Here is a 57,220-nt window from a genome sequence, read left to right on the forward strand (position 1 = left end):
AATGTCTTCCAGCAGCACTTTCAGCCGCGCAACATCCTCGGGGTTTTCCGGGCGGAACGGGTCCAGCATGCTCTTGGACTTGCCCGCCGTATGCACCCGCCGTTCCACACCGTAGTTGCCAATCAACTCATGCAGCCCGAAGGAGGCCGAAATCACGCCGATCGACCCCACAACCGAAGACGGATCGCCATAAATCTCATCCGCCGCCGCCGCCAGCCAATACCCGCCGGATGCGGCAACATCCTCCACGAAAGCGATGACCGGCACGTCTTTCTCTTCGGCCAGCCGCCGGATGCGCGCACCGATCAGCGAGGATTGCACCGGGCTGCCACCGGGAGAGTTCACCTCCAGCGCCACCGCCACAGGCTTGCCCTTGGCAAACGCCTTCTCAATCGCCGGGGCCAGCACCGCGTCATTCAACGCACCCCGCCCCTGCGCGCCAATCACACCTGCAAGGCGGATCACAGCGACGGTCGGGCCAGATTTCAGGAAGGGCAGCCAATTACTCATCCGTCAGATGTAGAGCGGCGGGCGGCGGCAAACAAGGCGATGCGTGTCTTTATTCCCCACAGTGCAAATCGGTCACTGCCGGATGCGCCAGCCGGTGCGGAAAATCCACCAGATCACGCCCAGACAGGCCGCTGTGAACAGGCCAATCGCCAGCAGGCTGGTCAGGATCGGCACATCCGCCGTACCAAAGAACGCCCAGCGAAAACCGGAGATCAGATAGACCACCGGATTGAACATCGAAATCGTCTGCCACACGGGTGGCAGCATGTTGATCGAATAGAACGACCCGCCCAGAAAAACCAAGGGGGTCACGATCAACAGCGGCACAATCTGCAACTGCTCGAAGTTCCCTGCCCAGATGCCCAGGATGAACCCAAACAGCGCAAAACTGATCGTGGTCAGCACCAGAAACGCCACCATGGCAATGGGATGTTCAATGGTGAAATCGACAAAGAAGAACGCCGTGCACAGGATGATCGCCCCGATGATCAACGCCTTGATCGCCGCCGCGCCCACATAGCCGATGACAATCTCGATAAAGCTGATCGGGGCCGACAGCAGCTCAAAGAATGTCCCGATGAATTTAGGAAAATAGATCCCAAACGATGCGTTGGAGATCGCCTGCGTGATCACCGTCAGCATGATCAGCCCCGGCACGATGAACGCGGCATAGCTCACGCCCTCGACCTCCTGAATGCGGCTGCCAATCGCGGCGCCAAACACCACGAAATACAAGGACGTCGAAATCACCGGCGCCAGAAAGCTCTGCGCGATGGTGCGGAAAAACCGCGCCATTTCAAACCGGAAAATGGAAAGGACCGCCATCCAGTTCATGCCGCATCCTCCTTCACCAGGGTGACGAAAATCTCTTCCAGACTGGATTGCCGCGTCACCACATCACGCAGCACCAGCCCCGCCGCCGCCACCTTCGACAGGAGCGAGGTGATCCCCGTCCGCTCGCTCTTGGTGTCATAGGTATAGATCAACGCCCCGCCATCCTCCGACAGACGCAGCGCGTCTGACCGCAGGCTTTCGGGGATCTCGGAAATCTTCTCCGTCAGCTGCACTTCCAGCTCTTTCTGCCCCATCCGCGCCATCAGGGTGTCCTTGTCCTCCACCAGCATCAACTCACCACTGGCGATCACGCCCACACGGTCGGCAATCGCTTCGGCCTCTTCGATGTAATGCGTGGTCAGAATGATCGTCACGCCATCCGCCTTCAGGCCCGCCACGACCTCCCACATGTCCTTGCGCAATTCCACATCCACACCCGCCGTGGGTTCGTCCAGAAACAGCACCCTCGGATCATGGGCCAGCGCCTTGGCGATCAGCACCCGGCGCTTCATCCCGCCTGACAATTCCCTGATCTGGCTGTCTTTCTTGTCCCACAGCGACAATTGCCGCAGCACCTTCTCAATCGCCTTGTCATCAGACGGTTTGCCAAACAGCCCGCGCGAAAACCGCACGGTGTTGATCACCCGCTCAAAGGGTTCCAGATTGATCTCCTGCGGCACCAGCCCGATCATCTGCCGCGCGGCGCGGTAATCCGTGATAATGTCATGCCCGCCCACGCTCACACTGCCCGACGTCGGCGTCGTGATCCCGCACACGGTTGAGATCAGCGTGGTCTTGCCCGCGCCATTCGGCCCCAGCAGCGCCAAGATCTCCCCTTCCCGGATGTTCAGCGACACCCCCTTGAGGGCCTGAAACCCACCCTTGTAGGATTTTTGCAGGTCGGTGATGCGGACGATATCAGACATGGAGGGACCTTTGTTGCCTTGGGCAGAAGTGTAGAACCCACCCCAAAGTGTCAACCAGACAGCCTGTGCGCTGATGCAGGTTACTTCTGCACTTCCACCACAACCTTGCCTGTCGCCTTGCGGCTGCGCAACAGGTCAAGCGCCTCATTGGCCTGCGCCAATGGCATCACATGGCTGACATGGGGCTTCAGCTTGCCTGCGGCGTACCAGTCGAACAGCACCTTGAAACTGTCCGTCAGCACTTTCGGGTTCAGCTTGGCATACCCGCCCCAGTAAAACCCGATGACCGAGATATTCTTGACCAGCACGATGTTCGCCGGGATCTGCGGCACCTCGCCGGAGGCAAACCCCAGCGGCAGCAACCGCGCCTCGGGGTTCGCGGCGCGCAGGGCGGCCTTGAACTGATCGCCGCCCACCGGGTCGTAAACCACATCCGCACCGCCCAGGCCTTTGACCACTTCGCGGATGTCATCGGTTTCGGAATCCACCAGATGGTCGGCCCCCATCTGACGGCAAATCTCCAGCTTCTCTTTGCCGCGTGCGCAGGCAATCACCTCCGCCCCCATCAGCTTGCCCAGTTCCACCGCCGTCAGACCCACGCCGCCCGACGCGCCCAGCACCAGCAACCGCTCCCCCGGTTTCAGATGCGCCTTGTAGTCAAGCCCGACGTGGCTGGTGCCATAGGCAATCAGAAACGCCGCCGCATCCACCGCTGTCATCTCATCCGGGATCGGCACACAGATCGCCGCCGGGATACACACATATTCGCCCAAGCCCCCGAACCCCGAATAGGACGCGATCCGCGTACCGGCTGTCAGGTCCGTGACACCCTCCCCCACCGCTGCCACGGTCCCGGCCAGCTCCATCCCCAGCGTCGCGGGCAAGGGCGGCTTCTCCTGATAGGTGCCCTTGATGATCAGCGTGTCACCAAAGTTCAGCCCGCAGGTTTCCACCTTCACCAACACCTCCCCCGCCGCCGGGGTCGGACGGTCGATTTCGCGCATTTCAAGCGGGGCGTCGGTAGCGATGAGTTGCATGGCGCGCATCGGATCTGTCTCCTTGAAACTGTAGGGGTCAGATGGCCCAAAACCCGCCCAAATGGCAAGGCCTGACCCCCGATTTTGCCAGATCGGCTAAGTCTCTGTTTTCAAACAACTGTGCACAAACGGTGTACAGGTTGTGCACAGTCCGTGTACCGGTTGTGCCCCCCGTTTTTCACCCTTCCCACCCCCCGTCATTCTGCGGCAAACTGTCACGATCCACCCGCATTTCCCGCGCTCCCGATCCGGGATCATGTCGGAGGCTTACTTCTTAATACCCACCTCTCCCCAAATCGTCTCACCGCTCTAATTGTACCCAATCAGAAAACAGTTTTGTGCCCAGATTGTCCGGTTTCCCTTGAGAAACCCCTCAAATTCACCCAGATATGGGCGACGTCCCATCCAGAATATCAGGAGTTCGCGTGTCCCTCTTCCTCGTTGTTGCCCTGCCCTTTCTCGGGGCCTTGCTACCGGGATTGATGAACCAGGCGGGGCGTCAAGCCTGTGCCGGCGTCACCTTCACTGTCACGCTCGCCGCCCTGATCGGCCTGCTCACCAACGCCCCGGCCGTCCTGTCCGGAGAGGTCGTCCAGACCGGCGTGAACTGGTTGCCCGCGCTGGGACTAAACGTGAATTTCATGCTCGACGGGCTTGGCTTTTTCTTCGCCTGTCTGATCCTCGGCATCGGCCTTCTGATCATCACCTACGCCCGGTTCTATCTGGCGCGTGAGGATCACATGGGTGAATTCTTCACCTACCTTCTGCTTTTTCAAGGCGCGATGGTGGGCATTGTTCTGTCTGATAACATCCTGCTTTTGCTCATTTTCTGGGAACTCACGTCGCTCTCCTCCTTCCTGCTGATCGGCTATTGGAAACATCTGCCCGAAGGGCGGCAAGGCGCGCGCATGGCACTGACCGTGACCGGCATGGGTGGCCTCGCGATGATCGGGGGCATGCTGATCCTGGGCCAGATCGCGGGCAGTTATGATCTCTCCGTGATCCTGCAAAACCGTGAGCTTATTCAGGAAAGCCCGCTCTACCTGCCTGCGCTGATCCTGATCCTGCTGGGCTGCTTCACCAAGTCCGCGCAGTTCCCCTTCCACTTCTGGCTGCCCCACGCGATGGCCGCCCCCACGCCCGTCTCTGCCTATCTGCACTCCGCCACGATGGTGAAGGCGGGCATCTTCCTGATGGCGCGCATGTGGCCTGTGCTGTCGGGCACCACCGAATGGTTCGTGATCGTCACCAGCGCGGGCCTGATCACCATGGTGCTGGGCGCGGTGATCGCGCTTTTCAAACATGATCTCAAAGCCTTGCTGGCTTTCTCCACCGTCAGCCACCTTGGCCTGATCACCATGCTTCTGGGCACCGGCACCGCCTTTGGGGCCATGGCCGCGATGTTCCACATCCTCAACCACGCCACGTTCAAAGCCGCCCTCTTCATGTCCGCAGGCATCATCGACCATGAGACACATACCCGCGATATCAGACTCTTAGGCGGGCTCAGGCACCTGATGCCCATCACCTTTGTGATCGCCAGCATCGCGGCTTTGTCGATGGCGGGCATCCCCTTCCTCAACGGCTTCCTGTCCAAGGAAATGATGCTGGAGGAGGCCAACCACACCGTCCTCTTCAACACCCCATGGCTGGTCCCGGCACTGGCCACCATCGGCTCGCTCTTCTCCGCCGCCTATTGCTTCCGCCTGATCGGCCATACCTTCCTTGGCCCCAAGCGCGACGACTACCCCGCAGCACCCCATGATCCCGGCCCCGGCCTGTGGATGCCGCCGGCAATCCTCGTGGTGCTGGTTGTCGTGATCGGCTGCGCGCCTTTCCTGGCTGAGCCATTCGTGAAGATCGTCACCGCTTCCGTTCTGGGAGAAGCTGCTGAAGTTCCAAAGGCTTACTTCAAGATCTGGCACGGTCTCGTGCCTGCACTCTACATGTCCATCGCGGCGGTTGTCGGTGGCCTGCTGTTGATGCTGATCTTCAATCCCCTGCTGAGCGCGTGGGAAAATACCCCCCGGCCCGAAGCGAAAACCATCTTCGAGGCGATCATCGCCGCCGCGGTCTCCCTCGCCCAGACGGTCACCCATGGGTTACATAACGGCGCTTTCACCCGCTACGCCGCCATCTTCAGCGTGACGGTTCTGGCCGTCGGATACCACGCCTGGGCCACCGGCACCGTGGGCCCGGCCACCCGCACCGTGCAGCCCGCAGGCCCTGTGGAACTCGCAGGCTGGGCGATGCTGGTCGCCGCCACCTGCGGCCTTGTCGCCCTGCACCGCAACCGCCTGCTTGCGCTGATCTTTATCGGGATCGTCGGGCTGATGGTCTCCGTGGGTTTCGTGTTCTTCAGCGCGCCTGATCTGGCAATGACCCAGATCACCGTCGAAGTGGTGACGATCATCCTGCTGCTGCTGGCCCTGAACTTCCTGCCCAACCAGACCCCTATTGAAAGCACCACCCTGCGCCGCGTGCGCGACGGCGCGGTTGCGCTGGCCTTGGGCGCGGGGGCGATGATGATGTCTTATCATTTCCTCCTGCGCGAGGCGGTGCAGACGCCGATCTCCGAATTCCACCTTGCCAATTCCTACAAAGGTGGCGGCGGCACCAATGTGGTCAACGTGATCCTCGTGGATTTCCGGGGATTTGACACCTTTGGAGAGATCATCGTGCTGGGCATCGCCGCCCTGCTGATCTACGCCCTGACCGAAACCCTGCTGAGCGGCCCGGTCCGCGCGCGTCTGCTGAACCGGATGCCCGATCAGCCCCGTGCGGGTGACATGCACCCGATGATGATGGTCGTCCTGACCCGCGTGATGATGCCCGTGGTGCTGATGGTCGGTTTCTACATCTTCCTGCGCGGCCACAATGAGCCGGGTGGCGGGTTCATCGCGGGCCTTGTCGTCTCCATCGCCGTGGTGATGCAGTATATGGCCAGCGGCTTTGCCTGGGCCACAGCGCGGCAACGCTACCCCTATCACGGCATCATCGGTGCAGGCGTGCTGATCGCTGGGCTGACGGGCATCGGCTCATGGTTCTTCGGCAAGCCTTTCCTGACTTCCGACTTCACCTATGTCCGCATCCCGCCGTTTGAGAAGTTCGAACTGGCCACCGCTGCCCTCTTTGACGTGGGCGTGTTCCTTGCCGTGGTCGGTGCGGTGATGCTGTCGCTGGAAAGTTTCTCCCGCCTGGCACGGCGCGCCCATGTGAAGGACAGCGACTACGCCATGGACATCGACCCCTCACGGGACGATCCGCCAGAACCCACCAAGCCACTGGAAGGAGGCGCCTGATATGGAATTTCTTGTCGCCTCCGCCATCGGCATCCTCACGGCTGCGGGCACCTATATGGTGATGCGCCTGCGCACCTTCCCAGTGATCCTGGGCATGTCGCTGCTGACCTATGCGGTCAACGTGTTCCTCTTTGCCTCCGGCCGTTTGACGGTATCGGCCCCACCGATCCTGACGGATGCAGAGGTCTATACCGATCCGCTGCCACAGGCGCTGGTGCTGACGGCCATTGTGATTTCCTTCGGCATGACGGCCGTGGTGGTGATGATCGCGCTTGGCTCGTATCTGGGCGCTGATGATGACCATGTGAATGATCCGGTAATCGACCCCGATGCCCCCGATGGGGAGGCCAAGCCATGACCCATTGGATCATCCTGCCCGTCGTCCTGCCCGCGATCCTTGCGCCCTTCATCGTGCTCGCCGCGCGCTACCATGTGGGCATCCAGCGGGTGTTTTCCATCGCAGGCGTCATCGCCCAGATCGTGCTGGCCGCAAGCCTTGCATGGCAGACCTCTGACGGCACTGTGCTGCTCTATCAACTGGGCGACTGGGCCGCGCCCTTCGGCATTGTGGTGGTCGGAGACCGCCTGAGCACCATGATGGTGCTGCTCACGGCGATCCTTGGCCTCTTCGTTCTGCTCTATTCCATCGGCTCTGGCTGGGACACACGCGGGCGGCATTTCCATGCGCTGTTCCAGTTCCAGCTGATGGGCATCATGGGGGCGTTCCTGACAGGAGACCTCTTCAACCTCTTTGTTTTCTTTGAGGTTCTGCTGATCGCCTCCTACGGGCTGATGATCCACGCAGGCGGCAATGCGCGGCTGCGGGCCGGTGTGCAATATGTGCTTTTCAATCTGATGGGCTCCACCCTGTTCCTGTTCGCACTGGGTGCGATCTATGCGGAGACGGGCACGCTCAACATGGCGGATCTGGCGCAGCGCCTGTCCAGCGTTGACCCTGCTGAAACGGTTGGCATCCGCCTTGCCGCCGTGCTGTTGCTGATGGTCTTTGCGGTCAAAGCCGCCCTGCTGCCCCTGCACTTCTGGCTGCCCTCCAGCTATGCGGAGGCCCCTGCCCCGGTGGCAGCCCTCTTTGCCATTATGACCAAGGTCGGCGCCTATGCGATCATCCGCGTCTATACGATGATCTTCGCGCCGGGCGTTGCTGTGACGGCTGGCCTGCATGATGTCTGGCTGCTGCCCGCCGCACTGGCATCGCTGGCGTTGGGCATGATCGGTGTGCTGGCGGCGCGGTCGCTGGACCGTCTGGTGGCGTTTTCGGTCATCGGGTCGATGGGCATGGTGATGGTCACCATTTCGCTGTTCACACCCGAAAGCATCGCGGCCGCGCTCTACTATATCATCCATTCCACACTTGCGGCGGCGTCGCTGTTCCTGATCACCGATCTGGTGGCCCATGGCCGGGGCGATCTGCGCCTGACCGCGCAGCCGTTCTTTGCCGGCGGCCGGCGCACGGCCGGGCTGTTCTTTGTCGCGGCAATTGCCATGGCAGGCCTGCCGCCCCTGTCGGGGTTCATCGGCAAGCTGCTGATCCTTGATGCGGCGTTTGACCAGGACAGCATGCGCTGGATCTGGGCCATTGTCCTGACTGCCAGCCTGATCAGCGTGGTGGGATTTGCCCGCGCAGGCAGCACCGTTTTCTGGAAAGCGCGCAGCGTCGATCCGGAGCCCGATGCGGAAACCTTCCCGGCGCCGGACGCCCTGTCCTATGTCGCAGTCGGCGGGCTGATCGCCTTGCTGGTGGCGCATACGGTCTTCGCAGGCCCCGCCTATCGATACGCGACTGCGACGGCAGAGCAGCTGTTCAACCCAACGGCCTACATCACCACGGTGCTGGAGACCCCCGGCAAGCTGAGCGATGCCAAAGCCAAGGATAAAGAGGAGGATCACTGAGATGGGACGCGCGTACAGATGGCTGTTGCCACATCCTTTGCTGACCTTGCTGCTGGCTGCGGTCTGGATCCTGCTCCAGAACGAATTCTCATCCGGGATGTTCGTCTTTGGCCTGATCCTTGGTGTGCTGATCCCCAAGCTGACCGCACAGTTCTGGCCAGACAGGCCGGTTCAGTTCAACCCGGCCCGCATGATCAGCTATATGCTTGTGGTGATGTGGGACATCATGGTGGCCAATGTGCAGGTCGCGTGGATCGTGCTGACGCGGCCCAATTCCAAACTGCGGCCCGCGTGGATTGTCGTGCCGCTGGACCTGCGCCAGCCCGAGGCGATCACGATCCTGGCGGGCACCATCACCCTGACACCGGGCACCGTTTCCGCAGATCTGTCGAGCGAGGGGCACAGCCTGCTTGTGCATGCTCTGGACGCCCCCGACCCCGATGCGATCCGCGATGAAATCAAACACCGCTATGAGCGCCGCCTGAAGGAGATTTTCGCATGAGCGCTGCTACCAGCTTTATGGACACCGCCCTGATCATCGCCTTTGTGGCCGTGGCACTGGGTCAGGTTCTGTCGATGGTGCGTCTGGTCATCGGTCCCAGCACCGGCGACCGCATTCTGGCGATTGATACCATGACCGTGAACGCCATTGGTCTGATCGTGCTTCTGGGCATCGCCCAGGGCTCTCGTATCTATTTCGAAGTGACGTTGATCATTGCCATGCTCGGCTTCATCTCGACCGTGGCCTATGCACGCTTTATCCTGCGGGGGGACATCATCGAATGACCTTGGAGATTTTCGGCACCTACGCCGTGGCCATCTGCCTGCTGATTGGAGGCGCATTTGCGCTGATCGGCACCATCGGGCTTTTGCGGTTCAACGATTCCATGGTCCGGCTGCACGCGCCCACCAAGGTCGGCACCATCGGCATCGGGGCTTTGCTACTTGCCTCGATCATATATTCCTATGTGTTCAGCACCGGCTCCCTGCATGAGCTGCTGATCATGGCGTTCCTGTTTGTGACCGCCCCCATCTCTGCCAACTTCATTGCCAAGGTGCACATCCATCGTCGCGCTTGTGATACCCCGCCCAAGCCGGTAGAGGACCAGACATGGTCCACGCTCGATCTGCCCGAAGCAGACAGGGTTCTGGTCGAATCAACTCAGGCGTGAGGGATTCGGCGTCTGTGACGTCGTTTCGCGCCAATCTCGGGGGGTGAAAGATGTACACCCCCTGTCTCGCACCCCCAGCAAAGGGGTGGTGAAACAGAAATCAGAGGTCTCTGATTTCCTTTGCGTCAACAATTGGGCGCCCATCTTCGTAAAACCACCGGACTGTTTCTACTAAAAAGGGTAATCAAATCACCCGGCATGGGTGAATTCATGAACCCAAAATGAACGTATTCAATCAATTGAGCGAAATCGCGAATTTTAGCAAAAGTTACGTCATAGAAAGTTCGATGTTTGAAGGCCGGTCATTTCAGTACCAGTATTCTTGTTAAAGGCCTGTGACGAAGCGTGAGGATTGCTGCCAGATGTCCATCCCGTCGGCCGCGGTTTTGTTAAGTAACGAGTGAGGGTGGGTCGCACTGAGTTTTTCAGGTGCGGCCCCCTTTTCTAAGCGGCTCTGTAGCTTAGGAGCCAGGTTGAAGGTTAAATTGATGATGTCGACCGCTGATATTAAGGTCACCACATTTGAAGGAGACGAGGCGTTTCTGCCTCCCGTTTCCCCGGAACTGCTTGCGGCCCGCGCCGCCAAGCGGGACTATATTACCTGTCTGATCGTGGCGATGCTGACCCCTGTGATCATGCTGATCGTGGCGGCAATGGTCAGCTGACTTAAGCGGAAATTCCGTTCCGTATGAAGGCGCTCCTCCGGGCGCCCTTTTGGCGTTCTGCGGTAAGATTGTGAAAGCTGGAATTGCAGCCTCCCACCCAAGATCAACTTCGGCGAGAATGTGCCGCGCCCAGAGAAAAAATCTCAATAAAGCCCCGATGACAGCGTCAATTCGACGGGATTGAACGTGCATTCTCAGCTTCGACGATGCCGAATAGATCCAGTAGGACGCACCAAGTAGATGAGTATCTCGCTAAAGCACCTGGCCACGACCTGTCTGCGCAAGATAGGTCTGCAACCTATTCAGGCGCGCGACTTGTACGACAAGTCCTTGCTTGAGCGTGAGCTGGCCGCAATGCACGACCATTCGATTGTCAGCACGGCGTCGGCCGATGGCGTCATGCTGCATTGCAACGCCCGTTTTGAAGAGGCCCTGGGCTATGCCGAAGCGGACCTCATCGGCAAGGAAATCAGCGTGATCTACGCCGAAGTCGATTATGAACGGTTCACCGAAATCCGCGATACACTGGCCGAGGGGCAAAGCTGGAGCGGTGAGCAACGGCTCAAGCACAAGAACGGTGCCAACGTCTGGGTCCGCACCACGATCTATCCGGTGATGGATGACGCAGGCAATCACATCAAAAGCATCTCCATCCGGACAGACATCACCGACAGCAAACATGTGCAGTCAGAAAAGGACATGTACCGCGCCTTGCACATGATGCAGGACGAGATCTTTCTGCTTGGCACAAAAGACCTGCGTTATGTCTATATGAACGAAGCCGCAATGCGCCGCTTTGACTGGTCCGCCCAGGACTTTGAAGGCAAGACAATGATGACCGCGCACCAGGACTTCGACCGTGAGCGGTTCGAAGCCGAAGTGGGACCGCTGCTGGAGGGCGACGTCACCGAGGTGCGTTTCAATGAAGACCTCGACGGTGAGACCTATGAAAACACCGTGCAGCTGATGCGGACCGCCGATGGCAAGGAGCGTTTCGCCTGCATTCGCCACAACGTGTCGGAGCGGGTTGCACTGGACAAAGCCAAGGACGAATTCACCGCAACGGTCAGTCACGAATTGCGCTCTCCGCTTACCTCCATCAAAGGTGGCATCGGGCTGGTGTTGTCAGGTGCAACGGGAGAATTGACGGACAAGGCCCGCAACCTGCTGGAGATTGCGCACCGCAATTCCGAACGTCTGGTGTTCATCGTGAACGACATGCTTGAGCTCGACAAGATCGCGGCAGGCAAGATGGTCTTTGAGATGCGTGAGCATGATGCAGGGAAATTGTTCTCCGAAGCCCTTATGGCCAATGAATCCTATCTGGCCCAATACGGCGTGAAAGTCGTGACCAAAGGTCTGGAAGACACCCACCAGATCTATTGTGACCCGGACCGGATGTTGCAGGTGCTCAACAACCTGCTGTCGAACGCAGCCAAGTTCTCAAACCGCGGCGGGGAGGTGCATGCCATCCTCGACACATCCGCAGAAGGTGTACACATCACCGTTCAGGACTTTGGCGTTGGCATTCCCAAAGCGGCACAAGCCACGATCTTTGACCGTTTCACCCAAGCCAAAAACGGTGAGATGGAACGACGCGGGACGGGTCTTGGGTTGAGTATCGTCAAAGCCATTGTTGAGCATCATCACGGCACCGTGGAACTGGAAAGCCAGGAAGGCGAAGGGACGACTTTCCGGATCTTCGTGCCGCACAGCACCCCGCAGGGGTCAACCGGGCTGAAACGCGCGTCCTGACTTCTGCCCGCACGGGCCGCCCTCCCCCCACTTCTGCTGACAAAACGCTGGTTCTGAGACCCGGCTTACAGTAAACAGAATTTTATTCTGTTTTGGTTCCTGCCAAAAACAGCGCTTTGGGAGGGGCATATGGATACTCTGATTTCAGTCGTGCTGCCGCTTGGGCTGGCATTTATCATGTTTTCACTTGGGGTTGGCCTGACGCTGGGGGACTTTCTGCGGGTGGGCCAGCGGCCTCTGGCCTTTGCCGTGGGTGCGTTGAATCAGGTGATCCTGCTCCCCCTTGTTGTCTATCTGATCATTCTGGCTTTCGGCCTGCAGGCGGAAATTGCTGTTGGGTTCATGATCCTTGCCGCCTGCCCCGGTGGTGTGACCAGCAACATCATCTCAAGGCTTGCAAAGGGGGACGTTGCACTTTCGGTGTCCTTGACCGCTGTCATCAGCCTGACCAGCATGATCACCGTGCCGCTGATCATGAGCTTCGCCGTTGCGACGTTCATGGGGGCCAATGCGCCTGAAGTCGACATCACCGCAACTGCCGTGACCATGTTCGCGCTCACTGTCGTGCCCATCATGCTGGGCCTGGGTTTGCGCCGCCTGTTCCCTACAGCCATGTCGCGTGCGGAGCCTGCCATCAGCCGCATCGCAGTGATCCTTTTTGCAGCCATCGTTCTGGCGGCACTGGCGGGCAACTGGGGATTGTTTGTCGAAAACCTGCCCAGCATCGGGCCTGCTGTGCTGGCCATGCTGGTGGTGCTGACCGCCGTCGGATACACCGTGCCCCGCCTCTTGGGCCGCACCCGCAACGAGGCCAAGACGATCTCGATCGAGACCGGGGTGCAGAACGGCACCCTCGGCATTGCGATTGCCAGCATCGTTGTGGGCAGCACGGATGGTTTCAGCCCCTACGGCTTGCCATCTGCGGTCTACGGCCTTGCGATGTACCTTACGATCATTCCCGCCCTCTTCATCTTCCGGCGCATGGATTAAGGAGCCTTCCTCATGGATCAGACATCAGACGTCATCATCGTCGGCGGGGGGCTGTCAGGCCTTGTGGCCGCTGCGGAACTGGCCGACCGGGGCAAGTCGGTCACGATCATCGATCAGGAACCCGAAGCCTTTCTGGGCGGGCAGGCCTTCTGGTCATTGGGCGGGTTGTTGTTGATCAACACGCCCGAACAGCGCCGCATGGGGATCAAGGACAGCCGCGCGCTGGCTTTGCAGGACTGGATGGGGTCCGCGCAGTTTGACCGGCCCGAAGACAACTGGCCGCGCAAATGGGCCGAAGCCTATATCGACTTTGCCGCAGGCCCGATGCGCAACTGGCTTTACAACATGGGCATGCGCTGGTTCCCGATTGTCGGCTGGGCAGAACGTGGGGGCGGCTTTGGGTCGGGTCATGGCAACTCCGTGCCGCGTTTCCATCTGACATGGGGCGTCGGCCCCGGCACGCAGGAACCGTTTGAGCGCCGGGTGCGCGCACATGAGAAGGCCGGGCGGATCACGCTGAAGTTCCGGCACCGGTGCTCCAACATCATCATGGAGAACGGCGCGGCCAAGGGCGTGGTGGGTGAGATCCTCGCCCCGGACAACGCCTTGCGCGGGCAATCCACCAACCGCGATGTGATCGGTGATTTTGAACTGCGCGCGCCGTCGGTCATGGTCACTTCCGGCGGGATCGGCGGCAATTTCGATCTGGTACGGCAGTCCTGGCCCACCGACCGTCTTGGCCCCGCCCCCAAAGAGATGATCGCAGGTGTCCCCGCCCATGTGGATGGCCGCATGGTCGGCATCAGCCAGAAGGCGGGCGGCAACCTGATCAACAACGACCGGATGTGGCATTATACCGAAGGGGTCAAGAACTGGGATCCCATCTGGCCCAACCACGGTATCCGCATCCTGCCGGGGCCTTCGTCGATGTGGTTCGACGCCACCGGCAACCGCTTTGCGCCCCCCGCCTTGCCCGGCTTTGACAGTCTGGGCACGCTCAAGATGATCCTCGACACCGGCTATGATTACTCATGGTTCATCACCACGCAGAAAATCCTCAAAAAGGAATTCGCCCTGTCCGGTTCCGAACAGAACCCGGATTTCGAGCAGAAAAGCTGGAAAGAGGTCCTCAAGCAGCGCATCCTGAACAAGCAAGCCACCCCGGCGGTCGAGGCGTTCAAGGAACATGGGGAAAACTTCGTTGTCGCCAAAACGCTGGAAGAGCTGGTGGGCAAGATGAACGCCATGGAAGGCAATGACCTGCTGCCGCTGGACAAGATCGAAGCGGAGATCAAGGCGCGGGACGCGCAGACCGACAACCCCTTCACCAAGGACGCACAGATCATGGCAATCCACGCCGCGCGCAACTATCGCGGGGACAAGTTCCAGCGCACGGCAAAGCTGCACAAGATCCTCGACCCGGCAAATGGTCCGCTGGTGGGGGTGAAGTTGAACATCATCACCCGCAAGACGCTGGGTGGGTTGGAAACGGACCTGAACAGCCAGATGCTGAATGCGGCGGGCGAACCAATTCCGGGCCTCTTCGCTGCCGGAGAAGTGGCAGGTTTCGGGGGTGGCGGCTATCACGGCTACAACGCGCTGGAGGGCACGTTTCTGGGCGGCTGCATCTTTTCGGGCCGTCAGGCGGGGCGGTCCGATACGGTCGCCTGACCTTCATTGCTGAGGTAGCTGGAAAGATACCCTTCCAGCAAACGGGACAGTTCTGCCGAGTAGGGCCGTGAGGCATCGCGGTCCTTCTGTGCCGCAATCAGGTCTTCCATCGCCAGCGCAATCTGGATGGTGGTATTGGCCACCACGCGGGCATCGCCGCCATGAAACCCATCCTCCCCCCGCGCCCAGCGCCTGTGCAGGAACGTGACCAACTCATCGTGCTCCTCATCCTCCACCGCCAGGGGGCCGCGACTGACCATGAACGCCATCAAGAGCGGCCGGTAGTAGGGATGTTCGGCAAGGTAGCTGCGCTGCGTCTCAAGCGCTTTGCGCAAGCGGTCCTGCCAGCGGGGGTGCGTCCGCGCATCGTCAAAGATCGCAAACAGCTTGGCGCGCAACTCCCCCGCGGTCTGGAGGTAGAGTTCCCGCAGCAGATCTTCCACGGTCGGAAAGTACCGGTAGATCGAACTGACCGGAATCCCCGCATGCGCGGCAATCGCCGTTGTGCTGATGTCTTGCGGCGCGCGGGTGCCGAGCAGGTCAGCCGTGGCGTGCAGGATCACATGCACCCGTGCCACCGCCCGCGCCTGTTGCGGGGTGGGCCGGGTGCGCAATGGTCCAAAGCTCAGGCGGGTCACATCGGCCTTTCCTGCAAAAAGTGTCCAGCAGCCAGATACCGTAAATCAGGCAAAACGGAAATACTTTCCGTTTCCTTGCGGGCGAGACTCCCCGCCTTGCGCACCCTGCCCGCTTACGTTCCATGAAGATCAAAGGGACCGTCCGGGCGATTATCATCAATTCCGCAAAAATCTTCACGATCTCCGCTGAATGTCCACGCGCACGCCACAATGCGGCCCAATTCGGCCCGTAGCGCTGGGCCTATAAAAATCCTACAGGGCTTCGTTTGCGATGGAAAACCTAAAATCATTCTTCATCATGGTCTGGGAACAGACTGGCGCACTTTTTCTCAATCCCGGACATTTCTTCGGTCCCATCTCCATGCTGATCGCACTGATCATTGCAGGGATCGTTGTCGCCACGCGCCTCTCACGCAAAACGGGGTGGCGCAATCTGGAACCGCGCCGCCTTGTGGCGTTGCTGTTTCCGAAACGGGTGTTTCTGCATGGCTCTGCAAAGCTCGACTACTGGGTGTTCATCATCAACCAGATCGTGCTGTTCTTCATCACGATTTCCGCCTTCTTCAGCCCCGCAATCGTGTCAGAATTTGTTGTCGGTACAGCATCCGCTCTTGGCCATGAAGCAACCGAGGCAAGCCCTTCCCTCACCCAGCGCATCATCTATTCGATCTACCTGATGCTGATCTGGGACTTCAGCGCCAGCTACGCGCACTACCTCAAGCACAAGGTGCCGGTGTTGTGGGAGTTGCACAAGGTCCACCACTCCGCCGAGGTGATGACGCCTGCAACCGCCATGCGCCGCCATCCGCTGGAAGCGATCTTTGGTGCGGTGATTGTGGCCCTGTTTCTGGGTCTGGGCACGGGCATCTGGACGGTGGTCTTTGGCCTCAACCTGATGCCCATTAATTTCTTCGGCACGCTCTTTGGCATCTGGCTGTGGCGGGCGGCGGGGTACAACCTGCGCCACAGCCACATCTGGATTTCCTACGGCAACTTCTGGAACAAGATCTTCATCTCCCCCGCACAGCATCAGGTGCACCACAGCGTCTCACCTGAGCACTACGACAAGAACTTCGGCCATATCTTTTCCTTCTGGGACAGCCTGTTCGGAACGCTCTACCTGCCCAAGTTCGAAGAGCGGGTGAAGTTCGGCATCGACGAAGAGGAAATGCCAGAATACCGATCCCTGTTTGGTCTCTACGTCACGCCGGTTGTGAACATCTGGCGCATCCTGACCCGGCCGTTCCGCCGCAAACAATTCCCGGCCGAGTGATGTAGGCGCACCGTGCTTTTCGCGTCCCTCCCCTTTCTCTTCGGCTTTCTGCCGGCCACGGTTCTGGGCACGTTTGTTGCGTACCGGAGCCTTGGCCGGCAGGCCGCGTTGATCTTTCTCTCTGCCGCGTCGCTGGTGTTCTACGGCTGGCATTATCCGCCCTATATCGTCCTGCTGATGGCGACGATTGGCGTGAACTTCCTGCTGGCGCGTCGCATCCATGCGCGCCCTGACAAGTGGCTCACCGGGATCGGTGTGGCGCTGAACCTTGGCTTGCTGGCATGGTTCAAATACGCGGGCTTTCTGGCAGAGATGGTAAGCACCATCCTTGGCAGCCATATCGGCGTGGGCACGATCCTTCTGCCCCTTGGCATCTCCTTCTTCACCTTCCAGCAGATCGCCTATCTGGTGGACATCCATCAGCGCAAAGCCGAACCCGGCAAGCTGGTCGAATATGTCTTCTTCGTCACCTTCTTTCCGCAACTGATCGCAGGCCCCATCGTCCATCATCGGGAGTTGATCCCGCAGCTGGGGCAATCCAACTTTGCCCGCTTTCTGACCCGCGACGTGACCATGGGCGCGTTGCTGTTCTGTATCGGTCTGGGCAAGAAAGTGCTGCTGGCAGACAACCTGCGTATGGGAGCCGATACGCTGTTTTACGCACAATCGCTGGGGATTGAACCGACGATGGCAGAGGCGTGGCTGGGCATGCTCAGCTACACCTTCCAGATCTATTTTGATTTTTCCGGCTATGCGGATATGGCGCTGGGACTGGGCCTGATCTTTGGGCTGCGCCTGCCGGAGAACTTCCGTTCTCCTTACAAATCCTACGACATCATCGATTTCTGGCGGCGCTGGAACATCACCCTGTCGATTTTCCTGCGCGACTACATCTACCTGCCTTTGGGCGGCAACCGCAAAGGCCCTGTGCGCCGTTACGCGAACCTCTGGATCGTCATGCTGCTGGGGGGATTGTGGCACGGCGCGGGCTGGCAGTTCATCGTCTGGGGCGCGCTGCATGGGTTCTATCTGACGGTGAACCACATCTGGCGGCGGTTCAGCCCCTACCGCTTGCCGCCTGCGTTCAGTCTGGTGCTGACCTTCACGTGCGTTGTCATTGCATGGGTCTTCTTCCGGGCCGAGGATTTCCCGCAGGCATTTGCAATCCTCTCCGCCATGGTGGGCGTGGGCAGCAACACGGCATTTGAGCTGGCGATTTTCGCCGATGTCGCATGGGTCGCGGTCTTTGCGCTCAGCGGTGCATGTCTGGCGTGGTTCACCCCAAACGCGGTCCAGATCGTGTCCCGTTTCAAGGACTGGCGTCCCGCTGCCATCAGCCATCAGGCCCTTTATGGCGCAGTGGGTGCGTTGGGGGCCGTGGCCGTGTTCAAAACCTATGCAAGTGGAAGCTATGCCTTCATCTATTTCCAGTTCTGAGCATACGACTGCGGCCGCGGCCCCCGGTGGGTTGACCGTGCTGGCACGGGGTTTTGTGCTGACGCTGCTATTGCTCATCGCGGCAACGGAACTTCTGGTGCGGACACAGGTACTGCCGCAAGACACCCGCGCGGGACACCTTGAGTTACTGCGAACTTCCGACCACGCGGATGCCGCCTTTGGTGACAGCCATGTGGCGCGGGGTTTTGCAGCACAAGGCAGTTTCGTGAACCTTGCCTATCCGTCAGAGAATATCGAAGACATGTTCGCAAAAGTGCGCCTTCACTTCGCACATCACGCGCCCGGTCGGGTCATCATACAAGCCGATCCGCATCTCTTCGCAGCCTACCGCGTCTTCGCCCCTGCCAGATCCAACAGCCCCGCACATGCGCCGCTTTTGCACATGACCGCTGACCGGCACCGTCCGCAGCTGAACGCCTATTGGCAGGCCTTCGTCGAAGGCGTCGGCACGCTTCACTCCAAGGTGCAGCAGACGGCAAACGGTGCGCTGTTGTCCGAAGGGGACTTTGCCGCCCTGCCCGACCGCATGCAGACATTTGAGGCACGCATGCGGCTGCAAAACCATGCACTGGCCCATCCGGATGCCGTCGCGGCGGCGCAGGATCGCTATCTCGACATGATTACCTTTCTGACAGAGCGCGGCGCGGATCTGTGCATGATCAGCTTTCCGGTGACACAAGACTACCTCACCGCCAGCAGCGCAGACACGGCAGCAGGGCACGCCACGGCGATCTCATTCTTCCGGCAAACCGCCGCCCAATCGGGCGCACGTTTCATCGACGCGCGCGCGCAGGTCGTACCGGACAGGCTCTTTCGAGATGTGGATCACCTGAACACAGCAGGTGCAAAGGCCGTCTACGACAGCCTGATCCGCCAGTGTTTCGACCGGTGACGTTCAAGACGTACCCGTGAACTCATCATAGGCTTCCAGCGCCTTGGCCCCGTAGGCAATCGACGGCCCGCCGCCCATGTAGGCGATCATCTCCAGTGCCTCGCAGAGTTCTTCGCGGGTGGTCTTCAGCCGCACCAGCGATTTGACGTGAAACCCGATGCAGCTGTCACAGCGGGTTGAGACAGCAATGCCGAGTGCGATCAGCTCTTTGGTCTTTTCATCCAGCGCACCGGACTTCTTGGCCGCCTGTCCCATCGCGTTGAACCCCTTAAACAGTTCCGGCGCTTCTTTCTGCAATGTGCCGATGCGGCCCATGGTGTCATTGAGGAATGTGGTCCAGCCCATGATTTTTCTTTCCTTTTGATAAGTGCGCGCGTTAGCAGGCGATATGAGACTTGAAACGATGACATGGATCGAAGTCGAAGCCTACCTTCGTCGCAGCGCAGGTGTCATCCTGCCCACCGGCTCCATGGAGCAGCACGGACCGCTTGGCCTGATCGGCACGGATGCGATCTGCGCGCGGGAGATGGCCTGGGCCGCGGCGGACCATTGTGAAGCGATTGTCGCTCCTGAGCTGGCCTATGCGCCAGCACCCTTCAACATGAGCTTCCCCGGCACGGTGTCGCTGGATGCAACGCTTTTCAGACAGGTCGCGCGACAGGTGATGGGCAGCCTTGCGCACCACGGGTTCAGGAAGATCTACGTCCTGAACGGCCATGGCGCCAACCTTGAACCGTTGCGCGAAGCGGCGGAAGGTGTTGAGGCCGAGGTGCGCATCCGCAGTTGGTGGGACTTTGATGGTGTAAACACCCTGCGACAGGCCTGGTACGGCGATTGGGAAGGCATGCACGCAACCCCGTCGGAGGTCGCGGTCACCCAGCACACGCACCGGATCATCGAAGATCCCGATCTGCCCCCGCCCCGCAAGCTGACGTCTGATTTCATCAAAGCCCACGCCGGGGACAAACACGGCCCCCCGGATGCGCATCGCCGGGACTTTCCTGATGGTCGCGTTGGATCGCATTCCGCCCTTGCACGGCCCGAACAGGGCCGCCAATTGATCGAAACGGCAGCACAGGAAATCGCAGCGGATTACCGCGCCTTCACCGCCTGATCAGCGGCTCTCATCCGATCCCATCTTCCGCTCCAGCCAGCGCACAAAGAAGCTGATGATCAGGACCAGAACCAGATATTCAAAGATCAGCAGCGTGTAGATTTCCAGCGGGCGGTATTCCGTCACCACCAGTTCATTGGCGCGACGTGTGAGTTCCTGCATGCCGATGACAGAGGCAAAAGCCGACATCTTCACAATATAGATGAACTGGTTCGCCAAGGGCGGCAGGATCCGTTTGATCGCCTGCGGCAGGATCACGTAACGCATGGTCTGGCGGTAGTTCAGCCCCACGGTCTTGGCCGCTTCGGTCTGGCCCTTGTTGATGGACTGAATGCCGGAGCGGTAAATCTCCGCCGTGAAGGCGCTGTCGGAGATCGCAAGCGTGATGATCGCCCCCCAAAAGGCGTCAATGCTGACATTGATCCCCATGGATTTCAGCACCACGGGCAAGCCGTAAAACACCCAAAAGAGCATCGGCAGCAGCGGAATGGCGCGGACAAACTCGATGTAGATGCGCGAGGGCAACCTGATCCAGCGGTTCGTCGACATCCCCGGCAGGGCCACCATCAGGCCGATCACCATCGACATCACAGCAGCAATGACCGACAGCAGGATCGTGGCCCCGAAACCGTTCAGCAAAAATTTGATGTTGTTCATACCGCCTGTCGTGCGCGGGTCGATGACATACCACCCCCAAGTGCCGGAGTCAGCGGAACAACCAACAAGCGATAGGAAGGTGGCAAGCAGCGCAAATACTCTCATCATCCTGCCCCTCAATGCTGCAAAATCTGGCTGAGGAACTGTTTGCACCGTTCCGTCTTGGGCGCTTCAAAGAACTGCTCCGGCGTGCCGCGTTCGATGAGCTCTCCATGGTCCATAAAGATCATCCTGTCCGCCGCCTTGCGCGCAAATCCCATCTCATGGGTGACGACAATCATCGTCATGCCGCTTTCCGCCAGATCCACGATCACATCCAGCACTTCGGAGATCATTTCCGGATCAAGCGCTGAGGTCGGCTCATCGAAGAGCATGATCTTCGGCTCCATGCACAGCGACCGTGCAATCGCCACGCGCTGCTGCTGTCCCCCCGACAATCCGGCAGGCTTTTTGTGGGCCTGATCGGGGATACGCACCCGTTCGAGGTATTTCATCGCCCGCGCCTCGGCGTCTGCCTTGGACATCCCCCGCGCTTTCATCGGGCCAAGGGTGAGGTTTTGCAGGATCGTCAGGTGCGGAAACAGGTTGAACTGCTGGAACACCATGCCAACTTCGGACCGGATCTCATTGATGGAGGCCTCATCGCGCATCTCGATCCCGTCCACGACGATCTTGCCGGAATTATGCTGCTCAAGCGAATTCACGCAGCGGATCAAAGTGGATTTGCCTGACCCCGACGGCCCGCAGATCACGATACGTTCACCGTGGGCAACTTGTAAGTCGATGTCCTTGAGCGCATGGTAGTCGTCATACCACTTGTTCAGCGCGCTGATCTCAATCGCTGGACTGGTTTCGGCCATGGACCCATCCTTCGAAGTTTGGTTAAGTCCATTGCTACTTGCTTTTAATATAGAACTATACAAAAAAATATTTGTGTAGACATAACAACAACGATCACCAATGGGGATGATACATGAAACTGATGAAGACCTTGGGCCTTGCTGCCGCTTTTGCGATGTCGCTGGGCACGTTGCCCGCCGTTGCGCAATCCGCACTGAATGAAATCCTCAGCGGTGGTGTGCTGAAAGTCGGCACGACGGGCGACTGGAACCCCATGTCCGTGCGCGACCCTGCGACGAACTCCTATGTGGGGTATGACATCGACGTCATGACCCAGCTGGCCGCCGATCTGGGGGTTGAGCTTGAGATGGTGCCGACCGACTGGAAAACGCTGGTCAACGGCGTTGTGGCGGGCAACTATCACATGACCGGTTCCGCCTCCATCAGCCCTGCCCGGCTGAAGGCGGCAGGATATTCCGACAGCTACATCTTTGTTGAGATTTACCCCTTCACCACCGCCGACAAAGCCGACCGTTTCGACGGATGGGACTCGATCAACAGCGGCGACGTGAAGGTTGCCACAACGCTGGGCACGACCTTTGAAAAGAACGTGAAAGCGTGGTTCCCGGATGCGGAGATTGTCGTCGTTGAAGCCCCTGCGCGTGGTTTCCAGGAAGTGCTGTCAGGCCGTGCGGATGTGTTCATCACCTCCAACATCGAAGGTGCGACCCTGTTGGAGAAGTTCCCCAACGTGCGCCAGATCGAAGTGGGCGAAGCCCGCGCCCCCACACCGATTGCGATGCTGCTGCCACAGACCGATCAGGTCTGGATCAACTACGTCAACAGCTGGATTGAGTTGAAGAAAGCCCAAGGGTTCTTTGAAGCGACAGCGGTCAAATGGGGCCTCTGAGGGGGTCCTTTGACACGGGCTGAGACAGAAGGCGGCGTTCGAGGGGACGCCGCCTTTTTCGTTTGAACACGGATCGGAGCCACCGATGATCGACAAGAACAGCCGCATCGACATGCACTCCCATTATTACGGAGGCGGATTGGTCGATACGTTGCGCGCACGCAAGACGCGCCCATACCTGCGTACACGTGATGACGGGGTGACAGTGATGGTTGCCATGAACGGGGAGTTTCCCTTTACCGATCATTACCACGACCACCGGGTTGGACTGGCCGAGATGCGGGCGGCAGGCCTGACCCACCGCTTGCTGACCTTCCCCGGTGCTTTGGGCGTGGACCTGTTGCCCGCTGATGAAATCGCCCCTGCGATATCGGCCTACAACGACCATCTTGCCCAGCTCACGGCAGAAACGGATGGCGCGCTGATCGGGCTTGCGGGTGTGCCCCTAGATGATCTGGATCTGGCTTGCGGCGAAGTCCGGCGGATCCGGCGCGATCTGGGCTTGCCGGGGATCATCCTACCCTCAAACTACTTCAACTCCCTTGAGGAGGCCGCACCCCTCGCGCCTCTGCTGGAGGCCGCCAACACCTACGGGTGTCACATCATGCTGCACCCCGGCCTGAAGGTCGGTCAGGAACCACCGCCCCTTCCGGCGGATCACGTGCAATACCGCCTGTCCGCCGTTGACCTGCAATCAAGCGCCTCACAGGTCGCCCTCACGGTGGTCCTCTCCGACATGCTGGAGGCCTACCCCAACATCAGCTTCCAGATCGTGAACCTTGGCGGCACCCTGCCCTTCATCTTTGAGCGGATCGAAAGCATCGCCCGCCACCGCAACCCCGACGCGCCCTTCCCGACGGATCGTTTGCGCCGACTTTGGTACGATTGCGCATCACTTGGCCCACGCGCATTGGAGGGAGCGGTGAAACTGCTGGGGGCAGACCGGATAATGCTGGGGTCAGATTATCCGATCTTCAAGGATGATCCCTACACCCACGCCGTTGTCCCCGCTGATCTGAGCGAGAATGAAAAGGCGCAGGTCACATGGAAGACCGCAGATGCGCTGTTCAAACGCTTGGAGATCTTGCGGCAGGCGGCGCGCTAGCCCGCCTGCTCCGCGTCGATCAGCTTCTGCAACTTGCGTCTGAACGTCTTGGCCCCAAGGTCCAGACCAAGATCAATGTTGGGCGTGGCCATCTTGTCCATGCCGCGCTGCACGGCTTCCAAAATCTCCTTGTCTTCGTTGAAGGCCATGACCGCGCCTGCGTTCATCTTCTCGGAAATCGCGGCATCCTTGGGGTCCGTGTTGCGGTGCTGGAACCAGATGTATTGCGTGTTTTTCTCATCCACTGGCGTCATGAAGTTGTAGGAGATGTTCACATAGGTCTCCGCCACCTCCGGCTTGTCCGGCCCGCCGGTGCCGACAGGCGTGTAGATAGATTTGTTCAAGGCAATGGCAGGCACGCACATCTCATAATGCTGCTTGCGGTCGCAGTGGCCGTCAAACCGCACAAGATCCTTGTAATAGGGCGATGCAGGCTGATCATAAATCCAGCGGGAGACGATCACCCCCCGGTCGGTCTTCTCCATATCCAGCGGCTGGTCGTCCGTGCCCGCACCCGCGAAAGACGTCACATGCACCCATGCCACATGGCTGGGGTCCAGCAGATTGTCGACCACCCACAGATAATTGCACGCAATGGGGAGCATGCCACCATCGGTATAGCCCCACTCAGGATTGTCGAAATTCTCAATCTCGAAAATATCGTCGGGGTTGGCCAGTTCCGGATCGCCCATCCAGATCCACAGCAAGCGATAGCGGTCCACCACCGGATAGGACCGCACAACCGCACGGCGCGGGGTCATGCCCCGTTGCGTGGGGCTGTCAATGCAGGTGCCGGTGCAGTCAAACGTCAAACCGTGGTAGCCACAGACCACATGATCATTCTCAATCGCCCCCATCGACAGGGGCAGTTTGCGGTGCGGGCAGGCATCCTCCAGCGCCACGGGCGTGCCATCGGATTGCCGATAGAACACGATCTCCTCCCCCAGCAGCATCTGCGGTTTGAGCTTCTGGACGTAGTCCTTGCTCCACCCGGCGACATACCAGCAATTGCGTAAGAACATGTCGTGCCCCTTCGTCCTAAAATTCACCTGCTCGGTGTAGCGCGGCCCCGATCAATTGCCCAGAATGGTTGGCAGCCGAAGCCCCTGTTCGCGCGCACATGCCACAGCGTCCTCGTATCCCGCATCCGCATGCCGCCAGACACCGGACGCGGGATCGTTCCACAACACACGCTCCAACCGCGCCGCTGCTTCATCCGTGCCATCCGCGCAGATCACCATGCCCGCATGCTGGCTGAACCCCATACCGACGCCGCCGCCATGGTGCAGCGATACCCAAGTCGCACCAGAGGCCGTGTTGATCAGCGCATTCAGCAGCGGCCAGTCGGATACGGCGTCAGAGCCATCTTTCATCGCTTCCGTCTCCCGGTTGGGCGAGGCTACCGACCCACTGTCGAGGTGATCGCGCCCGATGACGACCGGCGCAGAAAGCTCCCCATTCTTTACCATCTCGTTGAAGGCCAGCCCCAGTTTGTGGCGTACGCCAAGACCCACCCAGCAAATCCGCGCAGGCAGCCCCTGAAAACTGATCCGTTCCCGCGCCATGTCGAGCCAGTTGTGAAGATGCGGATCATCCACCAGTTCCTTCACCTTGGCGTCGGTCTTGTAGATGTCTTCGGGATCACCGGACAAAGCTGCCCAGCGGAACGGGCCGATGCCGCGACAAAAGAGCGGACGGATGTAGGCAGGCACAAAGCCGGGAAAGTCGAAGGCGTTCATCAACCCTTCCTCAAGGGCCACCTGCCGGATGTTGTTGCCGTAATCAAGCGTCGGCACGCCCGCCGCGTCGAAATCACACATCGCCCTGACGTGTATCTTCATCGACGCGCGCGCGGCAGCCTCCACGGCCTTGGGATCGCTTTCGCGCTTGGCCCGCCATTCGGCAAGCCCCCAGCCCTGTGGCAGATACCCGTTGGTCGGATCATGGGCTGAGGTCTGGTCGGTGACGATATCAGGCCGCACACCTCGTTTGACCAATTCGGGAAAGATGTCCGCCGCATTGCCCAGAAGCCCCACGGATTTCGCCTCCCCCGCTGCGGTCCAGCGGTTGATCATCTCCAGCGCTTCATCAAGCGTATCGGCGCGGGCGTCGACGTAGTTGGTGCGCATACGGAAGTCTATCGACTCCGGATTACACTCCACCGCCAGACAGCAGGCCCCGGCCATCACTGCCGCCAAAGGCTGCGCGCCGCCCATGCCACCCAAGCCGCCGGTCAGGATCCACTTGCCCGTCAGGTCGCCATCGTAATGCTGACGCCCCGCCTCCACAAAAGTCTCATAGGTGCCCTGCACGATGCCTTGCGAGCCGATGTAAATCCACGACCCGGCGGTCATCTGGCCGTACATCGCCAGACCTTTCTTATCCAGTTCGTTGAAGTGATCCCACGTCGCCCAATGCGGTACCAGATTGGAGTTGGCAATCAGGACACGTGGCGCGTCGCTGTGGGTTTTGATCACCGCAACGGGGCGGCCCGATTGCACGATCATCGTCTCATCCGCTTCCAGATCCTTCAACGTCGCGACCATCGCGTCAAAGTCAGACCAGGACCGTGCCGCACGCCCGATCCCGCCATAGACCACCAGCTCATGCGGGTTTTCAGCCACGTCCGGGTGCAGGTTATTCATCAGCATCCGCAAGGGGGCTTCTGTCTGCCAGCTCTTTGCCGTCAGCTCAGGACCGGTGGGCGGGTAGACGTCGCGGGCGTTCTTGCGCTCAAACATGTCAACTTCCTTTGGTTGTCAGTGCACCGCTCCGGGCGAGGGTGTCGAGGGATTTCAGAACATCAGACAGGATCGGTTGCAGACGCGCGGCGCGGTTTGGCAGATACTCCCAGGGCGGGAATTCTTCCATGTAGGCCATCTGGGCCAGCTCCATCTGGATGGCGTGGACATTCATGCCCGGCTGCCCGTAGTGACGTGTTGTCCAGCCGCCCTTGAAGCGACCATTCACAACCGTACGGAAATCAGAGGCCCCTTCGCAACGGGCGGAAACCGCATCTTGTATTGCAGGCGCGCAGCTTGTGCCCCCGTTGGTGCCGATGCTGAACGTGGGCAACGCCCCTTCAAACAGAAAGGGGATTTTCGATCTGATCGAATGACAGTCGTAAAGGACGGCAACGCCGTGGGTCGCCTGAACCCGATCCAATTCCTCTGCCAAAGCCGCATGATAGGGCGCATGATATGTCAGCCGCCGTGCTTCTACCTCATCCGCAGAAGGCGCCCGCCCCGGCAGCCAGATATCCTGCCCATCAAAATCGGTCAGCGGACAAAGCGACGTGGTGTTCTGACCGGGGTAGAGCGATGTCCCCATCGGATCACGGTTCGCGTCAATCACATACCGATGGATGTTCGAGCGCACGATGGTCGCCCCCTCCAGCAGCCCGTCATAAAGCCGCGCAATATGCCAATCGGTATCTGCAAGCGCCTGCCCGCGCGCGTTCAAACCGGTCAGAACATTGCTTGGCAAGAAAGTGCCACCATGCGGTTGTGCCAAAACAATCGGGCCATCGCCTTTGATCACTTCAAACACGTTCATGCCTCAAGCTCCGGCAATGCGACCTTTGCCGTCTCTCGCAAACCACTTCCTGCAATGATCGCGGAGGCTTTGGCAATGTCCGGTGCGAGGTAGCGGTCCTCTTCAAGCGCCGGAACCTCCTCACGCAAACACCCGATGCAGGCCGACAGCGCATCGCTGGTGCGCAGCGGCGCACGAAACCCGATGCCTTGCGCAGCACAAAGCAGTTCGACACCCAGAATGCTGTGCAGATTACGCACCATGCGCTGCAACCGGTAGGCACCATGCGCCGCCATCGACACATGGTCTTCCTGATTGGCCGACGTGGGCGTGCTGTCTGTGACGCATGGGCCCGCAAGATGCTTGTTCTCTGACATCAGCGCTGCCGTCGTGACTTCGGCAATCATGTACCCCGAATTCAGACCGGGATCCGGCGTCAGAAACGGCGGCAGATCAAACGACAGGGTCGGGTCGACCATCAGCGCGATGCGACGCTGCGCAATCGCGCCGATCTCTGACACGGCGAGAGCGATCATATCGGCGGCAAAACCAACAGGCTCTGCATGGAAATTGCCGCCGGAGACGATCATGTCGGCCTCTGTCAGCACCAGCGGGTTGTCTGTCGCGGCATTTGCTTCGATCCTCAGCGTCATCGCGGCTTGGCGCAGGACATCCATTGCCGCGCCCGTCACCTGTGGTTGGCACCGGATGCAATAGGGGTCCTGAACACGGGTGTCCCCTTCGCGGTGGCTTTCCCGGATCTGCGATCCGGCCAGCAAGGCCCGCATGGAGACGGCCGCTTCGATCTGGCCGCGGTGTCCGCGCAGGCTGTGGATTTCGGGTTGCAACGGCGCGGTGGACCCCATGATCGCATCCGTCGACATCGCTGATGTGATCAAGGCCGATTGCGCAGCCTCCCAGGCCGCGAACAATCCGGATAAGGCGAAAGCGGTGGAGAACTGCGTGCCATTGATAAACGCAAGCCCTTCTTTCGGGCCAAGCGAAACAGGCGAAAGGCCCGCTTTGCGCAGCGCGTCCTGCCCGGACAGGATGTTGCCGTCGTATTCGGCTTCCCCCTCCCCGATTAATACAGCTGTCATATGTGCCAAGGGCGCCAGATCGCCCGACGCACCGACAGAGCCTTGCGCCGGGATCACCGGGGTGACACCACGCATCAGCATGTCTTGCAGCAATTCGATCAGGTCCCACCGCACGCCTGACGCCCCGCGACCCAGCGACAGCAGCTTCAACACCATGATCAACCGCGCATGTGCGCGCGAAATCGGCTCCCCCACGCCGCAGCAATGCGACAGGATCAGGTTGCGCTGAAGGGTGGCCGTGTCAGCACTGGCGATCTTCACGCTCGCCAGTTTGCCAAAACCGGTGTTCACCCCATAGACCGCGTCACGTCCCGCAGCCGCCTGTGCGATGCGCTGCGCCGCAGCCTCGACCGATGGACGGCAGGCCGGATCAAGGACAACCGCAGCCTCCTGCTTTAGAACCTGCGCCAGTTCATCCAGCGTCACAGCACCGGGGGTCAGGGTCATCACGGTCACATCACACCTCCAAACACACGGGCATAGAGCGGATTGAACCCCATCCGGTAGCTCAGTTCAGCCGGGATGGAGACATCCCAGATCGCCAGATCAGCGCGCATCCCTGGTGCAATCACACCGCGATCCGCAAGGCCCAGCGCCAGTGCGGCATTGCGCGTGGCACCGGCGAGTGTTTCCTCGGGCGTCATCCGAAACAGCGTCGCCGCCATGTTCATTGCCAGCAGCAGGGAGGTCATCGGCGACGAACCGGGGTTGGCATCCGTGGCCACCGCCATCGGCACCTTGTGGGCGCGCAGCAGATCAATGGGCGGCATCTGCGTTTCGCGCAGGGTGTAGAAGGCACCCGGCAGAATGACCGCAGCGGTTCCCGCATCTGCCAAGGCCTGCACACCCGCTTCATCCAGATACTCGATATGATCCGCAGAAAGCGCACCAAACCCGGCGGCCAGCGCCGCCCCTCCCAGATTGGAAAGCTGTTCGGCATGGATCTTCACAGGCAGGCCCAGCGCCGCTGCCGCTTCAAACACGCGCGTCACTTGTGCAGGCTGGAAGGCAATGCCTTCACAAAACGCGTCAACCGCATCAATCAGCCCTTCTTCATGACCTGCGTGCAGCGTCGGAATGCAGACTTCTTCAAGATAGAGATCAGCCTGTCCTGCGTATTCGGGTGGCACGGCATGGGCCCCCAGATAGGTTGTCTTGACGGTCACCGGGCGAAGCTGCGCCAACCGCCGCGCGGCGCGCAGCATACGCAGCTCAACCAGCGCGTTCAGACCATAGCCTGACTTGATCTCAACCGTGGTGACCCCTTCGGCAATGAGCGCGTCCAACCGGGGCAAAGCACCTGCCACCAAGTCATCCTCTGACGCATCACGCGTATCGGTGACCGTGGAAATGATCCCACCACCCGCGCGCGCAACCTCTTCGTAGCTCGCGCCGTTCAGCCGCATTTCGAACTCGACAGCGCGGTGCCCGCCAAAGACCAGATGCGTGTGGCAATCAATCAACCCCGGCGTCACCAGCCGCCCGGCAAGATCGGTTATGGGCGCGTCGAGATATTCTTCTGGCAGATCGTGCCGACGGCCGACCCACGCAATCGCCGCGCCGTCCATCACCAGCGCATCCTGCCCTGTCATCCCATAGGGCGCCTGCCCCGAGGCCATGGTCGCGATCGTGCAATTGGTAAGGATGGAGGCGGTCAAGGCTGTTACCCGGAGCAGAGATTCAACTTGTCCCCTCAATTGTATGCTCGTAAGATTATTATGTCCATTCATAATAAACGGATTGAGCCATGAGAGTCTTCGCCAAACGCGCCTGTCTGGAGAGCGGATGGGCACGGGACGTGAGCCTCACCCTTACGGGTGGCCGGATCACCGCGATCACACCCTCTGACCGGGCGGCACCTGATGATGTCACAGTCGATACGCTGCTGCCTGCGCTGTCCAATCTGCACAGCCACAGCTTTCAACGGGCGATGGCGGGCATGACTGAATTTCGCAAGCAGGGCCGGGAGAATTTCTGGACCTGGCGTCGCTTGATGTATCAGTTCCTCGACCATCTGACGCCGGAGGACGTCGGCGCCATTGCCCGCTTTGCCTTCATGGAAATGCAGGAGGCTGGCTATGCCGCAGTGGCAGAGTTTCACTACCTCCATCACGCGGCGGGCGGACAGGTCTATGAGGATCCGGCGGAACTGTCGGGGCACATCATGCAGGCCGCCACGGACACGGGCATTGGCCTGACCCATTTGCCCGTGCTCTATACCTATGACGATATCGGGCAGAAGCCGCTGGCGGGTGGGCAGCACCGGTTTGGCCATACGCGGGACGCTTTCGATCAGTTGATGACACGCTGCAAAACGATGGTCACTAACATGCCCGCTGACACGGGCCTTGGGATCGCGCCGCATTCCCTGCGCGCCACGTCCCCCGAAGATCTTGCTGCGGTCGTTTCTGACTACCCGGACGGCCCCATCCATCTGCACATCGCAGAGCAGACAAAGGAAGTCGAAGACGTCAAAAGCGTCCTTGGTGCCCGGCCTGTAGAATGGCTGATGGATGCCGCAGCGGTCGACACGCGGTGGTGCCTGATCCACGCAACCCATATGACCGACGCGGAAACGCGCGCCGTTGCGGAAAGCGGGGCGGCCGTCGGTCTGTGCTCCGTCACGGAAGCGAACCTGGGCGACGGGATATTCAACGCGCCTGTCTACCTGCAACACGGCGGCCGGTTCGGAATGGGCACCGATTCCAACATCAACATCAGCGCGGCTGAGGAATTGCGGATGCTGGAGTATTCACAGCGCTTGCATCACCGCCAGCGCAATGTGCTTGCCGCCGAAAACGGCGCGACCGGAGAGACGCTTTACCACGCAGCGGCAAAAGGTGCCGCACAGTCGCTCGGACGCGATACCGGCGCGTTGAAAGTGGGGAACTGGGCCGACATGATGGCCCTCAACAGCGCCGCGCCGACCTTGTGCGGATTGACGGATGCGCAACTGCTGGATGGCTTCATCTTTGCAGGCAACCAACGTCTGATCACCGACGTCTGGTCGGCAGGACGCCATCGCGTGCAGGAGGGCAGACATGTTGCGCAGGACGAGATCGTGGCCCAGTATCGCCGCACGTTACAGAACCTGATGAAGAAGATAGATTAAGGGCGCCGCACCAACATGCTCAAGACCCTGCCCTTCAACGCATTGCGCACCCTCGAAGCGGTGGTGCGGCTGCGCGGATTTGGCCGTGCGGCGGATGAACTGAACGTCACCCAAAGCGCCGTCAGTCAGCATATCCGGCATCTGGAAGACTGGATTGGCCAGCGCCTGTTGATCCGGCGCGGCCGACAAACCCTGCCGACAGAAGCAGGTGAGCGGCTGGCCCGCGCCACGCGGGAAGGGTTTGGCATGGTGGAGAGCCTCTGCGAAGACCTGCGTGGCACCTCGAAATCGCAAGGTGCGGGCATCCTTGTCGGCTCCCCACCCGGATTTGCGTTTCTATGGCTGTTGCCGAGGTTGCTGAATTTTGACGACTCCAACCCGGACATCTCCATCTCGCTCTCGACTGATCCGCAGTCTCGTGACCCTGATCTGTCGGAGGCGGATGTCTATATCTGCTATAGCGCAGGCGGCTTCCCCGGCCTGCATGCCGAACAGCTGATGGCCGAACGCATGTCGCCCGTCTGCGCGCCAAAGCTGGCGGAGAAGCTGCAAAGCGTGGGCGATCTGACCGCGCACACGATCTTGCAGGACAATCTGGAAACCGCCGACATGGCGTCCAACTGGGATTTCTGGGCAAGGGAGTGCGGCATCAGCCTGCCTCGATTTGACCGTACGCGAACGTATGGACAGGCGAACCTTGTGGTGCAAGCCGCCGCACAGGGGCTCGGCGTGGCGATGGGACGGGGACCCTTGGTGGCAGACGCCGTGGCGGAGGGAACACTTGTCTATCCCTTCCCTCAGATTGCGCAGTCGCAGTTTTCATATTGGTTTGTCTGCGCCCATGACGCGCTGGCTTCAAAGCCCGTTCAGGCCTTCCGCACATGGCTGCATGAAGAAGCAGGCGCATTCGCCCGGTCCGGCAAACCGGATTAAGCGCCGTACCGCAGATTTCCGCAGGCCGCTTGCCCGACATCTGTGGCCGGATCCGCAAAGACAGCCGCCATATCGGGATGCGCGGCCAGCAACGCAGCGCCGCCCTTGATCCGCTCAGGGTGCAGAATACCCTGCTCCCAGACAGCGACCCCATCCAGCCGGATGGTCGGGTCCAGAACGTTCAGCGAAATCTCTCCGGGCGGGTAATCTCCGCAGGTATGAAAATGCAACAGGCGCGGATTGCCAAAGGCGCTGCCGCTCCAGCGTTCCATATGCGCGCCTGCGGGGGCTTTGGAGGCGCAGCCGGGATGAATGCCCGCGTGCCATGAGTGAACAAAATACGTATCCAGCCCATACCGCGTACCAACGCTTTCATAATGCGCCTGAGCGGCGACGACATCGCTGTCGCTCCCCTCAAACCCGGTGATGCGGTTGGAGTCAAAATTAACGACCAAGGTATCTTCAACAGCGCAGGACCAGGGCGTGTAATAGTTCGACCCTGTCCCGGTCAGAAACCCGCGCTGCGCGACCTTGCCGGAAAAGGAAGCCGCGGGGACCGGCGCGAAAACGGACACAGGGAACCGTTTGCGCGTGACATCGGACCCGTGGCTTTCAAAATACACCGGCCCGCCCCGGAAATCCGTGCCCGCCGGGCAGGTCACATGGATATCCTGCGCCACCGCAATCGCATCGTTGATCAGGTATTTCAGATCATCAAAAGCCCGGTAGTCCACAGTTCCGAAGGGAGAGGCGAGCATGTCACGGTCCAGCGCATAGCTGATGATCTGGTTCAAAGCGGCGTCCCTTGGCCGAAACCTGATCTGATCTCCCATGCGCGCCAGAAATATCGTGCAATCCGCAGCGGCCATTTTCGCGGCAAGCACTGCGTCCGGATCAGTTACGTCATGGGCAATCGGGACACCATGAGACTGGGTGATCAGGCCCAGATGACCCGCGACGCGCTCAAGTTCGCCCCGCAATTCCGGATCGTAATATCCGTCGTCTTCGGTCTCATACACAATCAGGACACTGTGCCCCGGCTGGCATCTTGCGCAATTCAGCAGCAAATTACGCGCACCCTGATCCAGCGGATTTCGTGCAACATCCAACACTTTGATTTCCCTTGTCCCCTGCCCGCTTTGGGGCATATGCGCGGCTGGCGACCGCGTCTGTTGGGAAAAGGTTAATGACCCAGCCCCCACTGACCAATAGCGGGGTGATAACAGTATACATTAGCCCACCTAATGGAATGGCTTGCGGCCTCCTCTTTCGTCCGCCATTATCAAAATAACATCAGACATAATATACGAGCGGCCTCAAACGTGCGCACCAGCTACCATGACATCAAGGCCAACGTGCTGGATCGCATCCGCAAAAACGTTTGGCCCCCCGGCGCCAACCTGCCCGGAGAGGTGGAACTGGCCAAGGAGTTCGGCTGCGCCCGTGCGACGGTCAATCGGGCGATGCGCGAACTGGTCCATGAAGGCATTCTGGAGCGCAAACGCAAAGCCGGAACACGGGTCAAATCGGCGCCCAGCCGCAAGGCCGAATTCGCCATCCCCCTGATCCGCGAGGAGATCACCAACAGCGGCGCGGCGTACCGTTACATCCTGGTGGAACGGCAGGTGATGCCTGCCCCCGGCTGGCTACAGGCACAGATCAACCTGCCCAAGAACCAGCAGGTGCTCCACCTGCGCTGCATGCATTATGCCGACAGACACGGCTACCAGCTGGAGGATCGCTGGATCAACATCGCCGCTGTTCCGGATGCGGCACATGAACCCTTTGAGGCGCTTGGCCCAAATGAATGGCTGGTCCGCAAGGTTCCCTTTACCGACGGCGAACTGGTTTTTTCCGCGATCAACGCCACGCAAGAGATTGCCGACTTCCTGAACATGGCCGAGGGTGACGCGATCTTTACCCTCGAACGGACGACCTGGCTCAATGATCTCAGCGTCACCTATGCGCGGATGTACTTCGCGCGGGGCTACAAGATGACAACACAGCTGTGACCCCACGCGAAAGACCGCGCCATGATAGATGAAGACCTGACCACCGGGCCGATCTCCGGTCACTTTCGCAAGCTGGCGTTGCCTGCCGCTGTGGGGATGCTGTTCAGCACGCTCTATAATGTCGTTGATACATTCTATGCAGGCTACATCGGCACGCAGGCCCAAGCAGGGCTGATCGTTGGGTTTCAGGCGTTCTTTGTCCTTGTTGCGGTTGGCTTCGGCCTTGGCTCCGCGATGAGCGCGCTGGTGGGCAATGCAAAGGGGCGCAAGGATGTTGCCGATGCCCGCCATCTTGCCGCGCAGGGCATCAGTTTCGCGATTGTCGCCACGATAATCATGATCTGCATCGCCCTCCTCTCAGGCCCGTCGCTGATCGCCATCGTCTCTGAACCCGGTGCGTACCGGGACGCGGGGCAATCCTATTTCAACTGGCTGGTGCTATCGCTGCCGGGCTTCATTTTGGCCTATGGCGGCAATGGCATTCTACAGGCCAGAGGCGATACGGTTTCCATGCAGCGCGCGCTGATGGTGGCCTTTTTCGCAAACGTTGCGCTGAACCCGTTGTTGATGTTTGGCATACCTGGTCTTGTGCCGGGCATGGGATTTCCGGGCATCGCGCTTGCCACAGTGCTGAGCCAGACGGGCGTTGCGATCTATGTCCTGTACAGGATCTTTGGCCGGGCGATGATGCAGGACCTCAAGGTGGGCGAATTCATCCCGCTGCCCCGCAAATACCGGGAGATTGCCACGCAGGCGTTCCCCGCAGGCTTTGCCCTGCTGGTCACATTCGCCAGCGGGTTCATCGTGCAATACGCCCTCAAGGGCTACGGTGAAGAAGCGCTGGCAGGCTTTGGTGTGGCGTTTCGGGTCGAACAGATATTCCTGTTGCCCGCGCTTGGCGTGACCATCGCTTTCCTGCCGATCGCGGCGCAAAACTACGGTGCCGGCAATTTTGACCGCGTTCGGGAGGCTTTCAAGATGTGCTGGATGTTGGGCGTGGCTTTCACCGCCTGCGCTTTCCCGTTCCTGTGGTTTGGGGGCGCGCTTGCAACGCGCCTGTTTTCCTCCGACCCTGAGGTTATCCGCATCAGCGCCTTGTTTATGAAAGTCGAGGCCGTGATCCTGCCAATCTACGTGGTGCTGTTTTCCGTCAACTCACTGCTGCAAGCCCTGAAGAAAGCGGTCTGGACCATGTGGATCGGCATCTACCGCCAGATCTTCGGTGTCGCCTTTTTCATTTGGTTCCTGTCGGAGGCTTTGGGATGGGGCCTGACGGGCGTCCCCATCGGCATCGCTTTTGCGGTCTCCACGGGGCTGATCCTGTCCCTCTTCATAGCCAGACATGTTGCCAACGACAAAATCGGCGGATTGAAACTTTTTTGATCGCCCTTGAGAATTCTGACCTAGTTAATCTGACACACCACCAAAGGGCGTCAGAAAACTGTTGCGGTTCAAGAAGACCCGCAGACATACTGACCCAAGACCGCGCGTAGTTTCAGGAGCACACAGTAATGGTTCAGAACGATACCATGATCTCTGTCTCCAAAGTCGACAAATTCTACGATGATTTCCAAGCCCTCACCGATGTCAGCCTGACCGTAAAGCAGGGCGAGCGCGTGGTGATCTGCGGCCCCTCCGGCTCTGGCAAGTCGACGTTGATCCGGTGCTTCAACGGGTTGGAGTTTCACAACGCGGGCACCATCGTCATCGACGGGATCGAGGTGGAGGAAGGCTCCAAAGGGTTGCGCAGGCTGCGTCAGGAAGTGGGCATGGTGTTCCAGCAGTTCAATCTGTTTCCGCATCTGACGATCCTGGAAAACCTCACGATTGGTCCGATGAAGGTCCAGAAGATTTCCAGAGCCGAAGCCGAAAAACGCGCACGCACCTATCTGGAACGGGTCCATATTCCGGAGCAGGCCGACAAATATCCCGCGCAGCTGTCAGGGGGCCAGCAGCAAAGGGTCGCGATTGCGCGGTCCTTATGCATGCAGACGCGGATCATGCTGTTTGATGAACCCACCTCTGCCCTTGATCCTGAGATGATCAACGAAGTGCTCGATGTGATGGTCGAACTTGCCAGCACCGGGATCACCATGGTCTGCGTCACCCATGAAATGGGATTTGCCCGCAAGGTTGCCGACACCATGGTGTTTATGGAAGCAGGCCGCATCGTAGAAACCGCCCCGCCAGAGAAGTTCTTTACCAACCCCGAAAGCGAGCGCTGCAAGATGTTCCTCAGCCAGATTCTGGACCACTGATGGCAGCGCGGGCCCCAAATGGTGCGAAGAAGTTCCGCGCCTTCATGAACTCCGTTCCGGTGTCGGTGGCGCTGTATCTGCTGGTGATCGGGATGATCATCTGGTCGGCCTATTCCGGCGCGCAGTCCATGGGCTACAACTGGCAATGGTACCGCATGCCGCAGTATTTCTACACGCTGACCGACGACGGATTTCAGTGGGGGGAGATCATGATCGGGCTGGTGAAGACCATTCAGCTGTCGGTCACAGCTTTCTTCTTTGCGACCGTGTTGGGATTGCTGGTGGCCCTGCTGCGCCTGTCGGGTCTTGTGATCGGCACCGCAGTCGCTGTCGCGTTTCTTGAATTCGTCCGCAACATGCCGATCTTGGTGCTGCTCTATCTGTTCTATTACGTGCTTGGCCCGGTCTTCAAACTCGACCGCTACACCGCCAGTGTAATGTGCCTTGCCGTCTTCCACGCCGCCCTGATTTCGGAGATTTTCCGCGCGGGCATCAACGCGGTGCCCAAGGGACAATGGGAAGGCGCGACCTCCATTGGGATGAGCAAAGGACAGGCGTACCGCTATATCGTGTTGCCGCAGTCGGTGAAATTCATGCTGCCGCCAATGACCGGCGAAGTGGTGCACCTGATCAAAAGCTCTGCCATTGTCAGTGTGATTGCGGTGGCGGAACTGACCACCATTGGACGCAACCTGATTTCTGACACCTACATGAGCTTTGAGATTTGGTTCACCATCGCCGCGGTCTACATGGTGGTCACACTCGCATTATCCATCGGCGTTTCCCGGCTGGAGAAGAAATACGCCGTTCAGACGTAACCCAATACATCTACCAACAAGGAGAAGACCTATGACACTTACCCGACGCCTTGCAGGCCTTGCGATGGCCTCTGCCGCCGCGATGGCGCTGGCCCTGCCCGCCTCTGCGCAAAGCACACAACAAAGCCTGTCCAGCGACAGTGTGATCGAGAGCATCAAGGAAAATGGCGTGATCAAGATCGGCCTGTCGATCTTCCGCCCGTGGTCCATGCGCAACCTCGACGGTGATCTGGTCGGCTTTGAGCTGGACGTGGGTCGGGAACTGGCCAAGGACATGGGGGTTGAGGTCGAATTCGTGCCGACCTCATGGGACGGGATCATTCCCGCGCTTGTGTCTGGCAAATTCGACGTGATCATTTCCGGCATGTCGATCACGCCACAACGGAACCTGACCGTCGCGTTCTCGGACCCTTACGCCTATTCCGGCATGACCATTCTGGCCAACAAGTCCATGACCGAAGGGTTCACACTGGAAGACTACAACAGCCCTGACGTGACCTTCGCCGCGCGCCGGGGTGCCACCCCGGTGGCCGTCATCCAGTCCATGTTCCCTCAAGCGGAATTGCTGATGTTTGACGAAGACGGCGCCTCCACCCAGGAAGTGCTCAATGGCAACGCGCATGCGACAATGGCGTCTGAGCCGACCCCATCCGAGGAAGCACGCCGCTACTCCGACACGCTCTATGTCCCGTTCAACGAGACGTTTCAGGCAGGTGGTGAAGCCTTTGCCTTCCGCAAGGGCGACCCGGACGCGGAGAACTATTTCAACAACTGGATCGGCGTGAAAACCCGTACCGGCTGGCTGAAAGAGCGTCACGATTACTGGTTCCGTGGTGACGACTGGAAAGACGACGTCGCAGAATAAGCGACGCACGGGCGGGCCTGTCACGGGCCCGCCTGATCTCTGTCCGAAAGCCATTCCCAATATGCGCAAATTGATCAAACGCCTGCATTGGCTGGATTACGTCATTCTGGCGGTGATCATTGGTGTGGCTTCCGTGATCATCCTGCGCATCGGCGGCGCGCTGAACTACGACTGGCGCTGGGAACGCATTCCCAACTACATGTTCCGCTACAAAGAGAGCGAAGAACGCTGGGTCGCCAACCTGCTGGTGCAGGGCCTCGTCGCCACGATCCGCATCAGCATCTACGCCAGCATCCTTGCGCTGATCCTTGGCGTCATCCTAGGGATCGCGCGGTGTTCAGCCAATCTGACAGTGCGCATGCTGGCCCGCACCTATCTGGAATTCCTGCGCAACGTGCCGCCGGTCGTTGTGATCTTCATCTTCTTTTTCTTCCTGTCCGAACAGCTGATCCAGGCCCTGAACATGGAACGCTGGGCGCGGGAGATTGCGCGGAGCGACAACAACGCCGTCTGGACATTCCTCTTTGGTGACATGCGGCGCTTCCCGGCGCTGATCTCTGGCATCATTGTGCTGGCGCTTTTTGAAAGCGCCTTTGTCGGGGAAATCGTGCGCGCGGGTATTCAATCGGTCGACAAGGGCCAGCGCGAAGCGGCGCGGTCCATCGGGATGAGCCGCTGGCAGGAAATGCGATACATCGTGCTGCCGCAAGCCATGCGCAAGGTGATGCCGCCGATGGCCAACCAGTTCATCTCTCTGGTCAAGGACAGCTCGCTGGTTTCACTGATTTCCGTGCCGGACCTGACGTTCAAAACGGTGGAGCTTGTGGCCTCTACCCGTCTGATATTTGAGGCATGGCTGACTGCCGCCGCTTTCTACTTCGTCATCTGTTTTGGTCTGTCGGTGCTCTTCCGACGGTTGGAACGACGATAGTCAATCGACGTCGCGGACCACCATCATCAACATATCTCCGCGTTGCACATAGCCTCGGTTGGTGTGGGCAAGCACCATGCCGTCATGGGCAAAGGCAATCACCTCCGACGGTCGGCGCGGCTCCAGCACGTAGTGCAAGGTGCCTGCGATGTCCCCGGCTTTCACGTCCTGCCCCGCCTGCGCGCGGCGGTCAAAGACGCCTTCGCCGGGGGCATAGAGGCTATGCTCTGCGCTGGTAATCTCAACCTTGCGGGGTGCTGGCAGCGCTTCCACTTGCCCCTGCACCACACCGACATGCCGCAACACGCGCATCAGTCCCGCCTCCGTCGCATCGGTAATCACTGGGTCCACACCACCACAGCCCCCAAGTTCAGCAGCGATCATCGGAACGCCTGCGCGTTCCGCTGCGGAATTGACCGAACGGGCGTCGTTGAAACTGCCCAGCACCCAAATATGCGGCAGGCCAAACACCTCCGCCAATTCGAGGTTGCGGGCATAGAGCGCGGCATCCGCCGTCCGCGTCGGCAAGGTGCAGGGGGTAAAGAACGACGCCGATCCGCCGGAATGCAGATCAACGGCGGCGTCCGCCATCGGCAGCAAGGCTGTCTCGACGTAGTAGGCAACCTGATCTGTCACGCCTCCCATCGGATTGCCGGGAAAGGCGCGGTTGAGATTCACACCATCCAGAGGCGACACCCGCGCCGCTTGTCGCACTGCCGGGGCATTCAACGCAGGAATTGCAATGATCTGCCCGCGGATCTCGTCCGGTTGAAGCGCGCCCATCACCCGCATGATCGCGGACGGCCCTTCAAATTCATCCCCGTGGGTGCCCGCAATCAACACCACCACGGGTCCCGCGCCATTCCGTAAACTGAGGATCGGCACGGGGTGATAACCCAAAGGCACAGAGTTGTCCGACCACCGCACCCGCAAATCGCCCACATGGCGCCCATCCGCGCCTAAATCAATTGTCGGGGTGACAGCGCTCTTGGTCATGGTCGCATCCTGCAAAATCAGTCCTGTGCCAAACTACCGCCTTGCATTGCAAAGGTCCAAACCTACTCTGGGGGTAACAAGGAAAGCACGCTCATGTCCGCACCCGTTCTGACACCCATTACACAGGCCCTCGCCGATGGCACGCTGACGCGGGTTGAACTGAAAACGCTGATGCAACGCTCCAACGGGCCTGCGTTCCGGCATCTGGCCCTTTGGATTGTCGTTTTGGCCTGTACCGGGTCGCTGATTTTTCTGGCCTATGACAGCTGGCTGATCTGGCCTGCGATGTTCCTGCATGGGGTGGTGATGGTGCATCACTTCTCCCTCCAGCACGAATGCTGCCACTACACGGTGTTCAAGACACGCTGGATCAATGACGTCATTGGTAACATCTGCGGGTTTATCATCATGCTGCCCAACCGGCACTTTCGGTATGAGCATTGCGACCACCACACCTACACACAACTGCACGGCGACGATCCGGAGATGATCGAGCTGCCGCAGTCGCTTGGCGGCTATTTCTGGTATCTGTCCTCGATCCCCTATTGGCGCAACAAGTTCACCGAACTGGCACGGCATACGATGGGTCGACTGACGCCAGAAGAAGAGCGGTTCATACCCAGGCCGGAGCATCAAACCATCTTCTGGGAAGCGCGGTTGATGCTGATCGGATATCTTGTGATCCTTGCCGCCTGCACCGCCACGGGCTGGTGGGCGCCGATATGGTACTGGTGGCTGCCCGTGGTGCTGGGAGAGCCGGTGATGCGCTTTATCCGCATGACCGAACATGTCGGCAAACCCTGCGTGCGCGACATGAAGGAAAACACCCGCACGAATTACGTCGCCCGGCCCATGCAGTTTCTCGCATGGAACATGAACTACCATGCGGAGCACCATTATGCCGCTTCTGTTCCGTTCTATGCCCTGCCTGCCCTGCATGAGAAACTGAAGACCCATGTGGCGGTAGAGCCGCGCGGATATCTGGGGGCACACATCGACATTCTGGGACAGTTGACCGGCCGCACGCCGCGAAGCGACGCCGCTGAGGCGGGCTGAAATGGCGCGCGAAAAGACCTGGCAGGACTTGATCAACGTGGCGGATCTCTTTGCCGGGGACGCAACGCCCGTGAGTTTTCAGGGGCGCGAGCTGGCTGTGTTTGACACAAAGGAGGGCATCACCGTCTCATTAGCGCGGTGCACCCATGGGGCGGCGAACCTTTGTGACGGATACTTCAACGGCACCCATATCGAATGTCCCCTGCACCAAGGGCTCTTTGATGCCCGGTCGGGTGCGGCCGTGGCGGCACCTGCGCGGGTGCCGCTGAGGATGTTACAGGCGCGCGTTGTCGGTGGCGTCGTCCAGATCATGGCGTGAAGGCAAACCACGCGCGATGCTTTGGCTTTCGACACATCTGATTTGGTTTCTGCGCGCGCGCCCTGTCAAACCAGCCGATACGCCATACCTTAGCCCCATTGGAGAGACGTGATGGTTCTTGAGTTCGAATCGGTGCAAAAGTCCTTTCGCGACAGCGAAGGGGACGTGCCGGTGCTGCGCGGCATCAGCTTTGAATTGGCTGAGGGCGAAACCCTGGCCCTGACCGGTGAATCGGGCAGCGGTAAAAGCACCATTCTGCACATTGCCAGCGGTCTTGAAGCACCGGGTAGCGGCGCTGTCAGAGTGTCCGGCATAGACATGACCGACCTTGATGACAGCGGTAGAGCAGCCTTGCGCCGCAGTGAAATCGCGCTGGTCTTCCAACAGTTCAACCTGATCCCGTCCCTGACAGTCGCGGCCAACATCTCCTTTCAGGCCGCTCTTGCGGGGCGTGTGGATGAGGCACATATCCAGCAACTTGTGGGCGCGTTGGGGCTGGCAGATCAGATGAAGAAATACCCCGAAGCGCTCTCTGGCGGGCAACAGCAACGGGTGGCGATTGCCCGCGCTTTGGCCGCGCGCCCCAAGCTGCTGCTGGCCGATGAACCGACCGGCAATCTTGATGAAGGCACAGCGGAGGATGTGCTGGATGAAATGCTGAAACTGGTCGCGCAAACCGGGGCAGCGCTGATGATGGTGACCCATTCACCCAAGATTGCCGCGCGCATGGACCGGCAGCTGACCCTCAAGAACGGTCTGGTGGCATGACACTGACCTGCCTGCGCGCGTTGCTGTCGCACTGGCGGCGCAACCCGGTCCAGCTGTTTGCCTTTCTTGCCGGTCTTGCCCTGGCCACAGCACTTTGGTCCGGCGTTCAGGCAATCAACGCCGAAGCGCGGGCGAGCTATGACGCTGCCGCCTCAACGCTTGGCGAAGGGCAATACGACCTGCTCCTGCCCCGTCAGGGTGACCGCATAGCGCAGGAGGTTTACGTGGCGCTACGCCGGTCAGGCTGGCTTGTCTCTCCGGTGATTGACGGGCGATTGGGGGACGTGCGGCTGGTCGGGATTGATCCCGTGACATCACCGGGCGGCATCGCGGGCAGCATGTCGAACGAAGGGCAACCCGCGCTTGTCTTTGGTCAAGCAAATCGCCTCATCGCCAATGCCCAGACCGCCGGGCGGTTGGGTGATCTTGCTGAGGTGACGATCAACGCCGACATCGCCCCCGGCGTTGCCATAGGCGACATCGGCGTGGTGCAAAACCTGCTGGGACGGGACGACCTGACCCGCCTGATGGTGCTCCCGGACCAACCCGGCCTGCAACCCGATCTGGGCGAGGTGGCACCGCAGCTGCGTTTGCAGCTTTCCGACCAGATGGCGGATGTGGCACAGCTCACTGACAGTTTTCACCTGAACCTGACCGCCTTTGGATTGCTCAGTTTCGCGGTTGGCCTTTTCATTGTGCACAGCACAATCGGGCTGGCCTTTGAACAACGCCGCGGCATGATCCGCACCTTGCGATCCCTTGGTGTGCCCCTGCGCAGGATTGTCGTTCTGATCACGATTGAAATGCTGACCCTCGCCCTCATCGGTGCAGGACTTGGGATTGTTCTGGGGTATCTGATTGCGGCGCTGCTGTTGCCCGATGTCGCCGCCACCTTGCGTGGCCTCTATGGGGCGCAAATCTCTGGCACGTTGGAGCTTCGCCCGGTCTGGTGGGCATCTGGGCTAGCGCTGGCGTTGCTCGGCACCGCCGCAGCCCTGTCCAGCCGCATCTGGCAGATTGCACGGATGCCGCTCTTGGCAAGCGTCCGCCCGCGCGCCTGGGTCATGGCGACATCCTCCCGGTTTCGACTACAAACGATCGCCGCGCTCGCGCTGCTTGGCATGGCGGGTGTACTGGCGCTTGTCGGGGAAGGCCTTGTTGTTGGATTTGCCCTGTTGGGATGTCTGCTGATCGGGGCCGCCCTTACCCTGCCCGCCGTCGCCGAAAGGGTTCTGACCTTCTTTCAGGACCGCAGCACAACACCCCGCTGGAGCTGGTTTTGGGCGGACACCCGGCAACAGCTTCCGGGGTTGAGCCTTGCAATGATGGCGCTGTTGCTCGCGGTCTCGGCAAACATCGGCGTCTCGACCATGGTGTCGAGCTTCCGTCTGACCTTTGTTGGCTTTCTGGATCAACGCCTTGCACCAGAACTGTTCATTCAGGTCGAGAATGCCGAAGAAAGTGCGCGGCTGGAGGCATATCTGCTGCAAAGCACAACGGACCTCCTGCCGCTGTTGTCCACACAAACAGAAATCGCAGGACAGCCCGCACGGCTCTTTGGCGCCCGCGTTGGACCGACCTATCGTGAGAATTGGGTGTTTCTGGATGCGGTGCCCAAGGCATGGGACGTCGTGGAAGGCGGTCGCGGTGCAGTTGTAAACGAACAACTCGCGCGGCGGGCGGATCTATGGATTGGCGACAACATCCAGATTACCAGCGACCTTACCCTCCCCATCGCGGCCGTGGTTGGGGACTATGGCAATCCGCAAGGTCAGGTGATCCTGTCAGAAGCCTTGTTCGGCAATCTGCATCCAGATCTATACCCCACCCGTTTTGGCGTGCGCACCGAAGACCCGGCGCAACTGCGTCAGGACATCGTAGCCGCCCTTGATATCCCCGACAGCGCCATCACCAACCAAGCGGCGATCAAGGCCCTGTCACTGGAGATTTTTGAGCGGACATTCACAGTCACCTCCGCGCTTAACGTCCTAACGCTTGGCGTGGCGGGGTTTGCCATTCTGATGAGCCTGCTCACCCTTGCTGACCTGCGCCTGCCGCAACTTGCCCCCGTCTGGGCACTGGGTCTGACGCGCCGCAGCCTTGGACAGCTGGAGCTGTTGCGTGCGGTCATTTTGGCAGCGCTGGTGTTTGTCTGCGCGATCCCGCTTGGCCTTGCGCTCGCCTGGGTGTTGCTGACGATTGTCAATGTGGAGGCGTTTGGATGGCAATTACCGATGTTCCTGTTCCCTGCCGAATACATCCAGCTGGGCCTCTACGCGCTGTTGGCCGCGTTTCTTGCGGCAAGCTGGCCCGCGCTGCGCCTGATGCGCACGCCGCCCTCCGCCCTGCTGAAGGTCTTTGCCAATGAACGCTAAGGTACTCGCCGTCCTCCTTTTGCTGCCAGTTGCCGCTGTTGCACAGGGTTTTTCGGGCCTTGGCAGCGATGCCGAAGGATTTGCAACACCACAACCCGATCCGATCTTCACCTTCCCCACAGATCACGGTGCGCATCCGGATTACCGCATCGAATGGTGGTATCTGACGGCAAATCTGGAGGCCGCTGACGGCACACCCTACGGGCTGCAATGGACGCTTTTTCGTTCAGCCCTCGCGCCGGGGGAAAAGACAGGATGGCAATCCCCACAGATCTGGTTTGCCCATGCCGCCATCACCACCCCGGATCGGCATTTCGCAACCGAACGGTTCGCGCGAGGGGGCATTGGCCAAGCCGGCGTGGTTGCAGACCCGTTCCGCGCTTGGATTGACGAATGGGTTCTGCAGGGCCCTGACTTTGACACCCTCCGCCTTGCCGCCAATGGACCCGACTTCGGCTATGACATGGCATTGGACGCGCAAGGCCCGCTGATCTTTCAGGGAGAGAACGGGTTCTCCCTCAAGTCAGCGGAAGGTCAGGCGAGCTATTATTACTCGCAACCCTTCTTTCAGATCGAAGGCACCCTGCGCCTGCCCACTGGCGATGTCGCGGTGACGGGTGAGGCATGGCTTGACCGTGAATGGTCTTCGCAGCCTCTGTCAGAGACACAGTCGGGTTGGGATTGGTTCTCCCTTTCCTTTGACGACGGGACCAAGATGATGGGCTTTCAGCTGAGGCAATCGGACGGGTCGCTCTACACCTCGTCAACATGGATCGCGGCAGATGGCACAACGACCCCCTACCCCGATGGCGCATTCGCCGCAGCACCTTTGGCGGTCTCCGATGTTGCTGGCCGGGAGGTGCCGACTGAATGGCGGGTCCGCCTCCCCGACCGAGGCGTCGACGTGACGGTCAAGGCCCTCAACAGCCAAGCCTGGATGGGGCTGACCATCCCCTATTGGGAAGGGCCGATTGCCACATCGGGCAGCCATACCGGGCGCGGGTATCTGGAGATGACAGGCTATGAGTGACCCCAACGATCTGACCGCATTCCTGAACGAGGCATGGCAACACCTGTCGCGCGGCGTTTCAGACAGCCGGTCGCCGGCCCGCTATCCAACCTTCGCCACCGTCTCTCCCGACGGGGTGCCGGAGGCCCGAACCGTCGCCCTGCGTGCCGCCCGGCAGAGCACGGCTTGCGTGGAGGTTCATACCGACATTGCCACCCCCAAGGTCAGTGCGTTGCAGAACACCCCGCTTGCTGCGCTGCATGTCTGGTTGCCGCGCGCTGATCTTCAGATCAGGCTGACAGCACGGGTTGAAATCCTGTCCGGCGATGCGGTCGAGGCGCAATGGGCCAAGGTGCCCGTCGGCTCCCGCATATCCTACGGAACCGAGCCCCTGCCCGGCAGTCCGATTGATCATGTGTTTGATTATGAAAAGCCAGCCGAGCGCGCGCGTTTTGCGGTGTTGAGGTGCTGGTTGACAGAGATTGATCTGGTCCACCTCGGGCCACAGCATCGGCGTGCGCAGTACCGTGACACCGACGATTGGCAGGGGACGTGGCTGGCTCCCTAAAACCATACGGAGGCGTATCTATTTCTGCCTGTTCGAACGTATCGCCGATCAGACAAGCGAAACCAACCGCTTCCGTGCTCAACCGTGCTTGACCGCGTCCAGATGCCCTTCAAAGTCGGGCGCCTCCATCAACGCCTTGCACCGCTCAAATCGGCCAATGGAATAGGCCCAGAAATCCTCAGCCGGATTCTTGTCCGCAACCTGAATCAACCCCCAGAGCGTCCACAACAAATCGCACATGGCTTTGTAGATGACCATGCGCCCCATCTCTGCCGGTGTGGGCGCACGGCCGAAATACGCCGTCATCATCTCGGCATCCTGTGCGGCATCCATTCCCGCCTCAACGGACAGATCCCCAAGGTCCCAGAGCGGATCGTTCATACCTGAGTATTCCCAATCCACGATCCACATGATCTTTCCATCATCAAGGAAGTTCTCGCACAGGGGATCGCAATGACACGGGGCAAGCGGTGTATCGGCAGCGCGCAGCACTTCCTTGATCGGTGCCGCCGCCGCAACAAGCGCGTGATAGCCATCGGGCAGCCTCACGTCTTTGGTCGACAGAACCTTCAGATAATCCTCAATCATCGCAAACAATTCGAAACGAAACTCGAAAACCTCTCCCGAGGTGTGGAGCTTGGCCAGTGCTTTGCCTGCGCGACCGGGCGATCCCAAGCGCGTCTTGAACAGATCAGGCGTCATCGTTTCAATGTTCGGCACCGTTTCAGAGATCATCAGCCCGCTCTCATCCTCAGCATAGATGACTTCGGGCGACACGCCCGCGCGCGCGGCGGCCTTGGCGTTGTGGATCTCAACCGCCCGGTCGATGTAAGCCTCTGTTCCCTCCCCCGGAATGCGCACGATCAGGGAATCTGCGCCGACATCGACGCGGTGCACCAGATTGGTCAGCCCACCAAGGCGCGTAATGCTGTCGGCCTCCGTGACTTTCCTGAAACCCGTTACCTTGCGTAGCGCCTCCATCACGGCGTTTGCATGTTCTGTCATGATCTCTCCCCCTATGCCTTGAGCGCTGTGTTTTGTGGATCGTAGATCGGGCCATCGACCTGAAGAACCGGATGGCTTTCACCAAAGACCTCCACCGCGAAACGGCTTTGTCCCCAATGTGCCTTGTCGAGATACCCGCGCAGGATCGTCTGTCCCACGCTCCAGCCATAGCCCACCGAAGTTGCAAGGGAGACAACCTGATCCCCCAGCAAAATTGCCTCCCCCCCTGTGAGCGGGAGATTGGCATCCGTGGTGAACGTGCACAGACGACGATCTGGGCCCTCCTGCTTTTGCGCTTCCAACGCCGCCCGGCCAAGGAAGTCCCCTTTGGATTTCAGATGCACCCGAAAGCCCAACCCTGCTTCAAGGGGCGTGTAGTCCGGAGAGATGTCACCGGACCAATAGACATAACCCTTCTCCATCCGCAGGCTTTCAATGGCGCGGTAGCCGACATTGGCGATCCCGGCGGGCTGCCCTGCATCCCAAAGCCTGTCGTAGACATGTGCCGCGTATTCCGTGGGGATATGAAGCTCAAACCCCAATTCTCCGACATAGCCAATGCGAGCCGCCAGAACAGGTGCCGCACCAATGATGATGTCACGGGCCGTGGAAAACGGGATCGCGGCATCGGACACATCGGCCTCAGACACGGCCTGCAAGACCTCACGCGCACGTGGTCCAGCGATATTCAGCACCGCATATCCGCTCGTGACCTCCATCACATGCACACCCTGAGGCAGATGGCGCTGCAACCAGTCGCTGTCATGCACACCAAACCCTGACCCGGTGATCATCCTGAAGTGATCCGCGCCCAGCCTGATGAACGTCACATCGGCCTCAATTCCGCCGGAGGCGTTGCACATCTGCGTATAGATGATGGCACCCGTCGGCTTGTCCATATTCGAGACGCAGAGCTTTTGCAGCGCCTCCATTGTGCCCGCGCCAAGGATATCGAACTTGGCAAAACTGGATTGATCAATCAGCGCCACGCGTTCGCGAACGGCCCTATGCTCCTGAGCAGCAAAAGCCTTCCAGCCGGGTCTGAGAAAATCGAGCTGATCGACGGCGGGCACGCCTTCCGGGGCAAACCACAAGGGGCGCTCCCATCCGTTTTTCGATCCATAGACTGCACCCGCCTCTTTCAGACGATGATACAGCGGAGAGAGGCGTAGTTGCCGAACCGTTTCATGCTCCTGCCCCGGATAGCGCATCTTGTAGTGGTGGGCGTAGTGCTCCACCGCACGGGGAAACATGAAGGCGCGGGTGCCGTGGTGCGGCCCAAAACGGCGCACATCCAGCGGCCACAGATCAAGCGATGGGGCGCCATCAACCACCCATTCGGCGATCATTTCGCCTGCTCCGCCCCCAGCCGCGATGCCGTAGAGAAAGCCAGTCGCAAGCATCAGGTTGTCGAACCCCGGTTGCCAACCCATGACGAAATCGCCATCGGCGGAATAGGGAATGGGGCCGTTGATGACCTGACGAATTCCCACTTCATTGATCACCGGCGTCACCTGCCCTGCCAATTCCGCCAGAGGCAGAAAGCGGTCAAGGTTCTCGGGCAGAAGCTGTCGGACAAACCTGCCGGGTATCGCCGGATTACCAAACGCCAGCGTATTGTCTTCGTAACCACCAACAACCAGGCGCCCACCGACATCGGGTTTGTAGTAGACCAGCCGTTCGGGATCGCGCAGCGTCGGGTAATGGCCGATCTCACTGCCTGTGCTTTCGGTGACGATGTATTGATGCTCCACCGCGCAGGCGGGCACGCGAATGCCAAGTTTTGCACCCAGCTCACGGCTCCACATCCCCGTCGCGATGATAACGTTCTGCGCCTCCCACCGCCCTTCGCGCGTCTCAACAGAAGCGACGCGGCCCCCGGCAACGTTAAAATCCGTCACCTCCACGTTCTGACGAATATCAGCACCCTGTTTGCGCGCGGCACTGGCCACCGCCTGACACAGCGATGCCGGGTCAACGTACCCATCAGACGGAATGAACGCGGCCCCTTCCAGCCCGCTGTCATCAATCAAGGGAAAGAGTGCCTTCGCCTCAGACGGTGAAATGATCTCCATCTCCAGATCGAAACTGCGGGCCATGGTCGCAAGGCGTTTGGCCTCCAGCATCCGGTCGCGGGTCGCTGCGAGCCTCAGCGAACCGGTCTTTTTCCAGTCAAACTGCATGCCCTCTTCATTTTGCAGACGGTCGTACATTTCGACCGATTTCTTGAGCATGCGCGTGGTGTTGCGTGACGATCTAAGCTGCCCGACCAAACCAGCGGCATGCCATGTGGCTCCTTCCGTCAGATTGCTCCGCTCCAGCAGCACCACGTCTTTCTCCCCCATCCGCGTCAAGTGATACGCGATAGAGCAGCCAATGATCCCGCCCCCAATGATCAGGTGTTTCGCGGCATGTTGCGTCATGGCCTCAGACCTTCACCCGTTCCATTTTCGGATCATACAATGGGGCCAGCGTGACTTCCGCAGGCACACGTTCTGTCGCAACCTCAAGCTCATAGGTTCCATCCAGAACATAGGCCTTGTCGATCACATCGGTCGCGCGCACATACCCCATTCCGATGGAGCGTCCCACCGTATGCCCATACCCCCCTGAGCTGAGCCAGCCGCACCGTTCCCCATTCCGGTAAATGGTTTCACGCCCTGACAGGATGGTGTTCCCGTCCGTTGTGAATGTGGCGAGGATTTTCTTGATCCCACTTTCCCGCTGTGCCGCCACCGCTTCGCGCCCCTTGAAAGGGATGTTGGATTTGAGTTTGACAGCCCAACCCAACCCGGCCTCGTCCGGCGTATGATCAGGCCCGATGTCGGAGGACCAGGCACGGTATCCTTTCTCAAGCCGCAGCGTTTCAATCGCGCGGTAGCCTGCGTTGCGCAGACCATGCGGCGCACCCGCTTGATGCAGCGCCTCGAAAACCGTCTGCGCGTATTCCGTCGGCAGATGCAATTCCCAACCGAGTTCACCAACATAGGTGATACGCATTGCGAGAACCGGACAGCCAGCGATGCCGACCTGCCGCGCGGTGCCGAAGGGCTGGCGCGCGTCGCTGACATCGTCGTTTGTCACGGCGGCGAGAATGTCGCGCGCCTTGGGACCAAACAGCGACAACACCGCATTGGAAGAGGTAACATCGACCAATTGTGCATTCATGCCCTTGGGGATGTTGCGCCTGATCCAGTCGAAATCATGGGTGGCATATCCGGTGCCGGTCACGATGTAGTATTCGTCATACCCTGTGCGCACGCAGGTCAGATCGCATTCGATCCCGCCCCTGTCATTAAGCATCTGTGTGTAGATGATCGCCCCCAGCGGTTTGTCCACGCGGTTCGCAGCGATCCACTGCAAAGCCTCTTCTGCATCAGGACCTTTCAGGATGAACTTTGCAAAGGACGACTGGTCAAACAGCACCGCCGCTTCCCGCGCCGCCTTGTGCTCACGCCCAACGGGCGCATGCCAATTGGGGCGCTCGAAGGTGTAGATGTCCCGCGCCTCCTCATCTGGTTGTGCAAACCAGTTTGGACGTTCCCACCCCAGCTTTTCACCAAAAACCGCGCCCGCGTCTTTGAGCGTCTGGTAGAGCGGCGATCGCCTGCAGGGCCGCCCGCTGTCATGTTCTTCTGACGGCCAGGCCATTGTGTAATGCTTGCCATAGGCCTCCAGCGTCCGGGTGCGGACCCAGTCGGTGTCGGTGTGCGGCCGGCCAAAGCGGCGAATGTCCACCGGCCAGAGGTCATAGGGCGGCGCCCCGTTGGCGACCCATTCCGCCAGCGCCATGCCCGCCCCGCCGCCTGCTGCAATTCCGTAGGCGTTGAACCCGGCACCGATGAAGACATTGTTCATCTCCAGCGCTTCACCAAGGATGAAATTCCCATCCGGCGTAAAGCTTTCCGGCCCGTTGATCAGTTGTTTGACCCCTGCGGTCTCCAGCTTGGGCACACGGGGGAGCGATAGCTCTATCAGCTGTTCGAAATGGTCAAAGTTGGAGTCGAGAAGTTGAAAATCAAACGGATCGGGGATGCCTTTTTGCGCCCAGGGAATGCCGTTGGGCTCATAGCCCCCCATGACCAGCCCGCCGACCTCTTCTTTGTAGTACGTCAGCCGGTCCGGGTCGCGAAGGGTGGGCAAGCTGCTGGGCACATCGAAGGGTTCGGTAATCAGGTATTGATGTTCAACCGACACCAGCGGCACCGTCACACCGATGGATTTGGCCAGTTCCCGCGTCCACTGCCCGCAACACAGCACCAGCTTGTCGCACGCAATATCACCTGCCGCCGTCCGCACCCCGGTCAGCACGCCCTTTTCCGTCAGGATTTGCATTACAGGCGTGTTTTCCTTCAACACAGCCCCTTTTGCACGCGCGCCTTTGGCCAGCGCCTGCGTGATGTCTGATGGGCTGGCCTGCCCGTCTGTTGGCAGGAAGGCGGCACCAATCACATCGCTGATGTCCATCAGAGGCCAGAGATCCTGCGCCTCCTGCGGGGTCAAAAGCTGCATATCCAGACCGAAGGAATGCGCCGTCGTCGCCTGCCGCTTGACCTCCGTCCAGCGCTCTGCGTTGCAGGCCAACCGCAGGCCGCCGTTCATTTTCCATCCCGTCGCCAGGCCGGTTTCTTCTTCCAGCCTGTCGTAAAGTTCAATCGAATAGCCCAGAAGCTGCGTGATGTTCGCGCTGGACCGCAACTGCCCGACCAATCCTGCCGCATGCCAGGTGGAGCCGGACGTGAGTGCTGCTTTTTCCAGCAGCAAGACCTCCTGCCCCATCTGGGCAAGGTGGTAGGCGGTTGAACAGCCAACAATGCCACCGCCGATGATAATGATTTTGGAAGATGCGGGAAGCGACATGATCAATCCTCAGCAGTTGCGGAAATCGGCCAAAGCGGCAGTAAAGCGGTCAAGGTTTTCAGCCGTATAGGCGGCGTAGTCAAAATCCAGTTCGGAGTGCAGTTCAGAGGTCATCGACCACAACGTCTCCCGTAGGAGGGAGACGCATTTCATCGCCATGAAAGGCCGCCATTGTGCCTCGGCAGGGCCGTCGAAATACTGATCCAGCATCGCGCGCTCCTGAGGTTCCGACAGACCGTTGTTGCCCGCCAGCCCCGCCAGATCAAAGAGCGGGGTGTTATAGCCGCCGTATTCCCAATCAATCAGCCACAGCCGCGATCCGTCATCGAGAATATTGGCCGCCAGCAGGTCATTGTGCCCGATCACCATATCCACCGGCCCCGTCGCCGCTTGCAGCATCGCTGCATCCGCTTCGAGCTGCGGGAGTTTCGGAATATGCGCGGAGCCTGCGGCACGCAGCCGTGTCATATAGGTCAGATTGACCTGAAAGGGCCAAAAGCTGAGCACGGGTTCCGTCAGATGCTTGCCCAGCCCCCGGTGCGATTTTGCCACCAGATCAACGATGCGGCTCAGGTTTTTTGCATCCCGCACACCCGCTTCATCCAGCGCAGTGGAGGGGATGAATTCCAGTACCAGCACACCGGGCGCATGATAGATCACCGCTGGCGATATGCCTTCTGCCTGGGCCGCGCGGCTGAGGGCCAGTTCGTTCCACCGCAGCACGCCATGTTCCGGAATGTCGCTGCCCAGCCGAACCACGTATTCCTTGTCGCCATCGCGCAGTCGGAGGTTCACGTTGGTGATGCCGCCGTCGAGGGCCTGAATGTCCGTGGGGTTGTCGAAACACGGCAGCTGCGCTGCGAAATCAATGGGGCTCTCGCTCATATTCCCAACCTCCGTTTCTGGCCTTCGGCCAGCGCATTGACGATCCGGTCTGCGATGATGGCAATGAATGCGACCGAAAGCCCTGCCACGATCCCCTGCCCGGCGTTGGCCTTGGTCAGCGCGATGTAGACTTCCTGTCCCAGATCACGTGTCCCGACCAGAGCCGTGATCACCAGCATCGAGAGGGCCAGCATGATGGTCTGGTTCAACCCCAACAGGATCTGCGGCGTAGCCAGCGGCAGCTTTACCCGCCACAGCAATTGCCCTGGCGTGCAGCCCGCCATCTGGCCCGCCTCCACCAGTTGCTCCGGCACTTCGCGCAAACCATGGGCGGCATATCGCACGGCAGGCGCCAGCGCGTAGAGGATCACGGCAATCATCGCGCTGAAATCGCCCACACGGAACAGCATCACCACGGGGATCAGATACACAAATGACGGCAGCGTTTGCAGGGTATCCATCAGGCCAAGGATCACCCGTCCGGCCCGTGGCCGTTCCGCCGCCCAGATCCCCAGCGGGATGCCGATCAGCGTGGCCAGCAGAACCGAAACGCCGCACAGATAGATCGTGACCATCGCTTTGGCCCAAAGACCAGATGCCGCGATGAAAGCCATCAGCAATGCCGCCATGACGCCCAACCGCCATCCATTCACACGCCATGCGATCAGCCCGACCGCGATGATCCCCCAGCCCCATGGAATGCCTGCAAAGAACTTCTTTACCGGAAGCAACAACCCTTTGAGCAGGACCGTCTTGATCGCTTCAAACGTGTCAAAGAAATTGACGTTGACCCACTCCATCGCAGCCGACCAGAACGGGCTTGTGGTGATGGTCAGCGCTTCGGGATAGGTCTGCACAGCGGGCACGAACCGACCAAGAATGAAGGTCCCGAGGACAACCAGAACCACCGTTCCGGACCACGGATGACGCTGAAGCACATTGCCTGAGCGCGGCTCACTGTATTTGCGTTCGGAAAACGCTTGCGACGCGCGGTCCAGTGCAATTGCCATGACCACAATGGCCAGTCCAGCTTCAATCCCACCGCCAATGTCCAGCCGCCGCAGGCTCGACAACACATCAAAACCCAGGCCCCCGGCCCCGATCATGGATGCGATGATCACCATGTTCAGCGTCAGCATGATCACCTGATTGACCCCCACCATCAGCGTTGGCGTCGCCGAAGGGACCAGCACCTTCCACGTGATCTGCCGCGCGGTGCAACCCGCCATGCGGCCTGCCTCCACGATCTCAGCCGGGACAGCCCGCAGCGCGAGGATGGTCACCCGCACCATGGGTGGCATCGCGTAGATGATCGTCGCGACCAGCGCCGAAACCGGGCCAAAGCCAAAGAGGATCAGGATCGGCACCAGATAGGCAAAGACGGGCACCGTCTGCATCAGGTCCAATACCGGTCGCAAGGCACGGTCAAACCACGGCATGCGGTAGGCCAGAATTCCCAGCGCCAGCCCGCCCACAGCACCAATCGGCACGGCCACCAAAACCGACGCCAGCGTGATCATCGCGCTTTCCCATTGGCCAAACACCGCCAGATAAAGAAAGCACAGCCCGACCAACCCGGCGAGCGCCCAGTTGCGCGCATAATGCCCCACAGCCACGACGACAGCGATCACGGCGATCCAACTCATTGATGGGGCGAGCTGCACGGCCTGCTCTCCCAAGCCGGTCTGGAAACCTTCGATCAGCAGATTGCGCAGCACCTGATAGGGCACTTCGATCACCACAGCGATGGCGCGGGTCAGATCGCGAAAGGTGAAAAGCCAGAAGTTTGCGGTATTGACGAGCCAATCGAGAAAGGTGCTGATCCACCCTTCCAGCGGCAGTTCGTATTTCTTGGGAAAGCGGATAATCCAGCGCGCATCAAGTGCTTTGTAGAGTGCGAAGGAATTGCGCGACAAGAGCCACGTCAGGGCAAACAGGACCACCCAAAACACGGTGTTTCGCGTGATATAGGGCATCACCCGCGACATCAGACGCGCCCCACCAAAACGTCAATCACGGCACGCGCAGTGATCTGCCCCACAGCAGCGCCATCGCGCATGACCCTGAACGGCGCATCCGCCCCTTCGACCTGAGCGGCGATGTCTTCAATTGTGGCGTCATGGGCAACCTCCCCGGCAAAGCTGTCAGCGGTCAGCGGTTCCATCACCGATCTGGCCCGGAAGACCTTGGCGCGTGCCACATGACGGGTGAATTCAGCGACGTAATCCGTGGCAGGATTGCGCACCAACTCTTCGGGGGTGGCGACCTGTTCAATCACACCGTCCTTCATCACCGCAATCCGGTCAGCCAAGCGAATGGCTTCATCAAAGTCATGGGTGATAAAGACGATGGTCTTTTTCAACATGCTTTGCAGGCGCAGGAACTCATCCTGCATCTCACGCCGGATCAAGGGATCAAGGGCCGAGAACGGTTCATCCAGAAACCACAGGTCCGGCTCCACCACCAGACTGCGGGCAATGCCGACACGTTGTTGCTGCCCTCCAGAGAGCTCGCGCGGGTGATACCCTTCACGCCCCTTCAGGCCGACAAGTTCCACCATCTCGCGGGCGCGTGTTTCACGGGTTGCCCGATCCACGCCCTGCACCTCCAACGGAAATGCCGCGTTTTCCAGCACGGTCAGATGCGGCATCAACGCGAATTGCTGAAACACCATGCCCATTTTCTTGCGCCGGATCTCAATCAGTTCCGCATCCGTGGCGCGCAGCAGGTCCTGACCGTCAAATTCGATCTCTCCAGCTGTCGGCTCCACAAGGCGGGACAGACACCGCACCAAGGTCGACTTGCCCGAACCGGACAATCCCATGATGACAAAGATCTCACCCTTGAGGATTTGCACGTTCGCTGCACGCACAGCGCCGATCACGCCCGCCTCTTTCAGCATCTCTGCGTCTGGCGCAGGATTCTGCGCCAACAGGCTCTCCGCCTGCGCGCCATACAGCTTCCAGACATTGCGGCAATCAAGAATGACAGATGTGCTCATCCGGACCTCGGGCGCAGCCCTCTTCCGCCGCAGGTTCAGCGGACAAAGGAGCGTTGATTACAATAGAGTATTAGGATGCGGCGCAGGAAAGCAAACGCCGCATCCATTTCGACAGCTTTGCTTACTTCGCAATCCAGCCGGACCATGTGTCCTTGTTCTCTGTCATCCAGGCGGCGACAACTTCATCAACGGACTTTCCGTTCAGATCAACATCCGCAACCATGGCACCCATGTCTTCGTTGGTGATCTTGAAGTTCTCAATGGTCTTCGCCGCACTGGGCCACTTGTCCGCCAGACCGACCCAACCTGCTTTCCAGATCGGACCACGGGGCTTGCCGCAGTCATAGGCGGCATCGGGGTTAATACCGACGGAAGGATCATTGTAGCACTCAGAGGAATAGGCAGGGAATTCCACAAACTTGCCGTCGTATTTCGCCGGGGCCCAATGGGGTGCATAGACCCACAGGACAATCGGATCCTGCCGCTGATAGGCCGCTTCAAGCTCGGCAAAAAGGGCTGCATCCGTGCCCGCATGCACCACCTCAAAGTCCATGCCGAGCGCTTCGACACGTTCGTCATCAAAGCCACCCCAGGTCACAGGCCCGCCAAGGTAACGGCCCATTGGCGCGGTTTCCGCTGTGGCGAATTCGGACGCACAATCATTCAGCGCCTGCCAATCCGGCAATCCGGGGCAGCGCTCTTCCATATAGGCGGGATACCACCACTCTTCGATCGCCTGCATGCCGGTCTCTCCGAAGCTGACAACATTGCCGGTGGCAAAGGCCTCGTCCATCGCCTCACGCGCTGTGGTTTCCCACAGTTCCATCGCAAGGTGCAGATCACCCGTTTTCAGGCCCGCAAACTGCGCAATGTAGTCGGCCTGTACGTATTCGATATTGTTTCCAGCTTTTTTCAGGACCTCCCCCATCAACGTGGTGGTGATCAGCTGACCTGACCAATCGTGCAGCGTCAGTTTAATCGGATCGCTGGAGTCTTCTGCAAAAGCTGGAGCCGTGGCCAGTAGTGTCGCAACGGCGAGGGAAAGGCGTTTCATGTCAAGGTCTCCCAGTTTGAGCCGACACTCTTTTTCCGAAATGCAATCATGCTGCGGCGTCGGCATTGACCCAGCCATTCAACAACATCCCCCGCACAAAT

General features: G+C 59.8%; 52 protein-coding genes (1 of these 52 only partly in view). 30 read left to right on the plus strand and 22 right to left on the minus strand.

Annotated features, from left to right (window positions below):
• The 4 genes from Q1A91_RS01465 to Q1A91_RS01480 form a co-directional block, all read right to left on the minus strand.
• Positions 1-510, minus strand: partial view of a S49 family peptidase gene (locus tag Q1A91_RS01465; protein WP_299871766.1) — the 5' portion only. It extends 288 nt beyond the left edge of the window; 510 of the gene's 798 nt are visible here — the first part of the coding sequence; it begins with the start codon at positions 508-510; its stop codon lies off the left edge, out of view.
• A 72-nt stretch (positions 511-582) separates the two neighbouring features.
• Positions 583-1,344, minus strand: a complete 762-nt coding sequence (locus Q1A91_RS01470) for an ABC transporter permease (protein ID WP_299871768.1) — start codon at positions 1,342-1,344, stop codon at positions 583-585.
• Entirely contained in the window at positions 1,341-2,270 is a 930-nt protein-coding gene (locus Q1A91_RS01475; RefSeq protein WP_299871770.1) for an ABC transporter ATP-binding protein, read from the minus strand. The genes Q1A91_RS01470 and Q1A91_RS01475 overlap by 4 nt, the downstream gene beginning before the upstream one ends.
• Positions 2,271-2,350: 80 nt before the next feature.
• Entirely contained in the window at positions 2,351-3,316 is a 966-nt protein-coding gene (locus Q1A91_RS01480) for an NADPH:quinone oxidoreductase family protein (RefSeq protein WP_299871774.1), read from the minus strand.
• A 416-nt stretch (positions 3,317-3,732) separates the two neighbouring features.
• Here Q1A91_RS01480 and Q1A91_RS01485 point away from each other — a divergent pair, with 416 nt between their 5' ends.
• The 10 genes from Q1A91_RS01485 (at position 3,733) to Q1A91_RS01530 (ending at position 14,773) form a co-directional block, all read left to right on the plus strand.
• A complete protein-coding gene (locus Q1A91_RS01485) occupies positions 3,733-6,609 on the plus strand; it encodes a monovalent cation/H+ antiporter subunit A (protein WP_299871813.1) in 2,877 nt (958 codons plus the stop codon).
• A gap of 1 nt (position 6,610) precedes the next feature.
• Positions 6,611-6,967, plus strand: coding sequence for a Na+/H+ antiporter subunit C (locus Q1A91_RS01490; RefSeq protein ID WP_299871816.1), 357 nt, complete (start codon positions 6,611-6,613; stop codon positions 6,965-6,967).
• The gene (locus Q1A91_RS01495; protein ID WP_299871819.1) at positions 6,964-8,520 is read left to right on the plus strand and encodes a monovalent cation/H+ antiporter subunit D; all 1,557 of its coding nucleotides are present in this window, start codon (positions 6,964-6,966) and stop codon (positions 8,518-8,520) included. Before Q1A91_RS01490 ends, Q1A91_RS01495 begins: the two co-directional genes overlap by 4 nt.
• 1 nt (position 8,521) lies before the next feature.
• Positions 8,522-9,022 (plus strand): Na+/H+ antiporter subunit E, encoded by a 501-nt coding sequence (locus Q1A91_RS01500; RefSeq protein ID WP_299871822.1) that lies wholly within the window; start codon positions 8,522-8,524, stop codon positions 9,020-9,022.
• Positions 9,019-9,306 carry a K+/H+ antiporter subunit F gene (locus Q1A91_RS01505; protein WP_299871825.1) on the plus strand — a complete coding sequence of 96 codons (288 nt, stop codon included), beginning with the start codon at positions 9,019-9,021 and terminating at the stop codon, positions 9,304-9,306. Before Q1A91_RS01500 ends, Q1A91_RS01505 begins: the two co-directional genes overlap by 4 nt.
• Positions 9,303-9,692 carry a Na+/H+ antiporter subunit G gene (locus Q1A91_RS01510; RefSeq protein ID WP_299871828.1) on the plus strand — a complete coding sequence of 130 codons (390 nt, stop codon included), beginning with the start codon at positions 9,303-9,305 and terminating at the stop codon, positions 9,690-9,692. The genes Q1A91_RS01505 and Q1A91_RS01510 overlap by 4 nt, the downstream gene beginning before the upstream one ends.
• Before the next feature lie 488 nt (positions 9,693-10,180).
• Positions 10,181-10,357, plus strand: coding sequence for a hypothetical protein (locus Q1A91_RS01515; RefSeq protein WP_299871831.1), 177 nt, complete (start codon positions 10,181-10,183; stop codon positions 10,355-10,357).
• A gap of 240 nt (positions 10,358-10,597) precedes the next feature.
• Positions 10,598-12,112, plus strand: coding sequence for an ATP-binding protein (locus Q1A91_RS01520; protein ID WP_299871833.1), 1,515 nt, complete (start codon positions 10,598-10,600; stop codon positions 12,110-12,112).
• 129 nt (positions 12,113-12,241) lie between these two features.
• Positions 12,242-13,102, plus strand: a complete 861-nt coding sequence (locus tag Q1A91_RS01525; protein WP_299871835.1) for a bile acid:sodium symporter family protein — start codon at positions 12,242-12,244, stop codon at positions 13,100-13,102.
• Between the two features lie 12 nt (positions 13,103-13,114).
• Positions 13,115-14,773 (plus strand): FAD-binding dehydrogenase, encoded by a 1,659-nt coding sequence (locus Q1A91_RS01530; protein WP_299871837.1) that lies wholly within the window; start codon positions 13,115-13,117, stop codon positions 14,771-14,773.
• Here the strand turns inward: Q1A91_RS01530 and Q1A91_RS01535 are convergent.
• Positions 14,743-15,411, minus strand: coding sequence for a TetR/AcrR family transcriptional regulator (locus Q1A91_RS01535; RefSeq protein WP_299871839.1), 669 nt, complete (start codon positions 15,409-15,411; stop codon positions 14,743-14,745). The genes Q1A91_RS01530 and Q1A91_RS01535 overlap by 31 nt on opposite strands.
• A 361-nt stretch (positions 15,412-15,772) precedes the next feature.
• Between Q1A91_RS01535 and Q1A91_RS01540 the strand changes: the two genes are divergently transcribed.
• Genes Q1A91_RS01540 through Q1A91_RS01550 form a run of 3 tightly spaced genes read left to right on the plus strand, consistent with a single transcriptional unit; the run spans position 15,773 to position 19,034 of the window.
• Complete coding sequence (locus Q1A91_RS01540) at positions 15,773-16,684, plus strand: sterol desaturase family protein (RefSeq protein WP_299871842.1); 912 nt, start codon at positions 15,773-15,775, stop codon at positions 16,682-16,684.
• A gap of 12 nt (positions 16,685-16,696) precedes the next feature.
• Positions 16,697-18,121, plus strand: a complete 1,425-nt coding sequence (locus tag Q1A91_RS01545) for an MBOAT family protein (RefSeq protein ID WP_299871845.1) — start codon at positions 16,697-16,699, stop codon at positions 18,119-18,121.
• Positions 18,096-19,034 (plus strand): hypothetical protein, encoded by a 939-nt coding sequence (locus tag Q1A91_RS01550; RefSeq protein ID WP_299871848.1) that lies wholly within the window; start codon positions 18,096-18,098, stop codon positions 19,032-19,034. Before Q1A91_RS01545 ends, Q1A91_RS01550 begins: the two co-directional genes overlap by 26 nt.
• 3 nt (positions 19,035-19,037) lie before the next feature.
• Here Q1A91_RS01550 and Q1A91_RS01555 read toward each other — a convergent pair whose 3' ends face one another.
• Complete coding sequence (locus Q1A91_RS01555; protein WP_299871849.1) at positions 19,038-19,379, minus strand: carboxymuconolactone decarboxylase family protein; 342 nt, start codon at positions 19,377-19,379, stop codon at positions 19,038-19,040.
• Positions 19,380-19,422: 43 nt separating this feature from the next.
• On the opposite strand from Q1A91_RS01555, the gene Q1A91_RS01560 reads away from it, so the two are divergent.
• A complete protein-coding gene (locus Q1A91_RS01560; RefSeq protein ID WP_299871851.1) occupies positions 19,423-20,148 on the plus strand; it encodes a creatininase family protein in 726 nt (241 codons plus the stop codon).
• On the opposite strand, the gene Q1A91_RS01565 is transcribed toward Q1A91_RS01560, so the two are convergent.
• On the minus strand, positions 20,149-20,910 hold the full coding sequence (locus Q1A91_RS01565) for an amino acid ABC transporter permease (RefSeq protein ID WP_299871853.1): 762 nt from the start codon (positions 20,908-20,910) through the stop codon (positions 20,149-20,151).
• Positions 20,911-20,921: 11 nt separating this feature from the next.
• A complete protein-coding gene (locus Q1A91_RS01570) occupies positions 20,922-21,665 on the minus strand; it encodes an amino acid ABC transporter ATP-binding protein (RefSeq protein WP_299871856.1) in 744 nt (247 codons plus the stop codon).
• 122 nt (positions 21,666-21,787) lie between these two features.
• Between Q1A91_RS01570 and Q1A91_RS01575 the strand changes: the two genes are divergently transcribed.
• Together Q1A91_RS01575 and Q1A91_RS01580 are read left to right on the plus strand one after the other, a co-directional pair.
• A complete protein-coding gene (locus Q1A91_RS01575) occupies positions 21,788-22,555 on the plus strand; it encodes a transporter substrate-binding domain-containing protein (RefSeq protein ID WP_299873655.1) in 768 nt (255 codons plus the stop codon).
• 85 nt (positions 22,556-22,640) lie between these two features.
• Complete coding sequence (locus tag Q1A91_RS01580; RefSeq protein WP_299871859.1) at positions 22,641-23,660, plus strand: amidohydrolase family protein; 1,020 nt, start codon at positions 22,641-22,643, stop codon at positions 23,658-23,660.
• On the opposite strand, the gene Q1A91_RS01585 is transcribed toward Q1A91_RS01580, so the two are convergent.
• From Q1A91_RS01585 to hutI, 5 genes are read right to left on the minus strand one after another with little or no spacing between them, the layout of a single operon-like run.
• Positions 23,657-24,682, minus strand: a complete 1,026-nt coding sequence (locus Q1A91_RS01585; RefSeq protein ID WP_299871862.1) for an aromatic ring-hydroxylating dioxygenase subunit alpha — start codon at positions 24,680-24,682, stop codon at positions 23,657-23,659. The genes Q1A91_RS01580 and Q1A91_RS01585 overlap by 4 nt on opposite strands.
• Positions 24,683-24,733: 51 nt before the next feature.
• Entirely contained in the window at positions 24,734-26,401 is a 1,668-nt protein-coding gene (gene hutU, locus Q1A91_RS01590) for a urocanate hydratase (RefSeq protein WP_299871864.1), read from the minus strand.
• A 1-nt stretch (position 26,402) separates the two neighbouring features.
• Positions 26,403-27,215: an N-formylglutamate deformylase gene (hutG, locus tag Q1A91_RS01595; protein WP_299871866.1), complete on the minus strand. Its 813-nt coding sequence runs from the start codon at positions 27,213-27,215 to the stop codon at positions 26,403-26,405.
• Positions 27,212-28,744 (minus strand): histidine ammonia-lyase, encoded by a 1,533-nt coding sequence (gene hutH, locus Q1A91_RS01600; RefSeq protein ID WP_299873658.1) that lies wholly within the window; start codon positions 28,742-28,744, stop codon positions 27,212-27,214. The genes hutG and hutH overlap by 4 nt, the downstream gene beginning before the upstream one ends.
• 2 nt (positions 28,745-28,746) lie before the next feature.
• On the minus strand, positions 28,747-29,952 hold the full coding sequence (hutI, locus tag Q1A91_RS01605) for an imidazolonepropionase (protein ID WP_299871869.1): 1,206 nt from the start codon (positions 29,950-29,952) through the stop codon (positions 28,747-28,749).
• An 89-nt stretch (positions 29,953-30,041) separates the two neighbouring features.
• On the opposite strand from hutI, the gene Q1A91_RS01610 reads away from it, so the two are divergent.
• On the plus strand, positions 30,042-31,406 hold the full coding sequence (locus Q1A91_RS01610) for a formimidoylglutamate deiminase (protein ID WP_299871871.1): 1,365 nt from the start codon (positions 30,042-30,044) through the stop codon (positions 31,404-31,406).
• A 15-nt stretch (positions 31,407-31,421) separates the two neighbouring features.
• Positions 31,422-32,339 (plus strand): LysR substrate-binding domain-containing protein, encoded by a 918-nt coding sequence (locus Q1A91_RS01615; protein ID WP_299871873.1) that lies wholly within the window; start codon positions 31,422-31,424, stop codon positions 32,337-32,339.
• On the opposite strand, the gene Q1A91_RS01620 is transcribed toward Q1A91_RS01615, so the two are convergent.
• A complete protein-coding gene (locus Q1A91_RS01620) occupies positions 32,336-33,358 on the minus strand; it encodes a hypothetical protein (RefSeq protein WP_299871876.1) in 1,023 nt (340 codons plus the stop codon). The two genes, Q1A91_RS01615 and Q1A91_RS01620, sit on opposite strands and share 4 nt — an antisense overlap.
• A 303-nt stretch (positions 33,359-33,661) precedes the next feature.
• On the opposite strand from Q1A91_RS01620, the gene Q1A91_RS01625 reads away from it, so the two are divergent.
• The 6 genes from Q1A91_RS01625 (at position 33,662) to Q1A91_RS01650 (ending at position 39,223) form a co-directional block, all read left to right on the plus strand.
• Entirely contained in the window at positions 33,662-34,351 is a 690-nt protein-coding gene (locus Q1A91_RS01625) for a UTRA domain-containing protein (RefSeq protein WP_299871878.1), read from the plus strand.
• Positions 34,352-34,372: 21 nt separating this feature from the next.
• Positions 34,373-35,734, plus strand: coding sequence for an MATE family efflux transporter (locus Q1A91_RS01630; protein WP_299871881.1), 1,362 nt, complete (start codon positions 34,373-34,375; stop codon positions 35,732-35,734).
• Positions 35,735-35,862: 128 nt separating this feature from the next.
• The gene (locus tag Q1A91_RS01635; protein WP_299871884.1) at positions 35,863-36,609 is read left to right on the plus strand and encodes an amino acid ABC transporter ATP-binding protein; all 747 of its coding nucleotides are present in this window, start codon (positions 35,863-35,865) and stop codon (positions 36,607-36,609) included.
• The gene (locus Q1A91_RS01640; protein ID WP_299871887.1) at positions 36,609-37,427 is read left to right on the plus strand and encodes an amino acid ABC transporter permease; all 819 of its coding nucleotides are present in this window, start codon (positions 36,609-36,611) and stop codon (positions 37,425-37,427) included. Before Q1A91_RS01635 ends, Q1A91_RS01640 begins: the two co-directional genes overlap by 1 nt.
• Before the next feature lie 31 nt (positions 37,428-37,458).
• On the plus strand, positions 37,459-38,292 hold the full coding sequence (locus tag Q1A91_RS01645) for a transporter substrate-binding domain-containing protein (RefSeq protein WP_299871889.1): 834 nt from the start codon (positions 37,459-37,461) through the stop codon (positions 38,290-38,292).
• Positions 38,293-38,353: 61 nt separating this feature from the next.
• Entirely contained in the window at positions 38,354-39,223 is an 870-nt protein-coding gene (locus Q1A91_RS01650) for an amino acid ABC transporter permease (protein ID WP_299871892.1), read from the plus strand.
• On the opposite strand, the gene Q1A91_RS01655 is transcribed toward Q1A91_RS01650, so the two are convergent.
• Positions 39,224-40,219, minus strand: a complete 996-nt coding sequence (locus Q1A91_RS01655; protein ID WP_299871895.1) for a succinylglutamate desuccinylase/aspartoacylase family protein — start codon at positions 40,217-40,219, stop codon at positions 39,224-39,226.
• A 93-nt stretch (positions 40,220-40,312) separates the two neighbouring features.
• Between Q1A91_RS01655 and Q1A91_RS01660 the strand changes: the two genes are divergently transcribed.
• The 6 genes from Q1A91_RS01660 to Q1A91_RS01685 all read left to right on the plus strand — a co-directional run bounded on the left by Q1A91_RS01660 (position 40,313) and on the right by Q1A91_RS01685 (position 46,314).
• Positions 40,313-41,275: a fatty acid desaturase family protein gene (locus Q1A91_RS01660; protein WP_299871898.1), complete on the plus strand. Its 963-nt coding sequence runs from the start codon at positions 40,313-40,315 to the stop codon at positions 41,273-41,275.
• 1 nt (position 41,276) lies between these two features.
• Complete coding sequence (locus tag Q1A91_RS01665) at positions 41,277-41,594, plus strand: Rieske 2Fe-2S domain-containing protein (RefSeq protein ID WP_299871901.1); 318 nt, start codon at positions 41,277-41,279, stop codon at positions 41,592-41,594.
• A 111-nt stretch (positions 41,595-41,705) separates the two neighbouring features.
• Positions 41,706-42,362 (plus strand): ABC transporter ATP-binding protein, encoded by a 657-nt coding sequence (locus tag Q1A91_RS01670; protein WP_299871904.1) that lies wholly within the window; start codon positions 41,706-41,708, stop codon positions 42,360-42,362.
• Positions 42,359-44,737, plus strand: a complete 2,379-nt coding sequence (locus Q1A91_RS01675) for an FtsX-like permease family protein (RefSeq protein WP_299871907.1) — start codon at positions 42,359-42,361, stop codon at positions 44,735-44,737. Before Q1A91_RS01670 ends, Q1A91_RS01675 begins: the two co-directional genes overlap by 4 nt.
• A complete protein-coding gene (locus tag Q1A91_RS01680; protein WP_299871910.1) occupies positions 44,727-45,767 on the plus strand; it encodes a lipocalin-like domain-containing protein in 1,041 nt (346 codons plus the stop codon). The genes Q1A91_RS01675 and Q1A91_RS01680 overlap by 11 nt, the downstream gene beginning before the upstream one ends.
• Positions 45,760-46,314 carry a pyridoxamine 5'-phosphate oxidase family protein gene (locus Q1A91_RS01685; RefSeq protein WP_299871913.1) on the plus strand — a complete coding sequence of 185 codons (555 nt, stop codon included), beginning with the start codon at positions 45,760-45,762 and terminating at the stop codon, positions 46,312-46,314. The genes Q1A91_RS01680 and Q1A91_RS01685 overlap by 8 nt, the downstream gene beginning before the upstream one ends.
• A gap of 78 nt (positions 46,315-46,392) precedes the next feature.
• Here the strand turns inward: Q1A91_RS01685 and Q1A91_RS01690 are convergent, their stop codons facing one another.
• The 7 genes from Q1A91_RS01690 to Q1A91_RS01720 form a co-directional block, all read right to left on the minus strand.
• Positions 46,393-47,319, minus strand: coding sequence for a choline kinase family protein (locus Q1A91_RS01690; RefSeq protein ID WP_299871916.1), 927 nt, complete (start codon positions 47,317-47,319; stop codon positions 46,393-46,395).
• Positions 47,320-47,330: 11 nt separating this feature from the next.
• Positions 47,331-49,742, minus strand: coding sequence for an FAD-dependent oxidoreductase (locus Q1A91_RS01695; protein WP_299871919.1), 2,412 nt, complete (start codon positions 49,740-49,742; stop codon positions 47,331-47,333).
• A gap of 4 nt (positions 49,743-49,746) precedes the next feature.
• Positions 49,747-52,179, minus strand: a complete 2,433-nt coding sequence (locus Q1A91_RS01700) for an FAD-dependent oxidoreductase (RefSeq protein ID WP_299871922.1) — start codon at positions 52,177-52,179, stop codon at positions 49,747-49,749.
• A gap of 9 nt (positions 52,180-52,188) precedes the next feature.
• Positions 52,189-53,064: a phosphotransferase gene (locus Q1A91_RS01705; protein WP_299871925.1), complete on the minus strand. Its 876-nt coding sequence runs from the start codon at positions 53,062-53,064 to the stop codon at positions 52,189-52,191.
• Positions 53,061-55,040: a proline/glycine betaine ABC transporter permease gene (locus tag Q1A91_RS01710; protein ID WP_299871928.1), complete on the minus strand. Its 1,980-nt coding sequence runs from the start codon at positions 55,038-55,040 to the stop codon at positions 53,061-53,063. The genes Q1A91_RS01705 and Q1A91_RS01710 overlap by 4 nt, the downstream gene beginning before the upstream one ends.
• Positions 55,041-55,051: 11 nt before the next feature.
• Positions 55,052-56,065, minus strand: a complete 1,014-nt coding sequence (locus Q1A91_RS01715; RefSeq protein WP_299871930.1) for a glycine betaine/L-proline ABC transporter ATP-binding protein — start codon at positions 56,063-56,065, stop codon at positions 55,052-55,054.
• A gap of 121 nt (positions 56,066-56,186) precedes the next feature.
• Positions 56,187-57,119: an ABC transporter substrate-binding protein gene (locus Q1A91_RS01720; protein WP_299871933.1), complete on the minus strand. Its 933-nt coding sequence runs from the start codon at positions 57,117-57,119 to the stop codon at positions 56,187-56,189.
• Positions 57,120-57,220 lie beyond the last annotated feature (101 nt).

The organism is uncultured Sulfitobacter sp. (assembly GCF_947500075.1).
Lineage (GTDB): Bacteria > Pseudomonadota > Alphaproteobacteria > Rhodobacterales > Rhodobacteraceae > Sulfitobacter.

Bases quoted from the DNA above. Each gene is read 5' to 3' on its own strand.
- Q1A91_RS01580 (WP_299871859.1), top strand. From the start codon at position 22,641: ATGATCGACAAGAACAGCCGCATCGACATGCACTCCCATTATTACGGA.
- Q1A91_RS01550 (WP_299871848.1), top strand. From the start codon at position 18,096: ATGCCTTCATCTATTTCCAGTTCTGAGCATACGACTGCGGCCGCGGCC.
- Q1A91_RS01640 (WP_299871887.1), top strand. From the start codon at position 36,609: ATGGCAGCGCGGGCCCCAAATGGTGCGAAGAAGTTCCGCGCCTTCATG.
- Q1A91_RS01675 (WP_299871907.1), top strand. From the start codon at position 42,359: ATGACACTGACCTGCCTGCGCGCGTTGCTGTCGCACTGGCGGCGCAAC.
- Q1A91_RS01665 (WP_299871901.1), top strand. From the start codon at position 41,277: ATGGCGCGCGAAAAGACCTGGCAGGACTTGATCAACGTGGCGGATCTC.
- Q1A91_RS01570 (WP_299871856.1), bottom strand. From the start codon at position 21,665: ATGGCCGAAACCAGTCCAGCGATTGAGATCAGCGCGCTGAACAAGTGG.
- Q1A91_RS01645 (WP_299871889.1), top strand. From the start codon at position 37,459: ATGACACTTACCCGACGCCTTGCAGGCCTTGCGATGGCCTCTGCCGCC.
- Q1A91_RS01685 (WP_299871913.1), top strand. From the start codon at position 45,760: ATGAGTGACCCCAACGATCTGACCGCATTCCTGAACGAGGCATGGCAA.
- Q1A91_RS01680 (WP_299871910.1), top strand. From the start codon at position 44,727: ATGAACGCTAAGGTACTCGCCGTCCTCCTTTTGCTGCCAGTTGCCGCT.
- Q1A91_RS01655 (WP_299871895.1), bottom strand. From the start codon at position 40,219: ATGACCAAGAGCGCTGTCACCCCGACAATTGATTTAGGCGCGGATGGG.
- Q1A91_RS01505 (WP_299871825.1), top strand. From the start codon at position 9,019: ATGAGCGCTGCTACCAGCTTTATGGACACCGCCCTGATCATCGCCTTT.
- Q1A91_RS01660 (WP_299871898.1), top strand. From the start codon at position 40,313: ATGTCCGCACCCGTTCTGACACCCATTACACAGGCCCTCGCCGATGGC.
- Q1A91_RS01710 (WP_299871928.1), bottom strand. From the start codon at position 55,040: ATGCCCTATATCACGCGAAACACCGTGTTTTGGGTGGTCCTGTTTGCC.
- Q1A91_RS01715 (WP_299871930.1), bottom strand. From the start codon at position 56,065: ATGAGCACATCTGTCATTCTTGATTGCCGCAATGTCTGGAAGCTGTAT.
- Q1A91_RS01630 (WP_299871881.1), top strand. From the start codon at position 34,373: ATGATAGATGAAGACCTGACCACCGGGCCGATCTCCGGTCACTTTCGC.
- Q1A91_RS01670 (WP_299871904.1), top strand. From the start codon at position 41,706: ATGGTTCTTGAGTTCGAATCGGTGCAAAAGTCCTTTCGCGACAGCGAA.
- Q1A91_RS01565 (WP_299871853.1), bottom strand. From the start codon at position 20,910: ATGAGAGTATTTGCGCTGCTTGCCACCTTCCTATCGCTTGTTGGTTGT.
- Q1A91_RS01720 (WP_299871933.1), bottom strand. From the start codon at position 57,119: ATGAAACGCCTTTCCCTCGCCGTTGCGACACTACTGGCCACGGCTCCA.
- Q1A91_RS01475 (WP_299871770.1), bottom strand. From the start codon at position 2,270: ATGTCTGATATCGTCCGCATCACCGACCTGCAAAAATCCTACAAGGGT.
- Q1A91_RS01560 (WP_299871851.1), top strand. From the start codon at position 19,423: ATGAGACTTGAAACGATGACATGGATCGAAGTCGAAGCCTACCTTCGT.
- Q1A91_RS01690 (WP_299871916.1), bottom strand. From the start codon at position 47,319: ATGACAGAACATGCAAACGCCGTGATGGAGGCGCTACGCAAGGTAACG.
- hutU (WP_299871864.1), bottom strand. From the start codon at position 26,401: ATGTTTGAGCGCAAGAACGCCCGCGACGTCTACCCGCCCACCGGTCCT.
- Q1A91_RS01530 (WP_299871837.1), top strand. From the start codon at position 13,115: ATGGATCAGACATCAGACGTCATCATCGTCGGCGGGGGGCTGTCAGGC.
- Q1A91_RS01540 (WP_299871842.1), top strand. From the start codon at position 15,773: ATGCTGATCGCACTGATCATTGCAGGGATCGTTGTCGCCACGCGCCTC.
- Q1A91_RS01705 (WP_299871925.1), bottom strand. From the start codon at position 53,064: ATGAGCGAGAGCCCCATTGATTTCGCAGCGCAGCTGCCGTGTTTCGAC.
- Q1A91_RS01615 (WP_299871873.1), top strand. From the start codon at position 31,422: ATGCTCAAGACCCTGCCCTTCAACGCATTGCGCACCCTCGAAGCGGTG.
- Q1A91_RS01575 (WP_299873655.1), top strand. From the start codon at position 21,788: ATGAAGACCTTGGGCCTTGCTGCCGCTTTTGCGATGTCGCTGGGCACG.
- Q1A91_RS01520 (WP_299871833.1), top strand. From the start codon at position 10,598: ATGAGTATCTCGCTAAAGCACCTGGCCACGACCTGTCTGCGCAAGATA.
- Q1A91_RS01470 (WP_299871768.1), bottom strand. From the start codon at position 1,344: ATGAACTGGATGGCGGTCCTTTCCATTTTCCGGTTTGAAATGGCGCGG.
- Q1A91_RS01525 (WP_299871835.1), top strand. From the start codon at position 12,242: ATGGATACTCTGATTTCAGTCGTGCTGCCGCTTGGGCTGGCATTTATC.
- Q1A91_RS01510 (WP_299871828.1), top strand. From the start codon at position 9,303: ATGACCTTGGAGATTTTCGGCACCTACGCCGTGGCCATCTGCCTGCTG.
- Q1A91_RS01695 (WP_299871919.1), bottom strand. From the start codon at position 49,742: ATGACGCAACATGCCGCGAAACACCTGATCATTGGGGGCGGGATCATT.
- Q1A91_RS01480 (WP_299871774.1), bottom strand. From the start codon at position 3,316: ATGCGCGCCATGCAACTCATCGCTACCGACGCCCCGCTTGAAATGCGC.
- Q1A91_RS01500 (WP_299871822.1), top strand. From the start codon at position 8,522: ATGGGACGCGCGTACAGATGGCTGTTGCCACATCCTTTGCTGACCTTG.
- Q1A91_RS01555 (WP_299871849.1), bottom strand. From the start codon at position 19,379: ATGGGCTGGACCACATTCCTCAATGACACCATGGGCCGCATCGGCACA.
- hutG (WP_299871866.1), bottom strand. From the start codon at position 27,215: ATGAACGTGTTTGAAGTGATCAAAGGCGATGGCCCGATTGTTTTGGCA.
- Q1A91_RS01515 (WP_299871831.1), top strand. From the start codon at position 10,181: ATGATGTCGACCGCTGATATTAAGGTCACCACATTTGAAGGAGACGAG.
- Q1A91_RS01650 (WP_299871892.1), top strand. From the start codon at position 38,354: ATGCGCAAATTGATCAAACGCCTGCATTGGCTGGATTACGTCATTCTG.
- Q1A91_RS01495 (WP_299871819.1), top strand. From the start codon at position 6,964: ATGACCCATTGGATCATCCTGCCCGTCGTCCTGCCCGCGATCCTTGCG.
- Q1A91_RS01490 (WP_299871816.1), top strand. From the start codon at position 6,611: ATGGAATTTCTTGTCGCCTCCGCCATCGGCATCCTCACGGCTGCGGGC.
- Q1A91_RS01700 (WP_299871922.1), bottom strand. From the start codon at position 52,179: ATGTCGCTTCCCGCATCTTCCAAAATCATTATCATCGGCGGTGGCATT.
- Q1A91_RS01610 (WP_299871871.1), top strand. From the start codon at position 30,042: ATGAGAGTCTTCGCCAAACGCGCCTGTCTGGAGAGCGGATGGGCACGG.
- Q1A91_RS01585 (WP_299871862.1), bottom strand. From the start codon at position 24,682: ATGTTCTTACGCAATTGCTGGTATGTCGCCGGGTGGAGCAAGGACTAC.
- Q1A91_RS01635 (WP_299871884.1), top strand. From the start codon at position 35,863: ATGGTTCAGAACGATACCATGATCTCTGTCTCCAAAGTCGACAAATTC.